This window comes from Thioclava sp. UBA3469 (genome assembly GCF_002378135.1).
Lineage (GTDB): Bacteria > Pseudomonadota > Alphaproteobacteria > Rhodobacterales > Rhodobacteraceae > Thioclava > Thioclava sediminum.
Window position 1 is genome coordinate 18,725 of record NZ_DFRG01000057.1, and the last position, 56,225, is coordinate 74,949.

General features: G+C 62.1%; 56 protein-coding genes, 1 tRNA gene and 1 pseudogene (1 of these 58 cut by a window edge). 33 read left to right on the top strand and 25 right to left on the bottom strand.

Annotation, left to right across the window (positions count from 1 at the left end):
• Positions 1 to 13 precede the first annotated feature (13 nt).
• From B3D39_RS04255 to B3D39_RS04270, 4 genes and pseudogenes are all read left to right on the top strand, one after another.
• Positions 14 to 646, top strand: a pseudogene (locus tag B3D39_RS04255) (DUF692 domain-containing protein); the annotation flags it as partial.
• Positions 630 to 1,403 (top strand): DNA-binding domain-containing protein, encoded by a 774-nt coding sequence (locus tag B3D39_RS04260; protein WP_274962608.1) that lies wholly within the window; start codon positions 630 to 632, stop codon positions 1,401 to 1,403. The pseudogene B3D39_RS04255 and the gene B3D39_RS04260, both read left to right, overlap by 17 nt.
• The gene (locus tag B3D39_RS04265; protein WP_274962609.1) at positions 1,400 to 1,867 is read left to right on the top strand and encodes a DoxX family protein; all 468 of its coding nucleotides are present in this window, start codon (positions 1,400 to 1,402) and stop codon (positions 1,865 to 1,867) included. Before B3D39_RS04260 ends, B3D39_RS04265 begins: the two co-directional genes overlap by 4 nt.
• Positions 1,868 to 1,947: 80 nt before the next feature.
• On the top strand, positions 1,948 to 2,481 hold the full coding sequence (locus B3D39_RS04270; protein WP_274962628.1) for a flavin reductase family protein: 534 nt from the start codon (positions 1,948 to 1,950) through the stop codon (positions 2,479 to 2,481).
• A 16-nt stretch (positions 2,482 to 2,497) separates the two neighbouring features.
• Here the strand turns inward: B3D39_RS04270 and B3D39_RS04275 are convergent, their stop codons facing one another.
• From B3D39_RS04275 to B3D39_RS04290, 4 genes are read right to left on the bottom strand one after another with little or no spacing between them, the layout of a single operon-like run.
• Entirely contained in the window at positions 2,498 to 3,061 is a 564-nt protein-coding gene (locus B3D39_RS04275) for a PqiC family protein (protein WP_274962610.1), read from the bottom strand.
• A 12-nt stretch (positions 3,062 to 3,073) separates the two neighbouring features.
• Positions 3,074 to 5,098, bottom strand: coding sequence for an MlaD family protein (locus B3D39_RS04280; protein ID WP_274962611.1), 2,025 nt, complete (start codon positions 5,096 to 5,098; stop codon positions 3,074 to 3,076).
• Entirely contained in the window at positions 5,095 to 5,709 is a 615-nt protein-coding gene (locus B3D39_RS04285) for a paraquat-inducible protein A (protein ID WP_244176661.1), read from the bottom strand. The genes B3D39_RS04280 and B3D39_RS04285 overlap by 4 nt, the downstream gene beginning before the upstream one ends.
• Complete coding sequence (locus B3D39_RS04290) at positions 5,706 to 6,320, bottom strand: paraquat-inducible protein A (RefSeq protein ID WP_274962612.1); 615 nt, start codon at positions 6,318 to 6,320, stop codon at positions 5,706 to 5,708. Before B3D39_RS04290 ends, B3D39_RS04285 begins: the two co-directional genes overlap by 4 nt.
• A gap of 144 nt (positions 6,321 to 6,464) precedes the next feature.
• Between B3D39_RS04290 and B3D39_RS04295 the strand changes: the two genes are divergently transcribed.
• From B3D39_RS04295 to B3D39_RS04315, 5 genes are all read left to right on the top strand, one after another.
• The gene (locus tag B3D39_RS04295; protein ID WP_274962613.1) at positions 6,465 to 7,313 is read left to right on the top strand and encodes a flagellar motor protein MotB; all 849 of its coding nucleotides are present in this window, start codon (positions 6,465 to 6,467) and stop codon (positions 7,311 to 7,313) included.
• A gap of 119 nt (positions 7,314 to 7,432) precedes the next feature.
• Positions 7,433 to 8,767, top strand: a complete 1,335-nt coding sequence (locus B3D39_RS04300; RefSeq protein ID WP_083079443.1) for a flagellar hook protein FlgE — start codon at positions 7,433 to 7,435, stop codon at positions 8,765 to 8,767.
• 30 nt (positions 8,768 to 8,797) lie between these two features.
• Positions 8,798 to 10,252, top strand: a complete 1,455-nt coding sequence (flgK, locus tag B3D39_RS04305; protein ID WP_274962614.1) for a flagellar hook-associated protein FlgK — start codon at positions 8,798 to 8,800, stop codon at positions 10,250 to 10,252.
• A gap of 1 nt (position 10,253) precedes the next feature.
• Positions 10,254 to 11,255: a flagellar biosynthesis protein FlgL gene (locus B3D39_RS04310; protein WP_274962615.1), complete on the top strand. Its 1,002-nt coding sequence runs from the start codon at positions 10,254 to 10,256 to the stop codon at positions 11,253 to 11,255.
• Positions 11,255 to 12,352: a flagellar basal body P-ring protein FlgI gene (locus B3D39_RS04315; protein ID WP_274962616.1), complete on the top strand. Its 1,098-nt coding sequence runs from the start codon at positions 11,255 to 11,257 to the stop codon at positions 12,350 to 12,352. Before B3D39_RS04310 ends, B3D39_RS04315 begins: the two co-directional genes overlap by 1 nt.
• An 82-nt stretch (positions 12,353 to 12,434) precedes the next feature.
• Here B3D39_RS04315 and B3D39_RS04320 read toward each other — a convergent pair.
• The 3 genes from B3D39_RS04320 to B3D39_RS04330 all read right to left on the bottom strand — a co-directional run bounded on the left by B3D39_RS04320 (position 12,435) and on the right by B3D39_RS04330 (position 14,894).
• A tRNA-Thr gene (locus tag B3D39_RS04320) sits at positions 12,435 to 12,510 on the bottom strand.
• Between the two features lie 52 nt (positions 12,511 to 12,562).
• Positions 12,563 to 14,080: a heme biosynthesis protein HemY gene (locus B3D39_RS04325; RefSeq protein ID WP_274962617.1), complete on the bottom strand. Its 1,518-nt coding sequence runs from the start codon at positions 14,078 to 14,080 to the stop codon at positions 12,563 to 12,565.
• A gap of 10 nt (positions 14,081 to 14,090) precedes the next feature.
• Positions 14,091 to 14,894, bottom strand: coding sequence for a COG4223 family protein (locus B3D39_RS04330; protein WP_274962618.1), 804 nt, complete (start codon positions 14,892 to 14,894; stop codon positions 14,091 to 14,093).
• A 46-nt stretch (positions 14,895 to 14,940) separates the two neighbouring features.
• Here B3D39_RS04330 and B3D39_RS04335 point away from each other — a divergent pair, with 46 nt between their 5' ends.
• Positions 14,941 to 15,597 (top strand): hypothetical protein, encoded by a 657-nt coding sequence (locus tag B3D39_RS04335; protein WP_274962619.1) that lies wholly within the window; start codon positions 14,941 to 14,943, stop codon positions 15,595 to 15,597.
• A gap of 61 nt (positions 15,598 to 15,658) precedes the next feature.
• Here B3D39_RS04335 and B3D39_RS04340 read toward each other — a convergent pair whose 3' ends face one another.
• Positions 15,659 to 16,384 carry a uroporphyrinogen-III synthase gene (locus B3D39_RS04340; RefSeq protein ID WP_274962620.1) on the bottom strand — a complete coding sequence of 242 codons (726 nt, stop codon included), beginning with the start codon at positions 16,382 to 16,384 and terminating at the stop codon, positions 15,659 to 15,661.
• A gap of 73 nt (positions 16,385 to 16,457) precedes the next feature.
• On the opposite strand from B3D39_RS04340, the gene tsaD reads away from it, so the two are divergent.
• From tsaD to phoB, 11 genes are all read left to right on the top strand, one after another.
• Positions 16,458 to 17,552 (top strand): tRNA (adenosine(37)-N6)-threonylcarbamoyltransferase complex transferase subunit TsaD, encoded by a 1,095-nt coding sequence (tsaD, locus tag B3D39_RS04345; RefSeq protein ID WP_274962621.1) that lies wholly within the window; start codon positions 16,458 to 16,460, stop codon positions 17,550 to 17,552.
• Entirely contained in the window at positions 17,549 to 18,505 is a 957-nt protein-coding gene (locus B3D39_RS04350; RefSeq protein WP_274962622.1) for an NAD(P)H-dependent glycerol-3-phosphate dehydrogenase, read from the top strand. Before tsaD ends, B3D39_RS04350 begins: the two co-directional genes overlap by 4 nt.
• 1 nt (position 18,506) lies before the next feature.
• Positions 18,507 to 18,776: a YciI family protein gene (locus B3D39_RS04355; RefSeq protein ID WP_274962623.1), complete on the top strand. Its 270-nt coding sequence runs from the start codon at positions 18,507 to 18,509 to the stop codon at positions 18,774 to 18,776.
• The gene (locus B3D39_RS04360) at positions 18,776 to 19,198 is read left to right on the top strand and encodes an EVE domain-containing protein (protein WP_274962624.1); all 423 of its coding nucleotides are present in this window, start codon (positions 18,776 to 18,778) and stop codon (positions 19,196 to 19,198) included. Before B3D39_RS04355 ends, B3D39_RS04360 begins: the two co-directional genes overlap by 1 nt.
• A gap of 249 nt (positions 19,199 to 19,447) precedes the next feature.
• Positions 19,448 to 20,131 carry a sirohydrochlorin chelatase gene (locus B3D39_RS04365; RefSeq protein ID WP_274962625.1) on the top strand — a complete coding sequence of 228 codons (684 nt, stop codon included), beginning with the start codon at positions 19,448 to 19,450 and terminating at the stop codon, positions 20,129 to 20,131.
• Between the two features lie 131 nt (positions 20,132 to 20,262).
• Positions 20,263 to 21,303 (top strand): PstS family phosphate ABC transporter substrate-binding protein, encoded by a 1,041-nt coding sequence (locus tag B3D39_RS04370; RefSeq protein ID WP_274962626.1) that lies wholly within the window; start codon positions 20,263 to 20,265, stop codon positions 21,301 to 21,303.
• Positions 21,304 to 21,384: 81 nt separating this feature from the next.
• Positions 21,385 to 22,866: a phosphate ABC transporter permease subunit PstC gene (gene pstC / locus B3D39_RS04375; RefSeq protein WP_286789415.1), complete on the top strand. Its 1,482-nt coding sequence runs from the start codon at positions 21,385 to 21,387 to the stop codon at positions 22,864 to 22,866.
• Entirely contained in the window at positions 22,863 to 24,215 is a 1,353-nt protein-coding gene (gene pstA / locus B3D39_RS04380; protein ID WP_274963868.1) for a phosphate ABC transporter permease PstA, read from the top strand. Before pstC ends, pstA begins: the two co-directional genes overlap by 4 nt.
• Positions 24,216 to 24,230: 15 nt before the next feature.
• Positions 24,231 to 25,028: a phosphate ABC transporter ATP-binding protein PstB gene (gene pstB / locus B3D39_RS04385; RefSeq protein WP_078522679.1), complete on the top strand. Its 798-nt coding sequence runs from the start codon at positions 24,231 to 24,233 to the stop codon at positions 25,026 to 25,028.
• Positions 25,029 to 25,042: 14 nt separating this feature from the next.
• Entirely contained in the window at positions 25,043 to 25,732 is a 690-nt protein-coding gene (phoU, locus tag B3D39_RS04390; protein WP_274963867.1) for a phosphate signaling complex protein PhoU, read from the top strand.
• A gap of 14 nt (positions 25,733 to 25,746) precedes the next feature.
• Positions 25,747 to 26,439: a phosphate regulon transcriptional regulator PhoB gene (gene phoB / locus B3D39_RS04395; protein WP_078522678.1), complete on the top strand. Its 693-nt coding sequence runs from the start codon at positions 25,747 to 25,749 to the stop codon at positions 26,437 to 26,439.
• Positions 26,440 to 26,478: 39 nt separating this feature from the next.
• On the opposite strand, the gene B3D39_RS04400 is transcribed toward phoB, so the two are convergent.
• Complete coding sequence (locus tag B3D39_RS04400; protein ID WP_286789416.1) at positions 26,479 to 28,746, bottom strand: NADP-dependent malic enzyme; 2,268 nt, start codon at positions 28,744 to 28,746, stop codon at positions 26,479 to 26,481.
• A gap of 119 nt (positions 28,747 to 28,865) precedes the next feature.
• On the opposite strand from B3D39_RS04400, the gene mutS reads away from it, so the two are divergent.
• Positions 28,866 to 31,511: a DNA mismatch repair protein MutS gene (gene mutS, locus B3D39_RS04405; protein WP_274962532.1), complete on the top strand. Its 2,646-nt coding sequence runs from the start codon at positions 28,866 to 28,868 to the stop codon at positions 31,509 to 31,511.
• Positions 31,512 to 31,569: 58 nt separating this feature from the next.
• Here the strand turns inward: mutS and B3D39_RS04410 are convergent, their stop codons facing one another.
• Positions 31,570 to 32,118, bottom strand: coding sequence for a nucleotide exchange factor GrpE (locus B3D39_RS04410; protein WP_078522675.1), 549 nt, complete (start codon positions 32,116 to 32,118; stop codon positions 31,570 to 31,572).
• Positions 32,119 to 32,123: 5 nt separating this feature from the next.
• Positions 32,124 to 33,185: a heat-inducible transcriptional repressor HrcA gene (gene hrcA, locus B3D39_RS04415; RefSeq protein WP_078541489.1), complete on the bottom strand. Its 1,062-nt coding sequence runs from the start codon at positions 33,183 to 33,185 to the stop codon at positions 32,124 to 32,126.
• A gap of 118 nt (positions 33,186 to 33,303) precedes the next feature.
• Here hrcA and rph point away from each other — a divergent pair, with 118 nt between their 5' ends.
• The 4 genes from rph to B3D39_RS04435 are packed head-to-tail and all read left to right on the top strand — an operon-like array spanning position 33,304 to position 36,132.
• Entirely contained in the window at positions 33,304 to 34,017 is a 714-nt protein-coding gene (rph, locus tag B3D39_RS04420) for a ribonuclease PH (protein ID WP_078541490.1), read from the top strand.
• Positions 34,014 to 34,625, top strand: a complete 612-nt coding sequence (rdgB, locus tag B3D39_RS04425) for an RdgB/HAM1 family non-canonical purine NTP pyrophosphatase (protein ID WP_274962531.1) — start codon at positions 34,014 to 34,016, stop codon at positions 34,623 to 34,625. The genes rph and rdgB overlap by 4 nt, the downstream gene beginning before the upstream one ends.
• Positions 34,622 to 35,779, top strand: coding sequence for a radical SAM family heme chaperone HemW (gene hemW / locus B3D39_RS04430; RefSeq protein ID WP_274962530.1), 1,158 nt, complete (start codon positions 34,622 to 34,624; stop codon positions 35,777 to 35,779). The genes rdgB and hemW overlap by 4 nt, the downstream gene beginning before the upstream one ends.
• Entirely contained in the window at positions 35,779 to 36,132 is a 354-nt protein-coding gene (locus B3D39_RS04435) for a YbaN family protein (protein WP_078551026.1), read from the top strand. Before hemW ends, B3D39_RS04435 begins: the two co-directional genes overlap by 1 nt.
• Here B3D39_RS04435 and B3D39_RS04440 read toward each other — a convergent pair whose 3' ends face one another.
• The 7 genes from B3D39_RS04440 to B3D39_RS04470 form a co-directional block, all read right to left on the bottom strand.
• A complete protein-coding gene (locus B3D39_RS04440; RefSeq protein WP_274962529.1) occupies positions 36,133 to 37,014 on the bottom strand; it encodes a ParB/RepB/Spo0J family partition protein in 882 nt (293 codons plus the stop codon).
• Positions 37,015 to 37,016: 2 nt separating this feature from the next.
• Positions 37,017 to 37,829 (bottom strand): ParA family protein, encoded by an 813-nt coding sequence (locus B3D39_RS04445; protein WP_078522668.1) that lies wholly within the window; start codon positions 37,827 to 37,829, stop codon positions 37,017 to 37,019.
• Positions 37,822 to 38,451: a 16S rRNA (guanine(527)-N(7))-methyltransferase RsmG gene (gene rsmG / locus B3D39_RS04450; RefSeq protein WP_274962528.1), complete on the bottom strand. Its 630-nt coding sequence runs from the start codon at positions 38,449 to 38,451 to the stop codon at positions 37,822 to 37,824. The genes B3D39_RS04445 and rsmG overlap by 8 nt, the downstream gene beginning before the upstream one ends.
• Positions 38,448 to 40,310 carry a tRNA uridine-5-carboxymethylaminomethyl(34) synthesis enzyme MnmG gene (gene mnmG, locus B3D39_RS04455; RefSeq protein WP_274962527.1) on the bottom strand — a complete coding sequence of 621 codons (1,863 nt, stop codon included), beginning with the start codon at positions 40,308 to 40,310 and terminating at the stop codon, positions 38,448 to 38,450. Before mnmG ends, rsmG begins: the two co-directional genes overlap by 4 nt.
• Positions 40,311 to 40,322: 12 nt before the next feature.
• A complete protein-coding gene (gene mnmE / locus B3D39_RS04460) occupies positions 40,323 to 41,606 on the bottom strand; it encodes a tRNA uridine-5-carboxymethylaminomethyl(34) synthesis GTPase MnmE (RefSeq protein WP_274962526.1) in 1,284 nt (427 codons plus the stop codon).
• Between the two features lie 34 nt (positions 41,607 to 41,640).
• A complete protein-coding gene (gene rho, locus B3D39_RS04465) occupies positions 41,641 to 42,912 on the bottom strand; it encodes a transcription termination factor Rho (protein ID WP_078522665.1) in 1,272 nt (423 codons plus the stop codon).
• 134 nt (positions 42,913 to 43,046) lie between these two features.
• Positions 43,047 to 43,511: a CopD family protein gene (locus tag B3D39_RS04470; protein ID WP_078541497.1), complete on the bottom strand. Its 465-nt coding sequence runs from the start codon at positions 43,509 to 43,511 to the stop codon at positions 43,047 to 43,049.
• Between the two features lie 356 nt (positions 43,512 to 43,867).
• On the opposite strand from B3D39_RS04470, the gene B3D39_RS04475 reads away from it, so the two are divergent.
• The 7 genes from B3D39_RS04475 (at position 43,868) to nadC (ending at position 50,172) form a co-directional block, all read left to right on the top strand.
• On the top strand, positions 43,868 to 44,509 hold the full coding sequence (locus B3D39_RS04475) for a Maf family protein (protein WP_246832600.1): 642 nt from the start codon (positions 43,868 to 43,870) through the stop codon (positions 44,507 to 44,509).
• Positions 44,506 to 45,345: a shikimate dehydrogenase gene (locus tag B3D39_RS04480; protein ID WP_078522662.1), complete on the top strand. Its 840-nt coding sequence runs from the start codon at positions 44,506 to 44,508 to the stop codon at positions 45,343 to 45,345. Before B3D39_RS04475 ends, B3D39_RS04480 begins: the two co-directional genes overlap by 4 nt.
• Positions 45,342 to 45,941 (top strand): dephospho-CoA kinase, encoded by a 600-nt coding sequence (gene coaE / locus B3D39_RS04485; RefSeq protein ID WP_274962525.1) that lies wholly within the window; start codon positions 45,342 to 45,344, stop codon positions 45,939 to 45,941. The genes B3D39_RS04480 and coaE overlap by 4 nt, the downstream gene beginning before the upstream one ends.
• Positions 45,934 to 46,632: a DNA polymerase III subunit epsilon gene (gene dnaQ / locus B3D39_RS04490; protein ID WP_078541749.1), complete on the top strand. Its 699-nt coding sequence runs from the start codon at positions 45,934 to 45,936 to the stop codon at positions 46,630 to 46,632. Before coaE ends, dnaQ begins: the two co-directional genes overlap by 8 nt.
• A gap of 102 nt (positions 46,633 to 46,734) precedes the next feature.
• The gene (gene nadA, locus B3D39_RS04495) at positions 46,735 to 47,787 is read left to right on the top strand and encodes a quinolinate synthase NadA (protein WP_274962524.1); all 1,053 of its coding nucleotides are present in this window, start codon (positions 46,735 to 46,737) and stop codon (positions 47,785 to 47,787) included.
• Entirely contained in the window at positions 47,784 to 49,334 is a 1,551-nt protein-coding gene (locus tag B3D39_RS04500) for an L-aspartate oxidase (RefSeq protein ID WP_274962523.1), read from the top strand. The genes nadA and B3D39_RS04500 overlap by 4 nt, the downstream gene beginning before the upstream one ends.
• Before the next feature lies 1 nt (position 49,335).
• Complete coding sequence (gene nadC / locus B3D39_RS04505; protein WP_274962522.1) at positions 49,336 to 50,172, top strand: carboxylating nicotinate-nucleotide diphosphorylase; 837 nt, start codon at positions 49,336 to 49,338, stop codon at positions 50,170 to 50,172.
• Positions 50,173 to 50,176: 4 nt separating this feature from the next.
• On the opposite strand, the gene B3D39_RS04510 is transcribed toward nadC, so the two are convergent.
• The 7 genes from B3D39_RS04510 to rsfS form a co-directional block, all read right to left on the bottom strand.
• The gene (locus B3D39_RS04510; RefSeq protein WP_078605871.1) at positions 50,177 to 50,662 is read right to left on the bottom strand and encodes an RNA pyrophosphohydrolase; all 486 of its coding nucleotides are present in this window, start codon (positions 50,660 to 50,662) and stop codon (positions 50,177 to 50,179) included.
• A 29-nt stretch (positions 50,663 to 50,691) separates the two neighbouring features.
• Positions 50,692 to 52,107 carry a S41 family peptidase gene (locus B3D39_RS04515; RefSeq protein WP_274962521.1) on the bottom strand — a complete coding sequence of 472 codons (1,416 nt, stop codon included), beginning with the start codon at positions 52,105 to 52,107 and terminating at the stop codon, positions 50,692 to 50,694.
• Between the two features lie 2 nt (positions 52,108 to 52,109).
• Positions 52,110 to 53,255, bottom strand: coding sequence for a murein hydrolase activator EnvC family protein (locus B3D39_RS04520; RefSeq protein ID WP_078541506.1), 1,146 nt, complete (start codon positions 53,253 to 53,255; stop codon positions 52,110 to 52,112).
• Positions 53,252 to 54,775 (bottom strand): 2,3-bisphosphoglycerate-independent phosphoglycerate mutase, encoded by a 1,524-nt coding sequence (gene gpmI / locus B3D39_RS04525; protein ID WP_274962520.1) that lies wholly within the window; start codon positions 54,773 to 54,775, stop codon positions 53,252 to 53,254. The genes B3D39_RS04520 and gpmI overlap by 4 nt, the downstream gene beginning before the upstream one ends.
• A gap of 70 nt (positions 54,776 to 54,845) precedes the next feature.
• Complete coding sequence (locus tag B3D39_RS04530) at positions 54,846 to 55,565, bottom strand: class I SAM-dependent methyltransferase (protein WP_274962519.1); 720 nt, start codon at positions 55,563 to 55,565, stop codon at positions 54,846 to 54,848.
• Positions 55,566 to 55,662: 97 nt separating this feature from the next.
• Positions 55,663 to 56,130, bottom strand: a complete 468-nt coding sequence (gene rlmH, locus B3D39_RS04535) for a 23S rRNA (pseudouridine(1915)-N(3))-methyltransferase RlmH (protein WP_078522651.1) — start codon at positions 56,128 to 56,130, stop codon at positions 55,663 to 55,665.
• A gap of 10 nt (positions 56,131 to 56,140) precedes the next feature.
• On the bottom strand, positions 56,141 to 56,225 hold the final stretch of the coding sequence (rsfS, locus tag B3D39_RS04540; RefSeq protein ID WP_075776745.1) for a ribosome silencing factor. Its footprint extends 278 nt past the window's final position; 85 of the gene's 363 nt are visible here — the last part of the coding sequence; its start codon lies beyond the right edge, outside the window; it ends in the stop codon at positions 56,141 to 56,143.

Sequence of the window (56,225 nt, forward strand, 5' to 3'; positions counted from 1 at the left end):
CTAGCCCGATCCGCTGGATCGCGACCACCTCGCGCGGCTCAAGCTGCTGTGCGACCGATACGACCCCGAGAGCTTCTCGGAGCACCTTGCCTGGGCGAGCCATGGCGGTGTCTGGATGCACGATCTGCTGCCCCTGCCCTACACGGCGGAAACGCTGGCGCTGATCTGCGATCACGTCGATGAGGTGCAGGCGCATCTCGGCCGCCGGATGCTGCTGGAGAATCCGGCGACCTATGTGCTCTTCGACGATTCCGACATCCCCGAGACCGAATTTCTGACCGAGATCAGTCAGCGCACCGGCTGCGGATTGCTGCTCGATGTGAACAATGTCTTCGTGTCCTGCGTGAACCACCGGCAGGATCCGCGCGCCTATCTGGAGGCGTTCCCGCTGAACCGCGTCGGCGAGATCCATCTGGCTGGCCATGAAGAGGAAGAGTTGCCCTCCGGGCCCCTGCTGATCGACAGTCATGGGCGCGAAGTCGCGGAGCCGGTTTGGGCGCTTTATGCTGAAACAGTCTCTAAAACCGGGCCGCTTCCGAGCCTTATCGAATGGGACAATGACGTGCCGGACTTCGCCACTTTGATGGCTGAGGCCAAGCGCGCGTCCATGATCCTGTCGGGTGACCACCATGCCCTCGCATCGTGACTTCGCCCGCAGGTTCCGCGAGGGCCTGTCCGGCGGGCCCGCGCCGCAAAACGCCACCGCCCAAGATCCGGTCGAAATCGAGCGCCGCTTCGACGTTTACCGCAACAACGTGGCGCATGGGCTGACACAGGCCCTCGCGCGGCATTTCCCGGCGATCGAGCGGCTTCTTGGCGCGGATTGCTTCAGAGGACTCGCCCGTGCCTATATCGCCGAGCACCCGCCGCGCACGCCCGTCCTGACCGAATGGGGCGGCGCGTTTCCGGCCTATCTGGCGGATGAACCTTCGCTGCAATCGCTGAGCTATCTGCCCGACGTCGCTCGCATCGAATGGGCGCGCAGCTGGGCGTATCACGCCGCGGATTCAGAGCCTATTGCGCCGGAACGCCTGCAAGAGACAGCCACACGCGCGGGCACTCACCTGTGCCTCGATCTGCATCCGTCGGTGCAGGTTCTTCAGCTCCTGACGCCCGCCGGTTCGATCTGGGCCTCGCAACAACCGGGCGGTCCCGCTCCACCGCGGGCGAAGGAGTGGAGACCGGAGACGCTGCTGATTGCGCGGCGTGGGATTTCTCATGTGATCACCTCCGTCGTTCGCAGCTCGACCGGCCGCTTCGTCTCGGCCCTCTGTGCAGGCGAAACCGTCGCCCGCGCGCAAGACCGGGCGGGAGCGGATTTTGACCTCAACACAGCGCTTCTGCTGCTGGTGGAAAATGCGCTGATCGTCGGCGCGGGCATCGAAACAGGAGACGAGTCATGACCGATACGATCGAGGTGAAAACGCCAAAACAGAGTCTATTCCGGCTGTATCATCGGTTTTCCGATGTAGCCCAGCGCTTCCCGGAGGAGATTGTTCTGATCGGCGCGCGGCTCTTTCCGGCTATGGTGTTCTGGATGTCCGGGCGGACTAAGGTGGAGGGGTTCATGATCAAGGATTCCACCTTCACCCTCTTTCAATACGAATACGACCTGCCCGTCATTCCGCATGAATGGGCGGCGGTGCTTGCGACCTTCGCGGAGCATTTCTTCCCATTGCTGCTGATCTTCGGCCTTGGCAGCCGCTTTGCTGCGCTCGCGCTTCTGGCGATGACGCTGGTGATCCAGATCTTCGTCTATCCCGGCGCGTGGGTCACGCATGGGCTTTGGGCCATCGCGCTTCTGACGGTTCTGACGAAGGGCCCCGGGCGGCTTTCTCTCGATAAGCTCATCGGATTGGAACGCTGAGCCTTGCTCTCCCCGCCTGCACGATTATGTGTGAGCGCAAAGGAGAGCCGATGCGCGAAAGCGATGATATCGAAGCCGCAATGGGCCGCGCCGAGAGCGACGGCCACGGCCACCAGCCTGACCCGGCGAATACGCGGCTTTTGCGCGATGCCCTCGCGCAATTCGCGACCGGCGTGACCGTGGTGACCGCCTGTGCGCATGAAGCCGCGGCAGAGCCTGTCGGGATGACGGTGAACAGCTTCGCCTCGGTTTCGCTCGATCCAGCGCTGATCCTGTGGTCGGCGGCGCGGTCCTCGTTCCGACATGCGCATTTCACCGCGACCGACGCCTTCGCGGTGCATGTGCTGCGCTACGATCAGGAGGCGCTGGCCAAGCGGTTCACGAAGCGCGGCGAAGGGTTCGACGGTCTGTCCTACCGGCTGAACGCGGCGGGCGTTCCGCTGATCGACGACACGCTCGCCCGGTTCGAATGCGTGACCGAGGCGCGCCACGATGGCGGCGATCACACGATCATCATCGGTCGCGTCACCCGCTTCGTGAAAGGCGCCGGAACGGATCCGCTGCTCTTCGCGGGTGGCCAGTTCGGGCGTTTCCTTCCCGATCAGCGCAACTGATCAAAGCTTCAACCGATCAGCGTAGCTGAGCGATCTGCCGCGCGAGCTGCGTTACCGCCGCGCTATTCGCTTTCGCGATGGCCTGCGGCTCCTGAGAGCCGATCGGCACCGTGAAGTCGAACCGCCGCACCGTGTCTCCGCTGCGCTCGTAGCCATTCGCCGAGACGAAATAGACGCCCGCAACATGCAGCAGCCCATCGGCGCCCGGCAGCATCTGCTCGATCCGGACCTCGATCCTGCGCGAGGGCGGATCGGCGAGCGGCCACGGCTCGGAAATTACGGTGGCACCCGAGAGGGACGAGATTTGCCGCGCGAGCGCCAGCGTCACCGACCGCGCCGGATCATCCGCCCAGAGGTTGTCCGGGTTCGAGCGCAGCGCCCCGTCCGCAGTCTGGAACGCGATCTCCTGCCCGCCCGCATAGTCAGGCAGCGACACTTCCCGCAGCTCGGCCCGGCCCAGCCGGTTCGGCAGCGCCTTCTCGGCGGTGGGCGGGTCGATCGGATAGCGCGCGATCTTCTCGGGATCGGAACACGCCGCGAGGCCCAGGAGGCACAGCGGGATCAGGCTTAGAGCTTTCATCGTCATCTCCTGTCAGCGGCCCAGAATGAAGGACTGCGGATTGCGTTCGATCATACGCGCGAGCGAGCCGATATTCGAGATCGCCCGACGCAACTCGCGCAAGGTGCTAAGGGTTTCGTTCGAGAAGTTGGAGCCACGGCCATAGGTCGCGACCAGAGCCCCCGCCTGATCGACGAGCGATTGCAGCTTCTGTGTCAGTTCCGGCAGCTGGTCCGAGGCTTTCGACACCGAATCCGCCGCGTTCTGCGCCGCATCGAGCGTCTGGTTCAGCTTGTCGGCAGCATTCGCCTCCTTCAGCTGGGTCAGGATCGCCGCGGTCTGCTCGAGCGTGTCGTTGAGCGATTGCGGTAGGTCCTGCGTGCCGGGCTTGTTCAGAAGCTGGTCGATACTGGCGAGGATCGTATCGAGTTTTTCGCCCACATCCTTGAGCGGCATATCGGCGATCGCCGACGCAGCGCGATCTGCGGAAGAGAGCGTCTCGTCGAGACCCGAGATTTCCTCGAGCACGGAGGACGCGGCCTCCGTCACACGGTCGAGTGCAGCCACGGTCTTATCCGCGGCATCCTTCTTGTTCAGCTCGGTCGTGAAGGTCTTGAGCTGCTCCAGCAGGCCGGACAACTCGCCCGGAACTTTCCGGGTTTCTTCACTCTCGGCCACGGCCGAAATCGAATCCAATGTGCGGATCGCGGAGCTCATCACCTCCTCGATCGGCAGCCCTTCGATCCGCTTGAAGACGCCCTGCGCCGATTTCGAGAGATCATTCTCGGCCGCAGGCGCGGTCGGGAGCGTCGGATAGGGTTTGGCGTCGAGATTCATCTCGGCGTCTGGCAGATCGGGCACATCGGTCAGTTCAATGACCGTCGTTCCGCCGAGAAGCCCGATATTCGCGATCCGCGCTCGCAGGCCGCTTTGAATCTCGCCCTGCAGGAACTGGGTCACGGCCTCTTCCCCGGCGTCGCGGGACAGACCGAGCCGATCCGGCGACAGCGCGATCGTGAGCTGTTGCTGCGCATAGCTCTGGCCGGTGCTGTCCTTGCGGATCTTGATCGCAAGCCCGGTAACTTCGCCCGCCTCGACGCCCCGGAATTGCACTTTCGAGCCGACTTCGAGCCCTTGCACGGGGTCGTCGAAGAGCAGCGTGTATTTCGGCGGGTCGACCACGTCCGACTGGAAGACCGAGTTTTCCGCCGTGTCCTTGCCGTCGTAGAGACGGAAGGCGTGTTCATTCTCGACAATCCCGCCACCGCTGGTGAACGTGTCGAATTCCACCCCGCCCTGCACCAGCGTCGCAAGCGAGCGCACGTCGAGGCTAAGACCGGAGGTGTCGAATTTCACGGAGAAGCCCGACGTGTCCCAGAACCGGGTCTGGGTCGTCAGCTGTTTATTATACGGGGCTTCGATGAACGCATCCACGATCACGCCGGACCCGTCATCGTCGAGCCGCAGGTTCTGCAGATGGCCCACCGTCAGCCCGTGATAGAGAACTGGCGCCCCATCGACGATCCCGCCCGCATCCTTCGCGCGCAACTCAATGATGGTGCCCTTGGTCGGATCGGGGGAGATCGGCGGCTTTTCGAGACCCTGGAACATGCTCTGCTGGCCGTTGGGCTTATTGTTCCAGAAGCCCTCGATATAGGTGCCCGACAGCACGGTCCCGAGGTTCTGGATGCCCCGCGCCGACACTTCGGGGCGGACCAGCCAGAATTTCGCATCCTGATCGACGAACGGCGCAACTTCGTTGTCGATGCGCACGCCGAGCTGCACCTGCTCCAGATCGGGGGTGAACGAGACGCTCTCCACCTTGCCGACATCGACATCGCGGAACTTGAGCGGCGTGCCGATCTCGACCCCGGTCGCATCCTTGAAGTTGATATGGATGAGCATCCCGCGATCCGAGACCGTCTTCCATGCGACGCCGAGCGTGATCAGCAAGGCGATCAACGGCACGATCCAGACGACGGATAGCCGCGTCCAAATCGGGCGCGGAGCGTTGGAGGTTTCCAGCTCGGCCGGGCCGGTCTCGGGGGTGTCGTTCATGAACTCACTCTGTCAGGGCCGCGCCAGATCAGGCGCGGGTCGAAGCTTTGGGCGGATAGCATGGTGAATGCAACCGAGAGGGCGAAAGACGCGGCGGCAGGGCCGGGATGAATCGAGGCCACGAAACCAAGCTGCACCAGTGCGGAGAGGATCGCCACGACGAAGACGTCGATCATCGACCAGCGGCCGATGAATTCCACCACCTCGTAGAGATGCAGATGCGGAGGGCCGCCTTTGCGGCGCTCGTTTCCGACCGCGAGGGCGAGATAGGCAATGGCGATGAATTTCCCGATCGGGATCATCACCGAGGCGCCGAAGATGATCAGCGCCACGCCGTAATTGTGATGCCGCCACAGCTCCATCGCGCCGCCGACGATGGTGTTTTTCTGCTCATGACCCAGCGTCGCCGTGACCAGCATCGGGTAGAGATTGGCGGGAATGTAGAAAATCAGCCCCGCGATCCACCACGCCCAGACGCGCTGCAGCCCGCTCTTGTCGACCTTGTGCAACGTCGCGCCGCAGCGTTCGCAATGCGCATGATCCGGGGTCCAGACCCGACCGCATCGAGTGCAGCCGATCAATCCGGCATCGGTGGCGGTCAGCACATTCATTTTCGTTCGATCGCGTCCCATATCGTCCATTTGCTGACAAAGGAGTTCTTGAGCGCGATCACGATGATGAGAACGCAGAAAGCCCAGAAGGCGGGGCCGAGCGACACCTTGGCGAGACCGCCGAGTTTCACCAGCGCCACCGCCGTACCGATGATGAAGATCTCCGCCATCGCCCAGGGCTGGCTTTCCTCGGCAAGGCGAAACATCGTCGCGGCATGTTTCCAGGCGGGTTTGCCATTGGCGAGCGGCCAGAGCGTGTAGATCAGTGCGGCAAACCGGAAGATCGGCAGCGCCACGATCATCGACAGCACGAAGAAGGCCAGAGGCGCGATCCAGCCGTCGGAAAACGCCATCGCGACGCCGAAGATGGAGCTCTCGTGGCTCAGCCCGCGCGTCGAAATCTCGAGGAAGGGAAAGAAGATCGCCCCGATCATCAGGATCATCCCGGTGAAGGAGAAGGCGATGACATGCAAAAACGATCTCTCGCGCGGCGAGATCAGCACCGTTCCACAGCGAACACAGGTCGCCCGCTTGCCATCGGCCAGATGCGTCGCGCGATAAAGCGCGTCGCATTGCGGACAGGCAATCAGGTCGGCCGGGTCAACTGTCATTGTGTTCGGGTGCCCATTCATCTGCCAAATCTAGCGATTGGCCGCGCCACGACAAGGGAAGAGGCCGATGGCTCGCATTTTATCCGTCAATCGCCTGTTAACACGCGCCGACTATACCGGACGCGGGTGAAAAGAGGTGGTGGAATGAGCAACCGCGACAACGCGGCGCCAATCATCATCAAGCGTAAGAAGGTTGTCGCAGGCGACGGGCACCACGGTGGGGCGTGGAAAGTGGCCTATGCCGATTTCGTCACTGCGATGATGGCCTTCTTCATGCTGATGTGGTTGCTGAACGCGACAACCGAGAAACAACGCAAGGGCATCGCGGATTACTTCAATCCGACGATCCCGATCAACCGCATCTCCGGTGGCGGCGAAGGCGCCTTCGGCGGAGATTCCGTCTTCTCCGAGGATCAGATCGCACAGACCGGGACCGGTGCCGTCTCGCAACGTCCGACCGAAGAGCGTCAGGCCCGCGGCGAAAACTCTGCCGACGACACGCAGGACAGCGACACGGCCAGTTTGAAAGAGATGGCGCGCGCGATCGAGCAAGCTCTGATGGGCGTCGGCGGCGAGTCGATGGTGAGCGAGCAGCTCGCGCGTCATATCGTGACCCGCGTGACCGACGAGGGTCTGATCATCGAGATCTCCGACCTGCCCGACGCGCCGCTTTTCATCGACGACACGGCCAAGCCGCAGCCGGTTCTCCCCGATCTGGCGAACATCCTGACGCGGGTCTTCTCGATCGTCTCGAACAATGTCGCGATCAACGGCTACACGAGATCCTACCCGAAAATGCTGGCCCGTGACCCCGTCTGGGAGCTTTCCGCCGCACGCGCGCAAGCGATGCGGACATTGCTGGACGAGGCCGGTTTCCCCCCCGATCGGATGCAGCGCGTCAGCGGCTTCGCCGATCGGAAGCCGAAGGTCGAGCGCGCGATGGACCTGCACAACAACCGTCTCGAAGTGATCGTGCTGCGCAATGGTCGGTAAGGCGCGTCTTAGCGAAGCGGTAACCACGGGTCGAAAAAGCTGGACCTGTTAGGGCGATCTTAAACACCCGGGCGCAAAGGTAGGAAGAACTTCGGACGCAGCAGCAGAAAGGCGCATCCATGTCCATTTCTTCCTCGCTCAATGCGGGCGTGGCCGGCTTGGCCGCGAATGCCACACGTCTTGCCACGATCTCGGACAATATCGCGAATTCGAGTACATACGGCTACAAGCGCGCCGTCACCGAATTCGAAAGCATGGTGATCAATCAGGCGGCGAAGACTGGCTCCTATTCGGCTGGCGGTGTTCGTGCCTCCACGAGTCGCCTCATCGAAGAGAGAGGCTCGCTGGTCTCCACCTCGAACGCGCTCGACATCGCGGTTTCCGGACGCGGTATGCTGCCCGTCATGACGGCCGTGGCGCTCGATAACTCGACGGGCGACGAACCTTTGAAGATGACCACGACCGGCGCGTTTCGCACCGATGTCGACGGGACACTGATGACCGAATCCGGGCTTGTTCTGCTCGGTTGGCCCGCCAGTGCCGATGGCACCATTCCGACCTTCGCGCGCGACACCATGTCCGGAATGGAGCCGGTGGTGATCAACGCCAACCAGACGGCCGGCGACCCCACAACAACGCTTAATCTCGGGGTCAACCTACCCGCGACAGATACAGAAGCCGGGTCAGCCGGTGACACGCTACCACTTTCCGTCGAGTATTTCGGAAATCTCGGAACATCCGAAACCCTGGACATCACGTTCCACCCCACGGTCCCGGCCACCGGCGCATCGAACGAATGGGCTATGGTCATTCGCGACAGCGCCACGGTGGATGACCCGGGCACCCCTGCGACCGATGAAAGCGTCATCGGTCGCTATGTCCTGACCTTCGACGACAGCCGTAGCAGCGGCGGCACACTCGCCTCGGTCAATGTTATCGCAGGTGGTACCTACGATGCCTCGACCGGGACGCTCGATCTCTCCGTAGCTGGCGGTCCGCTGAGCGTCACCATCGGCAAGATCGGCGACACCAACGGTTTGACGCAGCTCTCCGACAGCTTCTCGCCGACATCGATCACGAAGGACGGCTCGCCCGTCGGCAATCTCACGGCTGTCGAAATCGATGAGGATGGCTACATCAAAGCCACCTACGACACCGGCTTCATCCGCACGGTCTATCAAATCCCCCTTGTGGATGTTCCCAATCAGAACGGTCTGATCGCGCTCGACAATCAGATCTTCGAAGTTTCCTCAAACTCCGGTTCTTTCTTCCTCTGGAATGCCGGTGACGGTCCGACCGGGTCGATCGAAGGCTACGCTCGCGAAGGCTCGACGGTCGATGTTGCAGAAGAGCTGACCAATCTAATCCAGACGCAGCGCGCCTACTCGTCCAACGCCAAGGTGATCCAGACGGTCGACGAAATGCTGCAGGAAACCACCAATATCAAACGCTGATCCTGATCGAATCGGCGACGGGAGGTCGCAATGGGAATCTCGCAAACGCTATCCAATGCCTTGTCGGGCCTCACCGCGGCCTCTCGAATGGCCGAGGTCGTGGCCTCCAATACCGCCAACGCGCTCACCGACGGCTACGCGCGCCGCGAGATTTCACTCGGCGCGCAGGTCGTCGGCCAGCAAGGTGCCGGTGTTCGCGTGCTCAGCGTCGACCGCATCGTCAACGAAACCCTCCGCAGCGATCTCCGCCTCTCCGATGCTGCGGCCCAAAACGCTTCACTGCGCGGCGACTTTCTTTCAACCTTCGAAGCTCGCATCGGCACGCCGGAGGATGCGAGCTCCTTATCCTCCAAATTCGCAGAGTTCGAAGCCTCGCTCGTCGAAGCTGGCAGCCGCCCAGAAAGCGAAGCCCGCCTGTCCACAGTGCTGAGCGCCGCCCGCGAGGTTACCGGACACCTGAATACGCTCTCCGCAGAATTGCAGGACAGCCGGATGGACGCAGACCGGAAAATCGCGACGCAGGTCGACGCCCTAAACAGCGCACTCGCGCAGGTCGATGAACTCAACGCATCGATCCTGGCCGGAAAGGCCGCAGGCCATGACACCAATGCGCTCAAGGATCAACGTCAAACGCTGGTCGACCGGATTTCCAGCATCGTCCCCACCCGCCAAGTCCCGCGCGAAAACGATCAGATCGCACTCTTCACCACAGGCGGTGCCGTTCTTCTCGAAGGCAATCCAGTCGAGATCGAGTTCACGGCGCGCGGAATCATAACACCGGACATGACCCACGACGGAGGGGTTCTTTCAGGCCTGACGCTCAACGGAAACGCTGTCTCAAGTGACGATGACGGGTTCTTCGGCGGCGGCACGCTTGGCGCCCTCTTCGCCATCCGTGATACGCTCGCTCCAAACCTGCAGGTTCAGATCGACGCAATCTCCCGCAACCTGATCGAGAGGGTCAGCGACCCGGCGGTCGACCCAACACTCGGTGGCGGCGCAGCCGGTCTCTTTACAGATGGCGGGGGCCCGCTCGATCCGCTCAACGAAACAGGCCTCGCCGGTCGGATCGTCATCAACCCGCTCGCGGACCCTGCACAAGGAGGCTCGCTTTCGCTGCTGCGTGACGGGTTCGGCACAACTGCCCCTGGCCCCGTGAGCAACGCAGAAAATCTTTTCTCACTCGCCTCAGCGTTAACAACCGCGTCCGCACCCGCGTCCGGAAATTTTGGCCCGTCGCTTCATTCAAGCGCAGAGCTTTTCGCAAGCTTCTTGTCCCAAGTTACGAGCGATCGTCAAAGCAACGAGGCGTCTCAAACCTATGCAACGGCCCGTTACGACACATTGAAAGAGCAGGCCCTCGCCGAGGGTGTCGATACTGATCATGAAATACAGAAACTTCTGCAAATTGAAGAACTTTACAGCGCCAATGCACGCGTCATCCAAACCGTCGATGCACTGATCAAACAGCTTCTGGAGATCTAAGATGAACTATCTCTCTGTTGGAGACATGGCGCTGAATTTCCAGATGCGACGCCACAATGCAGCGCTGGATACGAAATTGGCGACCCTTACCCAAGAAGTGACGTCTGGCATAAAATCCGATCTCGGCGCCGCCGTATCAGGCGACTTCGGCGCGCTCTCCGCGCTCGATCGGAGCCTGAGATTGTTCGACGCATTCGACCTCGCCACTACCGAGGCGAACCAATATGCAGACGCGATGCAACGCAGCCTCGAGCGGATCGGCAACCTCGACGACGGCATCAGTACGGCCCTCATGTCCGCCGCAACCACCTCCAGCAAGATCATGATCGACGCGACCGTCGCGTCGGCAGCCGAAAAGTTCAACGCGCTGATCGCAACGCTCAACACGAATTCTGTCGGGCGCTACATATTTGCGGGCGATCAGGGAGATACGACCCCGCTGTCCGATGCCGAAACGATTATCACTTCCCTGTCTGCTGAGATTTCAGGGGCCACGAATGCGACGGATGTACTCGCGACCCTCGATACGTGGTTCGCCGACCCAAGCGGTTTCAGCGCAACCTCCTATCAAGGCGGCGAAGCCAAGGGAAAATTCCACATCGCAGAAGGCGAAACCGCCGCGATCAATGTCACCGCAAATGACTCACGCGTTAAAGACGCGATCAAGGGCTACGCCATAGGCACGCTTTTGGACCGAGGTTTGTTCGACGGTGACCTGGCCCAGCGAAGTGCGCTTGCGAAGGAAGCGGGTGAGAGAATTCACTCGGGATCTCTCGCAACTGTCGAACTCGCCGCGGAAGTCGGTTCGTTCGAAGGCAAAGTCGCCTCAGCAGCGACACGGAACGATAGCGAACGCGCCAGCCTTGAAATTGCACGGACGAAACTCATCGGCGCCGACCCGTACGCCTCGGCAACCGCGCTCGAAGCGGTACGCTCCCAGATCGAGACGCTCTATCTTCTGACACGTCGGCTCTCCAACCTCTCGATGACGGATTACATGTGATGTGGCGCTGGTTGCTAGTTGCCCTCATTTTCCTTCCGCAGATCGCTCTTTGCGCCCCGATCCGCATTAAGGATCTGGTCGAATTCGACGGAGTGCGCGGGAACGATCTCGTCGGCTATGGTCTGGTCGTTGGATTGAACGGCACGGGTGACGGGTTACGTAACGCCCCCTTTACCGAAGAGATCATGTCGAACATGCTCGAACGGCTCGGCGTTAACGTTACCGGAGAACAGTTTCGACCGAAGAACGTCGCCGCCGTTATGATCACCGCAAGCCTGCCACCCTTCGCGCGCGCCGGAAGCCAAATCGACATCACCGTCTCCGCGATTGGTGACGCCAAGAGCCTTCTTGGCGGCACCCTCGTGATGACCCCTTTGAAAGCGGCAGATGGCGAAATCTATGCGGTCGCGCAAGGCGCGATCATTGCCGGCGGCGCTGTGGCACAGGGAAACGCCGCTTCGGTGACTCAAGGCGTTCCGACCTCGGGAAATATTCCGTCGGGCGCGCGCGTCGAGCGCGAAATCGCCTTCGAGATTAACGACCTCAATACGGTGCGCCTCGCGCTGCGCTCGCCCGACTTCACCACTGCAAGCCGAATTGAAACCGCCATTAACCGCGAATACGGTCGGCGCGTCGCGGAAATGCTCGACGGCGGTACAGTTGCTTTGAACATTCGTGAGACCCGCGCGCGCTCGGTCGCGCATGCGATTGGCCGGGTAGAGAATCTCAGTGTCGAACCGGAACAGCGCGCCCGGGTCGTGGTCGACCAGCGTTCGGGTACGATCGTCATGGGGGAAGACGTGCGGATTTCGCGCGTTGCCGTCAGCCAGGGGAACCTGACCCTCAAAGTGGAGGAGAGCCCCCTCGTAGTGCAACCCAACCCGTTTTCGCAAGGAGATACGGTTGTCGTCCCCAGATCGCAGGCGACTCTCACAGAAGAGCCAGGCATTCGCATGGCCGAAGTCCCACAGGGCAGCTCGCTAGCGGAATTGGTCGCGGGGCTCAACGCGCTCGGCGTTAGCCCGCGCGACATGATCGACATCCTCAAGAGCATCAATGCCGCGGGCGCGTTGCATGCAGAATTTGTCGTGAATTGACCTGAAGCCTCGAGAACGACTGCCCTGAAACAAGCGAAGCGGAACCTTGCGGTTCCGCCTCTGCGCCTGAACTTTCAGGAAGTGGTGCCGGTGATAGGACTCGAACCTACGACCCCATCATTACGAATGACGTGCTCTACCAGCTGAGCTACACCGGCACTGTGGCGGGCGATTACCATGCTCTTTCGGGGATGTGTAGCCCCAAAATGATCAAGCTGTCGCAGTTCCGCTTTGCGTCTCCTTCGATGCACTTGCAGCCTCGCCTTCCTCCTTCGGCGGATCGACGATTTCCGCGTCCTGAATGGGGGCGTCTGCGGCTTCATCCTCTTTCTTGGGCGAGGACTCTGCACTCGGCTTACCCACGATCAAGGGTAGCATCTCTGCCCCATGCGGCAGCGGCGACTGCGCCTGTTGCGGCTCGCGCCAGCTGAGCGTGTCGAAGCCACCGCAATTGTCACAGATCGGCGTCCATTCGGACTGAATGTTCTGACATTTGTCGCAGCACCATTGCGGACCGCGCGGTGCAGTCAGGGCCCGGGCCAACCACCCGCGCACGACGACATCCTCCGCCCCTTCGCCACGCTCGACCGCCGCCATGATCGTCAGTGACCGGGCCGTCGGATGAGTCTCGACGAGGTCGCCCAGCGCCCGGCGCGCCGCCGGGAAGTCTTCGGCCGCGATGTTCAGTTCCGCCTTCAGAAGGCGGGTTTCCTCATGATCGGGACGGCTCGAAAGCAGCTTCGAGAATCGCTTCAGCCGGGCTTCCGGCGTATCATCCGGGGCAATCTCCGCGAAAGCGGTCGCAAGATCCGGATGCGGTTGCACTTCCCAAGCCTTGCGCAAGATACGCTCCGCCGCGCCTTTCTTGCCCTTGTCGATATAGGCGCGGGCCGCCATCACGACGGCAGGCACCAGATCGGGCGACGCTTTGGCGGCCGAAATCGCAGCTTCACGCGCCTCGACGCTCGCACCTTCCTGCCAGACGCCCTTGGCCTCTTGCAGTGCGAGGACAGCATCGCGGCGCTTATGGACGTCACGCGGCAATTCGCCCTGACGCATCTTCGCCTGCAAAATCTCCCGCGCGCCTTTCCAGTCGCCCGTCTCAGTCTGCAGCCCCAGAAGCGTATCCTGAACTTCACGGTGACGCGGCTTGATCGCGTAAGCTTTCTGCGCGAGCTTCAGCGCCGTTTCGGTATCGCCCTCTTCGAGCTTCTGGCGCAGCAGCCCGCGAATCCCCACGAACCGCGTGCGGTCATCGGCGAGGAGCCGTTTGTAAACTTCGGTCGCTTTCTTCGAGTCGCCCGAGGCTTCCGCCGCCTGCGCGGTGAGAAGGTTGGTCAGCTCCGGCCGTTGCAGATAGCGCTCGGCCTTCGCCGCTTTCGACATGGCGAGCTTGCCCTCGCCGGACGCCGCCGCAAGCAGCCCTTCGGACAAAGCCTGATAGCCTTTGCGTTCGCGATGCCGGTCGAAATAGCGGGTGATCGCGGTTTCGTCGCCCGCGAGGAAGCGCAGGAAGGCGACCACCAGACCGACGATCCGGATCACGATCCAGATCGCGATGAAGAGGATGATCGCGGCGATCACCGCCTGCAGCGGGCCCAAGGTGAATTCCATACCGAGCGTCGTGATCCGCAGACCGCCCGTCATCTCGGCGAGATGCGCGAGGCCCAGGGTCGCCGCGGCAACGACAATCAGAAACAGCGCGATTTTGATGAATGACCAGATCATGTCTGTCTCCTTATTGCGTCGCGCCAAGCTGGTTGGCCGCGTCGAGCGCAGCCACCCGTGCTTTCGCCTGGTTCACCCAGTCGGACATCGCCTCCTGCGCGGGGTCGGACAGTTTCGCGATCTCGTCGAGCGCCTCGGACAAAGCCCCCCGGTCGACATCGGCCTGCGCCCGCGACAGCACCGGATCCGCGCTATCGCCCTCTTTCGGCGCGACCGAGCGTGCCCCGGTCTGAGCTAGAAGGAAAGCGCCGACGCGATCGCTGATCGAGCCGCCTGTCTCGGTGCGGCGCGCCGCCTGAAGCGCTGCCCGCGCGGCATCTGGGAAGCTCGATTGCAGCGACTGCAGGCTCGGAATGTCGCCACTGAGCGCCGCCGGGATTTCGACACCTGCGTCGCGCAGATCGGCAAGCGGCGCGTCAAGCGACGTGCCCGCATCCAGCGCCGCTTTCACGCGCGCCGCCGCAGCCTGCGTCATCGCCGCCTTGGCGGCCGCCTCGCTTTGCGATTTCAGGCTCTGCGCCTGCGCTTCGGCTTCTTTGATCCGGGCTTCGGCGGCTTTCGCGGCCGCTTCGATCTCGGCTTGCGCCGCGCTGCCGCCAGTGTCGGTCTGCAGCGACGCGATCTGAGATTTCAAATCCTCCAGCGCGGATTTGTTCGCCCGGATATCCGCGTTGACCTGATCGAGCGCGCCTTGAACGCCCGACAGATCCGGCGCGGGCGGCTGCGACGATTTCAGGGTCGCTATCTCTTCGGAGAGTTGGCCGATTTGCTTCGATTGGTCATCGAGCTTGGCTTGAATGGCAGCCTCGTCCACTGGGGCCGGTGCGGTCGGCAGCCATCCGGAAAGTTGCGGCGGCAGATTGGGGATCGCCCAAATCGCGACGCCCGCGCCGATCACAGCCGCAATCACACCGCCCAGGAAAGCGGACCCGAACCCGCCGCGCTTTTCGATCACCGGCTGGGGCGAGGTGCTCGACGCTGCTGTATCACTTTTCGGCGGGGTCCTGTCAGTGGTCGTGGCGCTACTGGTCGTCGCGGCGCTCGCAGGCTTCTCGGCCTGCGCTTTATCTTCCGATGCGCCGCTTGCGGTCGACTTCTTCGGCTCGGCCTCCGGTTTTGCACTGGTCGTGGCCGGGGTCGAGGTCGCCTCGGTCTTCACAGGCGTGGCGCCGGACTTCGGCGCCGCATCGGATTTCGCAGGGGTCTCCGCCTTGGTTGCAGGCGTGGAGGTCGGCTTGGCGGTTCCGGTCGTGCTCTTGGAGGTATCCGCTTTGGTCGCAGGCGTAGACGTGGGGGACGACTTCGCGGGCGTGCTCGACTTCGATGCCGGAGCGGGCTTACTGGACGCGGCCGCGCTCGACTTGTCCGTCGCCTCGGGAGTCGTGGCGGCCTTGCTATCCTTCGGGGTTTGCGAAGAGGTTGCGTCGGATTTGGTCTCGGACTCGGTCGTCGATTTCGCGTCTTCCGGCTTGTTCGCGTCGGAAGATTTCCCGGTTGTCCGTTTCGCCATCGTCTAAGCCCTCCACTGCCGCACCAAATTGCGCGCTCACATCAACTTAGAAGTCAGTCCGCGACTGCTCAACCCGCCTTTTGCCTTTGCAGCAAGACGGCAAGCGCATCGAGCATCCCTTGCGCATCGGGATGCGGGGCAACTTCTAGATGGCACAAGCTAGCGCTTTTGAGGCGAGACGCCACTGCCTCGCTCATAGCTGCGACAAAGAGCGGCGGCTTGGGCGCATCGGGCATAGAATTTAGGAAGCGATCCGCCGCGTTTGGCGAGAAAATCGGCACCAATACAGGGCGCGATGCGCGCAGTGCCGCCTGCGCCTCACCGCTCAACGGGCGGGAGACCTGGCGGTAAATGATCGCAGATTCAGTCTCTATTCCGGCGGAATTCAGCCGATTTTCGAGATCGAAGGCGACCTGCTCTCCCCTCACGAACAGCAGTTTTCCGCCGAACTCGCGCTGCGCGATCATTTCGCTCAACGCCTCCGCATCGCCCGGCCCGGCGATGGCATCGAACCCGGCCTCGCGTGCCGCCTGCGCCGTGCGCTGCCCCACGCAATAGGCGCGGCGGCCCTGTCCCTGAGCCAGTCGCTGGAAGGCAGCCACGGCATTTTGCGAGGTGAAGATCGCAGTCTGAAACTCGGGGATCTGTACGTCCAGCGCCTCAATCTCCGTGAGTGGAGACATAACGACGGGCCAATCGTTCCCAAACCTTTCACGAAACGCCTCGACGAATCCTTCTGCCGCGACGGCGGGTCGCGTGACGAAGAGAATCGGTCTCTCAGGCTGGCTATCCATCCACCGCCCCGGGATTGTGCGAACGCTTCCCCGGTGTTACCTGCGTTGGATAACCCACGCAACAGGCGCCCCGATGACCGATACGCTGACCTTTCTCGGGCTGGAATCGAGCTGCGACGATACGGCAGCGGCGATCGTGCGCCTGACGGATGGCCAGCCGGAGATCCTCTCGAGCGTCGTCGCCGGGCAGACCGATCTGCATGCGGCCTTCGGTGGCGTGGTCCCCGAAATCGCCGCGCGCGCCCATGCCGAGAAGCTCGATCTCTGCGTCGAAGAGGCTCTGGAAGACGCCGGGCTTGGGCTCGACGCGCTGGATGGCATCGCGGTGACGGCGGGACCGGGGCTGATCGGCGGGGTGATGTCGGGCGTGATGTGCGCCAAGGGCCTCGCCGCCGGGGCGGGTCTGCCTCTGGTCGGTGTGAACCACTTGGCGGGCCATGCGCTGACCCCGCGCCTGACCGATGGGCTCGCTTTTCCCTATCTGATGCTGCTGGTCTCCGGCGGCCACTGCCAGTTTCTGATCGCGAAAGGGCCGGAAGATTTCTCGCGGCTCGGCGGCACGATCGACGACGCGCCGGGCGAGGCCTTCGATAAGGCGGCGAAGCTGATGGCCCTGCCCCAACCCGGCGGACCCTCCGTCGAGGCCGAGGCGCGCAAGGGCGATCCCAAGGCTTTTGCCTTTCCGCGGCCTCTTCTGGATCGGCCGGGCTGCGATATGTCCTTCTCTGGGCTGAAGACCGCGCTGCTGCGCGCCCGCGATCAGGTGGTGGCAGAGCATGGCGGGCTTCCGCGCCAGATCCGTGCCGATCTTTGCGCCGGTTTTCAGCAGGCGATTGCGGATGTCTTGATCGAGAAGTCACGGCGTGCCTTGGCGGAATATCTCAAACTTGCACCCGCCAACCCCGGCTTCGCGGTCGCAGGCGGTGTCGCGGCAAATCAGGCTATTCGGGCTGGATTAGAGACTGTTTCACGTGAAATGGGCGCCGAGTTCGTGGCCCCGCCCTTGAAGCTTTGCACCGATAACGCGGCGATGATTGCATGGGCCGGGATCGAACGGTTCCGCAGTGGCGCGCAAGACGGGATGGACCTGACCGCCCGCCCCCGCTGGCCGCTGGATCGCAGCGCCGCACCGCTTCTTGGGTCGGGAAAGAAGGGGGCCAAGGCATGAGTATTTCGGTCCTGGGCGCGGGCGCTTTCGGCACCGCGATGGCGGTGACACTGTCGCAAAACGGGCCGGTGACTCTTTGGGCCCGCGATGCCGAGCATGTGCAGGCCATGCGCGAGAGCGGTGAGAACGCGCGCCGCCTTCCGGGTGTCAAACTGCCCGAAAACATCTCTGTTTCAGCGGAAATTGCAGATGCGCTTCAGGCTGAGACGCTGCTTCTCGCGATGCCGATGCAGAAGATGGCCGGGTTTCTCGACGCGCATTCCGACACGCTTGCGGGCAAGACTCTGGTCTCCTGCTCCAAGGGGATCGACCTGTCCACCGGCCAGGGGCCGACGGCCCTGATCCGCGCGAAAGTGCCGGGCGCGCGGGCTGCCGTGCTGACCGGGCCGAGCTTTGCCGGCGATATCGCGCGCGGCCTGCCGACTGCGCTTACGCTGGCCTGCGCCGATCATTCCGAGGAACTGCAGGCCGAGCTGTCGACGCCGACGCTGCGGCTGTATCGCACGACCGACACGACCGGGGCGGAACTCGGCGGCGCACTGAAGAATGTCTACGCGATCGCTGCGGGCACCGTGATTGGCGCGGGGCTCGGGGATTCCGCGCGCGCCGCCCTGATGACACGCGGTTTCGCCGAAATGTTGCGGATTGCGACGGAACTCGGCGCCCGGCCAGAGACGCTGTCGGGCCTGTCCGGCTTTGGCGATCTGGTGCTGACCTGCACCTCGGCGCAATCGCGCAATTTCCGGCTGGGCCACGCGATCGGCGCGGGCGAAGCCTTCGATCCCTCTATCACCGTCGAGGGCGCCGCGACCGCGCAGGCCCTGAACAAGCTGGCCCATGCGCGCGGTCTGGAAATTCCGGTGGCCGCGATGGTTATGGCGCTTACCGAACAGTCAATCAGCGTGGATGAAGCGATGCAGGCTCTGCTCGCCCGCCCCTTGAAGGAGGAATGAGATGTATTTTGCCGTGATCTGCCGCGACAAGCCCGGCGCTCTGCAAACCCGGATGGACAACCGCGAGAAGCACCTCGCCTATATCGAAGAAACCGGCGTGGTCTTCATGGCGGGCCCGTTTATCGAGAATGACCAGATGGTCGGCTCGCTCGTGATCGTGGAGGTCGACAGCCTCGAGGCCGCGCAGGACTGGGCCGCGAACGATCCCTACGCGAAGGCGGGGCTGTTCGAGGACGTGCAGGTCAAGGCGTGGAAAAAGGTGATCGGCTGATGCGGTACTGGCTGTTCAAATCGGAACCCAACAAGTTTTCCTGGGACGATCTGGTCGCCAAGGGCGATGCGGGCGAGGAATGGGACGGCATCCGCAACTATCTCGCGCGCAACAACATGCGCGAGATGAAGATCGGCGATCGCGGCCTGTTCTACCATTCGAATATCGGCAAGGAGGTAGTCGGGATCTGTGAGGTCGTGGCCGAGAGCCATCCGGATTCCACCACCGACGATCCGCGCTGGGATTGCGTGGACCTCAAGGCGGTGCGGCCCTTCACCAAGCCGGTCACACTGGCCGATGTGAAAGGCGAACCGCGCCTGTCGGAGATGTCGCTTGTGACGTCGATGCGGCTGTCGGTTCAGCCGGTCACCGAAGAGGAATGGAATATCGTCTGCGAGATGGGCGAGACCGATCCGACCTGAACCGGATAAAACAGGAGGGTTCCGGCACCCCAGCCAGAACCCTCCTTCACCCACGTGCACCCCTACGCACCACACGTGAAACTAAATCTCGGGTCTGGCCATCCTGGCCTCTGCCTTATGCGTATATGCAAAGATGCGGTCGCGCAAATGGCATCTACGGACAATATTCCTAAAATTCAGGGCGTTAACCGAAAACTCACGTCGAAAACGCGTGATTGCCATAGCGCGCCGCCGCGCTAATCTAGGGGCATGCAGCCGGTCATTCTCGTCGCCCATGGATCCCCGTCCGAGCCTGAAATTCAGGAGAAGGCTCTGTTTTCCTTGGCCAATAAGGTCTCGGAGGAGATGCCGGGCCGCAAGATAGACGCCGCGACCCTTGCAAAACCGGGATCGTTGGAGGCCGCCTTGGCGCGGCACGAAGATCCGGTGATCTATCCCTATTTCATGGCGCAGGGCTGGTTCACCAAGACCGAACTTCCGCGGCGGCTGGAGGCGGCGCGCTCGCAAGCGCGCCAGTTGGAGCCGTTTGGCGTCGACCCTGCGCTGCCCGATCTGCTGACCAGAGTGATCCTTGAGGCCCGCGCTTCGAAGGGAATCCCAGCCGACTCGCCGCTGATTCTCGTAGCACACGGGTCGAAAATATCGCGAAAATCGCGCAATTCGGTCTATGACATGGCCGAGACCTTGGGCCGCAATTCCGCGATGCCGGAGATTCATGTGGCCCTGATCGAAGAGCCCCCGTTCCTCGAAGACGTGGCCCGCGCGCACCCGGATGGCGTGTGTCTGCCCTTCTTCGCGCTGCGGGCGGGACATGTGACAGGCGATATTCCTGAGGCCTTGCAAGCCGCTAGCTATCGGGGGCGCCTTTTGCCCGAGATTGGGGCCCATCGTGAGGTTCCCGTCCTGATTGCACAGGCGATTTCGCGGGCCTGATCACGAACCTTCACGGACTCGTAGATTGTCACATAGCTGTTACATAATGTTTGCATAAGCGTCACCGAAGACCCCTAGGACCGCGCTGAGGCCACTCGACGGCCCAAATTTGAGAACACTGGGAGTGATCTATGAAATCGTTCAACCTCGCCGCCTCCGCGATCGCGATCGTTGCCGCTTCGGGCACCGCCGCTTTCGCGCGTGACAACATCCAGGTCGCCGGTTCCTCGACCGTGCTGCCCTACGCCTCCATCGTCGCCGAAGCTTTCGGTGAAAACTTCGATTATCCGACCCCGGTCGTGGAATCGGGCGGCTCCTCGGCTGGCCTGAAGCGCTTCTGCGAAGGCGTTGGCGAAAACACGATCGACGTCGCGAACGCTTCGCGCAAGATCAAGGACAAAGAAGTCGCGACCTGCGCCGACAACGGCGTCACCGACATCATGGAAGTCCGCATCGGCTATGACGGCATCGTCTTCGCATCGCAAAAAGACGGCCCGGCCTTCAACGCTTTCACCCCCTCGGACATCTTCAACGCGCTCGGCGCGAAGGTCCTGAAGGAAGGCGAAATCGTCGACAACAGCTACGCCAAGTGGAACGAGTTCAACTCGGACCTGCCGGAGGCCGACATCATCGCCTTCATCCCGGGCACCAAGCACGGCACCCGTGAAGTCTTCGAAGAGAAGGTTCTGGAAGCTGGCTGTGAAGCGACCGGCGCGAAAGAAGCCTTCATCGCTTCGGGCATGGACGAAAAAGCAGCCGGCAAGGCCTGCATGGAAGTCCGCACCGACGGCAAGGCTGTCGACATCGATGGCGACTACACCGAGACCCTCGCCCGCATCGGTTCCAACCCGAACGGCATCGGCGTCTTCGGTCTGGCGTTCTACGAGAACAACACCGACAAGCTGAAAGTCGCGACCATGTCGGGCGTCGAGCCCTCGACCGAGACCATCGCTTCGGGCGAGTATCCGGTGTCGCGTCCGCTCTACTTCTACGTCAAGAAAGCGCATATCGGCGTGATCCCCGGCCTGAAAGAATACGCTGAGTTCTTCGTCTCCGACGAGATCGCTGGCCCCGACGGCCCGCTCGCTCAGTACGGCCTCGTTGCCGACCCGGAACTGGCCAAGACCCAGGACGCCGTGGCGAACGAAGTGACCATGGGTTCGGGCTCGTAATCGAGACCGCTATCTTCAGGGGGCGGCTTATTTCGCTGCCCCCTTTTTCCTTTTTGGTTATTTTCAACTGGTGGGGCTGAAATGCCTGTTTTGTGGATCGTTGTGATCGTGGTCGTGCTGGCAGTCGTCGGCTTCGTGATGGGCCGTATGCGTGCGCTGCATTCGGCAGGCGAAGACCGACGGTCTCTGCACAGCCTGCCGAATTACTACGGCTTCAACGTCGCGATGTTCACCGCTGTGCCGGCGCTTCTTCTGCTGCTGGTCTGGATGGTGGCACAGCCGCTGATCGTGAATGCCCGCGTCTCGGCCGAGATCCCCGATGCGCTGCTGGACGGCTCGAACATGAGCCTCGAGATGTCCGATGTCCGGCGCGTGGCCGACGGTCTCGACACCGCAATTGCTCAAGGCGCGCTGAGCGCACGGCAAGCAGCGAATATCGATCTTCAGACCACGGACCTGCGCGAGGTTCTCGGCTCGGTCGGGGTCGCGCTCGGCTCCAGTGTCGATCCGGCGACGCTGAACGCGGCACAGACCTATCGCGGCATGACCTCGGTGGGCGATCTGGCGATGACGATACTGGTCCTGCTGACAGCCATCGCGGGCTTTGCCTTCGCCTACCTGCGCACGAACAAGGATTTCCGCGCCCGTAACACGGTCGAAAAGGGAGTGCGCGTTCTGCTGATCGCCGCCGCCTCCATCGCGATCCTGACGACGATCGGTATCGTTCTGTCGCTGGTCTTCAATACGATCGAATTCTTCCGCCTTTATCCGATCTCCGATTTCTTCCTCGGCACGACCTGGTCGCCGAGCTTCGGCGGCGGGTCGGAGCTGGGCATCCTGCCGCTTCTCTGGGGCACGCTCTACATCTCGCTCGTAGCGCTTCTGGTCGCAGTGCCGATCGGGCTGTTCGCCGCCGTCTACCTGTCGGAATACGCGACCAAATCGGTGCGGGGCATCGTGAAACCGCTGCTCGAAGTGCTCGCCGGGATCCCGACCATCGTCTACGGCCTTTTCGCCCTGCTGACCGTGGGCCCGTTCCTGCTCTCGATCTTCGGCGCGAATGGTCCGACCGCGGCGATGGCCGATGGCGGCTGGATGCATGCGGGCACGGCGGTGATGACCGCGGGTCTGGTGATGGGCATCATGCTGATCCCCTTCGTCTCCTCGCTGTCCGACGACATCATCAACGCAGTGCCGCAAAGCTTGCGCGACGGCTCCTATGGTCTCGGCGCGACGAAATCCGAAACGATCAAGCAGGTTATCCTGCCCGCAGCCCTGCCCGGCATCGTCGGCGCGGTGCTTCTCGCGACCTCGCGCGCCATTGGCGAGACGATGATCGTGGTGCTGGGCGCAGGCGCCGCCGCGCGGCTCAGCATGAACCCGTTCGACGCCATGACCACCGTCACCGCCAAGATCGTCTCGCAGCTGACCGGTGACGCCGATTTCGCCTCCCCCGAGGCGCTGGTCGCCTTCGCACTCGGCATGACGCTGTTCGTCCTGACGCTCGGGCTCAACATCTTCGCGCTCTACATCGTGCGCAAATACCGGGAGCAATACGAATGAGTGATGCGACCCAACACGGCGCAGGCCAACCCGCGACGCGTTCGCTGCATCATCTCGATGCGCGCACGAAACGCCGCAACGCCTCCGAGAAACGCTTCAAGGCACTCGGCATCGGCGCGATCGGGATCGGTCTCGCGTTCCTCGTGATCCTGCTGGTGACGATCGTCTCCAACGGCGCCACCGCGTTTCAGCAGACGTTTGTGGAAGTTCCGGTCTATCTGGACGCCGCGAAGCTCGACAAGAAGGGCAACCGCGATCCGGAGGATCTGAAGAAGGCGACCACCTTCACCTACAAGCCGCTGATCGAAAAAGGCCTGCTCGACGCGGTGGAGAAATCCGGCGCGACGACTGATCTCGCCAAGGCGAAGGACATGAAGAACCTGATCTCGGCCTCGGCTGCGAGCCAGGTGCGCGACACGGTGCTCGCCGACCCGTCGATCATCGGCACGACGGTGGATTTCAAGATCCTCGCCTCGTCGCGGGTGGACAGCTACCTCAAGGGCCGCGTGCATCGCGACGAGATCGCCAAGGACAAGAACATCACCGTGGCGCAGCTCGACCTCGTCGACCAGCTCCGCGACGCGGGCATCATCCACAAAGGTTTCAACTGGGCCTTCATCTTCGGCGCCGACGCCTCCGACAGCCGCGCCGAACAGGCCGGGATCGGGATCTCGATGCTGGGCTCGTTCTACATGATGCTGGTGGTGCTGGTGCTGGCCCTGCCGATCGGGGTCGCCGCCTCGATCTATCTGGAAGAATTCGCGCCGAAGAACCGCTTCACCGATCTGATCGAGGTGAATATCTCGAATCTCGCGGCGGTGCCCTCGATCGTCTTCGGTATCCTCGGCCTCGCGGTCTTCATTCAATTCGCGCATCTGCCGCAATCGGCCCCGCTGGTCGGTGGCCTCGTGCTGACGCTGATGACCCTGCCGACGATCATCATCTCGACCCGGGCCGCGCTGAAAGCCGTGCCGCCCTCGATCCGCGACGCCGCCCTCGGCGTTGGCGCCTCAAAAATGCAATCGGTCTTCCACCACGTTCTGCCGCTGGCGATGCCCGGCATCCTGACCGGGACGATCATTGGTCTGGCGCAGGCTCTGGGCGAGACCGCGCCGCTCCTGCTGATCGGGATGGTGGGCTATATCGCGACCAACTCGCCGGACGGGTTCTGGGACGGCTTCGTCTCGCCCAACTCGGCCATGCCCGCGCAGATCTACGAATGGGCCAAGCGCGCCGACCCGGCATTTTACGAACGCGCCTGGGGAGGTATCATCATTCTGCTGATCTTCCTTTTGGGCATGAACATCATCGCCATCATCCTGCGCCGCAAATTCGAGCGTCGTTGGTAAGGGAGCGCGAGAAATATGGAAGACATGAGCCTGACGGAGAGAGCCGTGACCACTGACGACATCAAGATCACCGCACGCAACGTGCAGGTCCATTACGGCGACACCCACGCGATCAAGGACGTCGATGTCGACATTCTCGACAAGACCGTCACCGCGTTCATCGGCCCGTCGGGCTGCGGGAAGTCGACCTTCCTGCGCTGCCTGAACCGGATGAACGACACGATCGATATCTGTCGCGTCGAGGGCGATATCAAACTCGACGGCGAAGACATCTACGACAAGCGCGTCGATCCGGTGCAGCTGCGCGCCAAGGTCGGCATGGTGTTCCAGAAACCGAACCCGTTCCCGAAGTCGATCTACGACAACGTGGCCTATGGGCCGAAAATCCACGGCCTGACGAAGAACAAGGCCGAGCTGGATCAGGTGGTCGAGGACTCGCTGCGCAAGGCCGCGCTGTGGAACGAGGTGAAAGATCGCCTGCACGCGCCCGGCACCGGGCTTTCGGGCGGTCAGCAGCAGCGCCTGTGCATCGCGCGCGCCGTGGCGACCTCGCCGGAAGTGCTGCTGATGGACGAGCCCTGCTCGGCACTCGACCCGATCGCGACCGCGCAGGTCGAGGAACTGATCGACGAGCTTCGCGCGAATTTCTCGGTGGTGATCGTGACGCACTCGATGCAGCAGGCCGCGCGCGTGAGTCAGAAGACCGCGTTCTTCCACCTCGGAAACCTCGTCGAGTACGACGACACTGACAAGATTTTCACCAACCCGTCCGACAGCCGGACGGAAAGCTACATTACCGGCCGTATCGGCTGAGGAGGCAAATAATCATGAGCGAGCACATTCTTTCCGCCTTCGACCGCGATCTCGAAGCGGTGCAGGCATTGGTCGTCAAAATGGGCGGTCTCGTCGAGGAGCAGATCCTTGAAAGCGCCCGCGCCCTCGAAGTGCGCGATCTCGAACTGGCCGAGCAGATCCGGGCCCGCGACCGTGCCGTCGACGAGCTGGAAGAGAAGATCAACGAAGAGGCCGCGCGCCTGATCGCACTGCGCGCCCCCGCCGCGCGCGACCTGCGCATGGCGCTCTCGGTCATCAAGATCTCGGCGAGCCTCGAGCGGGTCGGCGACTACGCGAAGAACATCGCCAAGCGCACGCAGGTTCTGTCCGACGGGCCGCAGATCAGCGGCACCGCAACCGCGATCCGCCGCATGGCGGGCACGACGGAGGCGATGCTGAAAGACGCGCTCGACGCCTATATCCAGCGCGACCCGAAATTGGCCGCCGATGTGCGCGAGCGCGATCTTGAAGTGGACCAGATGTATAACGCGCTGTTCCGCGAATTCCTGACCTACATGATGGAAGACCCGCGCAACATCACGCCCTGCATGCACCTGCATTTCATCGCCAAGAACATCGAGCGGATGGGCGACCATGCGACCACCATCGCCGAGCAGGTGATCTACCTCGTGACCGGCGAAATGCCGGAAGACGCGCGCCCGAAAAGCTCGAGCGTGGTTTGACGGAGACCTGAGAAATGTCGCCAGCCCAACAACCCTGTGTCCTTGTGGTTGAAGACGAAAACGCCCAGCGCGAAGTTCTCAGCTACAACCTCGAAGCCGAAGGGTTTCGCGTAGTGATGGCGGAGAACGGAGACGAGGGCCTCTTGTTCCTGAAGGAAGAGAAGCCCGATCTGATCGTGCTGGACTGGATGCTGCCCAATGTCTCCGGCATCGAGATTTGTCGCCGCGTTAAGGCCAATTCCGAGACCCGCAACATTCCTGTCATCATGCTCTCGGCACGCTCCGAAGAGGTGGACCGGGTGCGGGGCCTCGAGACCGGCGCGGACGACTACGTCGTGAAACCCTATTCGGTCGTCGAGCTGATGGCGCGCGTGCGCACCCAGCTGCGCCGCACGCGGCCCGCGACGATGGGCGAACGGCTGAGCTTCGAGGACATCATCCTCGATGCCGAGGAGCACCGCGTTTTCCGCAACGGCCAACCGCTGAAACTCGGGCCGACCGAGTTCCGGCTGCTCTCGACGATGATGGAAAAACCGGGCCGCGTCTGGACCCGCGATCAACTGCTCGACCGGGTCTGGGGCCGCGACATCTATGTCGACACCCGCACCATCGACGTCCATGTCGGGCGGCTGCGCAAGGCGCTGATGGCCAATGGCGGGGATGATCCGGTGCGCACGGTGCGCGGCACGGGCTACGCGCTGGGATAAAGCGAAACAGGCGCGCGGATCACCGCGCGCCTTTTCAATTCAGTCCTTCAGGCACAGCTTGCACGAAGCAAGCGCCGCCATGTTCAGGATGTCGTTCACCGTCGACGTGGTCGAACACAGCTGCACCGCGTGGCTCGTCCCGGTCAGGATCGGGCCGATCACGGTCGCGCCCGCCATCTCCTGCATCAGTTTCACAGAGATCGAGGCCGAATGGCGTGCCGGCACGACGAGGATATTGGCCGGGCCGGTCAGACGGCAGAACGGATAGTTCTTCATCTGATCCATGTTGAGCGCCACATCGACGGTCATCTCGCCATCATACTCGAAATCCGCCCCGCGCGCGTCGAGCACCTTCGGCGCGACATGCATCTTCGTGGCCCGCTCCGACACCGGATAGCCGAAGGTCGAGAAGGAGCAGAACGCCACGCGCGGTTCAAGGCCCAGACCCCGCGCCACATGCGCCCCCGCCGTCGCGATATCGGCCAGATCGTTCTCGTCGGGCCATTCATGCACCAGCGTATCGCCGATCAGCACCACGCGCCCCTTGTTAAGCAGGGCGGTAATACCGACCGCCCCATCCGAGGGCTTCGCGTCGATCACCTTGTTGATCAGTTCCAGCACATGCGCCGATTTCCGGGTCGCGCCCGTGACCATCGCGTCGCCATGCCCATGCACCAGCATCAGCGCCGCGAAGACATGCCGGTCGCGCGTCGCCAGCTTATGCGCATCCTCGCGGTCCACACCCTGCCGTTGCAGGCGCTTATACAGGAAGTCCTTGTAGGTCTCGGTATGCTTGGAATTGGCCGCATTCACCACGCGCAGCTCGCGATAGGCATCGCCCAAGCCTGCCGTTTCCAGCTTTTCTTTCACATCCTGCTCGCGGCCCACGACCAGCGCCTCGCCCATGCCGGAGCGCTGATAGGCCACGGCGGCGCGCAGCACCCGCTCGTCATCACCCTCGGCAAAGATCATCTTGGCCTGCGCCTGACGCGCGCGGCTCTGGATGCCCTGCAGGATCGACGCGGTCGGGTCCATCCGCGCTTTCAGGCTTTGCGCATAGCCTTCCATGTCGATGATCGGACGCCGCGCGACACCGGTATCCATCCCGGCTTTCGCGACCGCCGGCGGGATCACGTGGATCAGCCGCGGATCGAAGGGCGTCGGAATGATGTAATCGCGCCCGAAGCTGAGCTTGCGCCCATAGGCCATCGCGACCTCGTCGGGCACATCCTCGCGCGCCAGCTCCGCCAGGGCGTTGGCGCAGGCGATCTTCATCTCGTCATTGATCGCGCGGGCGTGGATGTCGAGCGCTCCGCGGAACAGGTAGGGGAAGCCGAGGACGTTGTTCACCTGGTTCGGATAGTCCGACCGCCCCGTCGCCACGATCGCATCGGGACGCACCGATTGCGCCTCTTCCGGCGTGATCTCCGGGTCCGGGTTCGCCATCGCGAAGATCACCGGATTGTCGGCCATCGACTGCACCATCTCGGGCGTCACCGCGCCCTTGGCCGACACGCCGAGGAACACATCCGCGCCCTCCATCGCCTCTTCGAGCGAGCGCGCATCGGTCACCGCCGCATGGGCCGATTTCCACTGGTTCATGCCCTCGGTGCGCCCCTGATAGATCACGCCCTTGGTGTCGCACATGATGCAATTGTCATGCTTCGCGCCCATCGCCTTCACAAGCTCCAGACAGGCGATGCCCGCAGCGCCCGCGCCGTTGAGCACGATCTTGCAGTCTTCGATCTTCTTGCCCGACAGCTCCAGCGCGTTGATCAGCCCCGCCGCACAGATCACCGCCGTGCCGTGCTGATCGTCGTGGAACACCGGGATGTCCATCAGCTCCTTGAGCCGCTGCTCGATGATGAAACATTCCGGCGCCTTGATATCCTCGAGGTTGATCCCCCCGAAGGTCGGCCCCATCAGTTTCACCGCGTTGATGATCTCGTCGGCGTCCTCGGTATCGAGCTCGATATCGATCGCGTTCACATCCGCGAAACGCTTGAAGAGGACCGCCTTGCCCTCCATCACCGGTTTCGAGGCCAGCGCCCCGAGATTTCCAAGCCCCAGAATGGCCGAGCCGTTCGAGATCACGGCGACCATGTTCCCCTTCACAGTGTAATCGTAGGCCAGTTCGGGATTCTCGGCGATTGCCTCCACCGGCACGGCAACGCCCGGGCTGTAGGCCAGCGACAGATCGCGCTGCGATGTCATGGGCTTCGACGCGGTGATGTCGTATTTCCCCGGATGCGGGTCGAGGTGATAGGCCAAGGCCTCCTCGGGCGTGATACGGTTCTTGCTGGGCATTGGGCCGGTGCTCCTCCTGCAGGTCCGAACCCGTTTAACGTCCCGTGATCCGCCACTCAACGGAATTGCGCCCGAATCCGGGGTTTTGTAGGGTCGCGCGACCAGCAAATGGGGGGCACATGGCCAAGCCGACCGTCACACCGATGATGGAACAGTATCTGGGGATCAAGGAGGCCAATCCGGGCGCGCTCCTGTTCTATCGGATGGGTGATTTCTACGAGATGTTCTTTCAGGACGCGGTGGATGCCGCGTCTGCCCTCGATATCGCGCTGACCAAGCGCGGTCAGCACATGGGCGAGGACATCGCGATGTGCGGCGTTCCCGTGCACGCGGCCGAGGGCTACCTGCTGACGCTGATCCGCAAAGGCTTCCGCGTGGCGATTGCCGAGCAGATGGAAGATCCCGCCGAGGCGAAGAAGCGCGGCTCGAAATCCGTCGTGAAACGCGATGTGGTGCGGCTGGTCACGCCCGGCACACTGACCGAGGAAAGCCTGCTGGAGGCGCGCCGCCACAACTTCCTCGCCGCTTGGGCCGAAGTGCGCGACGAGGCCGCGATTGCCTGGGTCGATATCTCCACCGGCGAGTTCCGCGTGACGCCCTGCCCGCTGTCACGGCTGGGCCCGGAGCTTGCCCGACTTGCGCCGCGTGAAGTGCTGGTCAGCGAGGCGAAAGAGGCCGATTGCGCCGAAATAGTCTCTGATATGCGCGCCGCGATGACGCCCTTGTCCCGCGCGAGCTTCGATAGTCAGGCCGCCGAGACGCGGCTTCTGTCGCTCTATTCGATCGGGTCGCTGGATGCGTTCGGCAGCTTCACCCGCGCCGAGATGGCCGCGATGGGCGCGATCGTCGATTACCTCGAGATCACGCAGAAAGGGAAACTGCCCCTGCTGCGCCGTCCCGTGCATGAAGACAGCGGCGCGGCGACGCAGATCGACGCCGCCACGCGCCGCAATCTGGAACTGACGCAGGCTCTGTCGGGCGGACGCGAGGGCTCGCTCCTCAACGCGATCGACCGCACGGTGACGGCAGGTGGCGCACGGCTTCTCGAACGCCGGATCTCCGCCCCGTCCCGGAACCTGACCGAGATCCACGCACGGCACGATTCTGTCCGTTTTCTGCTGGAACAGGGTCGATTTGCCGAAGATATCCGCGCCGATCTGAAGCGCTGCCCTGATATGGATCGCGCGCTGTCACGTCTCGCCCTCGACCGCGGCGGCCCGCGCGACATGGCCGCGATCCGCAACGGGTTGGAGCAGGCCGAGCGGATCGCCGAAGCGGTGTCCGCCGTCGAGGCCCCACCGCTTCTCGCCGAGGCAGCCAAGGCGCTCACGGGCCATGACGACCTCACCGCCCTTCTGGATGCGGCGCTCATTGCGGAGCCGCCGCTTCTCGCGCGCGATGGCGGCTTCATTGCGACGGGCTATGACGAGGATCTCGACCAGACGCGCCAACTGCGCGACGAAGGCCGCGGCGTGATCGCGAAGATGCAAGCGGAGTATATCGAGGCTACGGGCATCAATTCGCTGAAGATCAAGCACAACAACGTGCTGGGCTATTTCATCGAAACCACGGCCACCCATGCCGAGAAGATGCTCGCCCCGCCGCTGTCGGAACGCTTCATCCACCGCCAGACCACCGCGAACCAGGTGCGTTTCACGACCGTCGAACTCAGCGAGATCGAAACCCGAATTCTCAACGCCGGAAACCATGCGCTGGAGATCGAAAAAAGGCTCTATTCCAGCCTAAGACAGGCCATTCTCGACCGCGCGGGCCCGATCAACGAGGCCTCGCGCGCACTGGCCGAAATCGACCTCGCCAGCGCTTTCGCGACGCTCGCCCGCAACGAAGACTGGGCAGAACCCACCGTCGACGACAGCCACGCGTTCGAGATCGAGGGCGGTCGGCATCCGGTCGTCGAAGCCTCGCTGAAGAAATCCGGCGAGCCCTTCATCGCGAATGACTGCGAACTGACCGAGGGCGCGACGCCTGCGATCTGGCTGCTCACCGGTCCGAACATGGCCGGTAAATCGACCTTCCTGCGGCAGAACGCCCTGATTGCGCTACTCGCTCAGGCGGGCAGCTTCGTTCCGGCGAAATCCGCCCATATCGGGCTTGTGTCTCAACTCTTCAGCCGCGTCGGCGCGGCGGACGATCTGGCACGGGGCCGGTCGACCTTCATGGTCGAGATGGTCGAAACCGCCGCGATCCTCAATCAGGCCGACGACCGCGCTCTGGTGATCCTCGACGAGATCGGTCGCGGCACAGCGACCTATGACGGGCTCTCGATCGCTTGGGCGGTCATGGAACATCTGCACGCGTCCAACCGCTGCCGCGCGCTCTTCGCGACCCACTACCACGAGATGACCGCGCTTTCGGCCAAGCTCGACGGCGTCGAGAATGCGACCGTCGCGGTGAAGGAATGGGAAGGCGAAGTGATCTTCCTGCACGAGGTTCGCAAAGGCGCCGCCGACCGCTCCTACGGGGTTCAGGTCGCGCGCCTCGCCGGGCTTCCGCATTCCGTCGTGGAACGCGCCCGGATCGTGCTCGATGCGCTGGAGAAGGGCGAACGCGAAGGTGGTGGCAAGAAACAGGCGGTGATCGATGATCTTCCGCTGTTTTCAGTGTCTAACACACCGCAACCGGCCGCCGCGCCAGCAGGTCCGTCAGAATTGGAAGAGCGGCTGAAAGCCCTCATTCCAGACGACATGACACCGAAAGACGCGCTCGACGCCCTTTACGAGCTTCGCGCGCTTCTCACGGAGTGATCTTCGTTTTGAGGAAAATATCCCGGGGGTCTGGGGGCAGCGCCCCCAGCCTGTCCGATCAGGATTTCGGAGTGGAGCTGACGCCCACTTTCGCCGGCCGCAGAAGCCGGTCGTGGATCATGAAGCCGTTCTCCATGACCTGAATGATGTCGCCGGCCTTGGTGCCGGGTGCGGGCGCTTCGAACATCGCCTCATGCATCTGCGGGTCGAATTTCTCGCCGACCTCAGGCGCCACCGTGGTGATGCCGTGACGGGCGAACACGTTGAGCAATTCGCGCTGGGTCAGTTCGACCCCTTCGAGGAACGGCCCGGCCTGCGAACGAACGTCCTCATTCGCGGCTTCGAGCGCACGCGAGAGCGCGTCGAACACGGGCAGCATGTCGCGCGCCAGACGCGTCCCACCGTAATTCGAGGCTTCCTGACGCTCTTTGTCGGCACGTTTGCGCGCATTCTCGGCATCTGCCAGCGCGCGCATGAAACGGTCGCGATAATCGTCGCGCTCCGCACGCAATGCCTCGAGCTCGTCTTCCTCATGGGACAGCACATCCTCGAAGCTCTCGTCGATATGCGCCTGATCCTCGGCAATCTCGTCTTTTTTCTCGCTCATGCCATTCATCCTTTGCCCTGGCCGGAGATCATCCGCCCGACCAGTTGCGCTGTGTAGTCCACGATCGGCACGATGCGCCCGTAGTTGAGCCGGGTTGGCCCAATCACGCCCACCGCACCAATGATCTTTCGGTCAGCGTTCATATATGGAGAGACAACCAAAGAGGAACCCGAAAGAGAGAAAAGTTTGTTCTCAGAGCCAATAAAAATACGCACGCCCTCGCCATCCTCGGCCAGATCGAGGAATTCGGCGATGTCACGTTTCCGTTCGAGATCGTCGAACAGCGAGCGGATGCGGTCGAGATCATCTTCGGAGCCCAAAAGATTGGCACGACCACGCACGATCAGCCGCTCGTAGCGCTCGCCCTTGTTCTCCCAAGCGGCCAACCCGCTATCGATCAGCTCGGTCGCGAGCGAATCGATTTCGGTGCGATGGTTCGCGATCTGGCGTGCAATGTGACCGCGCAGTTCCGACAGCGTTTTCCCCTCCGCCATCGCGTTAAGGAAATTCGCGGCCTCCCGCATCGAGGACGGCGTCTGACCCAGCGGTGGCGTGAAGACGCGGTTTTCCACCTGACCGTCCGCGAAGACAAGAACCACCAGCGCCCGGTCGGGCGAGAGCGAGACGAATTCGATATGCCGGATCGGGGCCTCGTGTTTCGGCGTCAGCACGAGGCTCGCGCCCTGCGTCATTCCCGAAAGCGCGCTCGAAACCCGGTCCAACAAAGACCCTACATCGCCTGAATTCGCGCCCATCGTGGCATCGAGCGCCGCACGGTCCTCTTCGCCGAGATGGTTTACCTCCATCACCCCATCGACGAACAGCCGCAGACCCGTCTGGGTCGGCACGCGTCCGGCGGAGACATGGGGGCTGTCCAGAAGCCCGAGATATTCGAGATCCTGCATCACGTTGCGGATCGTCGCTGCGGACAGCTTCTCGTTCATCTCTCGGGTCAGGCTCCGCGAGCCCACGGGACCGCCAGTCGTGAGATAGCCTTCGACCACCCGGCGAAACACTTCGCGGGAGCGGTCGTTCAGTTCGGAAAGAATATCGTTCTGGTCACTCATCGCGCTTCATCCCTGCTGACTTAAAGCCGCGCGAAGCCGAAGGTCAATCACGGCACGGGGGTTGCATCGCTGCGCATGGGCGATCAAATGGGGTGAATTCATTAGAAAGGTCCCCACGATGCGCCCATCCGGCAGAGAGTTAAGTGAACTTCGCCCGATTTCAATCGAGACCGGGGTTACGAAACACGCAGAAGGGTCTTGCCTGATCAAAATGGGCGACACCCATGTGCTGTGCACCGCCACGATCGAAGACCGCGCGCCGTCTTTCCTCAAAGGTTCCGGCCTTGGCTGGGTGACGGCAGAATACGGCATGCTGCCGCGCGCGACCAACACGCGTAACCGTCGCGAGGCCGCGGCAGGCAAGCAGGGCGGAAGAACCGTTGAAATTCAACGCCTTATCGGTCGCGCCCTGCGCGCTGGCGTCGATCGTTCGGCGCTTGGCGAACGTCAGATCGTGGTCGATTGCGATGTGATCCAAGCCGATGGCGGCACGCGCTGCGCCTCGATCACCGGCGGTTGGGTCGCGCTGCGTCTCGCCACGAACAAGCTGCTGAAATCGGGCGCCTGCACTTCCGATCCGCTGCTCGATCATGTCGCGGCCCTGTCCTGCGGCATTTATGCGGGCCAGCCGGTCGCCGACCTCGACTATGCCGAAGATAGCGAAGCGGGCACCGACGGGAATTTCATCATGACCGGGCGCGGCAAGTTGATCGAAGTGCAGATGTCGGCCGAAGGCGCGACCTTCTCGCGCGAACAGATGGATCGGCTTCTCGATCTGGCCGAGGAAGGCGCCGCGAAGCTTGTCGAAATGCAGAAAGCCGCAGTCGAATGAGAAGCTTCACCGAAAAGAAGCTGCTGGTTGCGACCCATAACGCCGGAAAGCTCGAGGAGATCAAAGCGATCCTCGAGCCTTTCGGCGTCGAGGTCGTCGGCGCGAAGGAGATGAACCTCCCCGAGCCGGAAGAAACCGAGAGCACCTTCGTCGGCAATGCGCGGATCAAGGCCCATGCGGCGGCGAAAGCGACCGGCCTGCCCGCCTTGGCGGACGATTCTGGCATCGAAGTCGACTGTCTCGACGGTGCGCCCGGCGTTTACACGGCCGATTGGGCGACCACGCCCAACGGGCGCGACTTCACCATGGCGATGGAAAAGACCTGGAAGGCCTGCGACGAGATCGAAGCGGAGCTGCCGCGGACCGCGCGCTTCCGCTCTACCCTGGTTCTCGCCTGGCCCGACGGGCATGACGAGGTGTTCGACGGCCGTGTCGAAGGTCAGCTGGTTTGGCCGATGCGCGGTGCTTTGGGGCATGGCTATGACCCGATGTTCCAGCCCGATGGCTATGACCAGACCTTTGCGGAGATGGATGCCGCGAAAAAGAATGAGATTTCGCACCGTGCGGATGCTTTCCGCAAGTTCGTGACGATTTTCGACGCGAAATGACCGAGGATTGGCGGCACGGAGGGTTCGGCCTCTACCTTCACTGGCCGTTCTGTGCCGCCAAATGCCCCTACTGCGACTTCAATTCCCATGTCGCGACGGCCATCGACCAGAAACGATGGCTCTCTGCCTATCTCAGCGAACTCGACCGTTATGCGGCGCAGACGGAAGGCCGGATTTTGAACACGGTTTTCTTCGGCGGCGGCACACCCTCGCTGATGGATCCCGAGATCGTCGCCGCTATCATCGAGCGCATCCGCAGAAACTGGCAAACCAGCAACGATTTCGAGATCACCCTCGAAGCGAACCCCACAAGTGTCGAATCCAGGCGGTTTAGAGCCTTTTCCGAGGCTGGCGTGAACCGCGTCTCGATGGGGATGCAGGCGCTGAATGACGAGGATTTACGTCGTCTGGGCCGGATGCACTCGGTCGCGGAAGGCCAGAAAGCTTTCGACATCGCGCGCAAGCAATTCGAGCGTGTGAGCTTCGATCTGATCTACGCGCGCCAGCACCAGACGATCGAAGATTGGAAAGCAGAGCTGGATGAGGCGCTGAAAATGGCGGTCGACCATCTCTCGCTCTATCAGCTGACCATCGAACCCGGCACGGTATTCGGCGCGCGACACGATGCGGGCAAGCTGCGCGGCATTCCCGAGGACGATATCTCCGCCGAGATGTATTTCGCGACGCAGGAAATCTGCGAGAAGCACGGCCTGCCCGCCTACGAGATCTCGAACCACGCGCGCCCGGGCGCCGAGAGCCGGCACAACCTGATTTATTGGCGTTATGGCGACTACATCGGCATCGGTCCTGGTGCACATGGACGCCTGACTGAAAATGGTGTCCGCCACGCCACCGATACGCTCAAACAGCCCGGCGCCTGGCTCGCGCAGGTAGAAAAAACCGGTGCCGGAGAGAATGAGCGCGCCGCCCTGCCCCGCGAAGAGCAGGCAATCGAGTATCTTCTCTTCGCGCTGCGCCTGTCCGAAGGGCTCGAGATGGAACGGTTCAACACGATCTCGCGTTCACCGCTCGATGAGGCGACAATGCGCCATCTTGAGGATATCGGCATGGTTGAGAGAGAGAACGGATTTCTGCGCGCGACGGATCAAGGCCGTCCGGTCTTGAACGCCATCATTCGCGATCTCATCCCCTGATGCGCATCCTCTGGCTCACGCTTGGCATCATCTCGGCCGGGATCGGGATCATCGGGCTGTTTTTGCCACTCGTCCCGACCGTTCCGTTGATGCTTCTGGCGACGTTTTGCTTCGCGCGATCCTCTGATCGCCTCCACAACTGGATCATCACCCATCCGCGCTTCGGACCCCAGATCATCGACTGGCAGGAACGGCGTGCCATCGCGAAACGCGCGAAAATCGCGGCAACAGTGTCTGTTTTCGCGGCTTTCGGCCTATCTTTGGTCTTCCGGTTACCGGTCGAAATCCTGGCAATTCAGGGGATCACCCTGCTCGGCGTCCTGATTTTCATCTGGACGCGCCCGAATAGCTGATCAGCCGTTGCTGAGCATCTGGCAAAGCTTGTCGAGCTCCTCCAGATCGTCGTAAGCAATCGTAATCTTGCCGCTGCCGCTGCTGGTATGATCGATCGCAACCTTCATCCCGATCGTCGCGGACAAATCGCCCTCGAGCGCCCGCGTGTCAGCGTCTTTCTGCGGTTTCGGGCGCGCTTTGCGCTCGTCCCCGCCCTGCTGCTTCTTGGCCAACTTCTCGACGTCGCGAACCGAAAGCGTCTTCGCAACCGCCTGTTTCGCCAGGCTGACCGGATCTTCGGCGGTGATCATCGCCCGCGCATGACCGGCGGACAGCTTCCCCTCGCGCAGATAAACCTGAACTTCTTCGGGCAGCTGAAGCAGACGCATCAGATTCGCGATGTGGCTACGGCTTTTCGACAGCGCCTCGGCCAACTTTTCCTGCGTATGCCCGAAGCGGCTCATCAACTGCTTATAGGCAAGCGCCTCTTCGAGCGCGTTGAGATCGGCGCGCTGAATATTCTCGATGATCGCGACTTCCAGCACTTCCGTGTCGTTGAATTCGCGGATGATGACCGGAAGCTGATGCAGCTTGGCCATCTGCGACGCGCGCCACCGGCGCTCACCGGCAACGATCTCGTAATGATCGGGCTTGGTCGGGTGTTTGCGCACGATAAGCGGCTGAATCACGCCCTTTTCGCGGATTGAAGACGCCAGTTCTTCCAAAGCGGCCGGCTCGAAATCGCGACGCGGCTGATCGGGGTTCGGCTCGATCTTCTCGACCGGGACGTATTGCTCCGGACGACGCGGAGACGTCGTCGTCTCGGTCGGATTCAAATCAACATCCGCCATCAAAGCCGACAAACCACGCCCCAATCCACGCTTTTCGCGTTCCTTAGCCATTCTCACACCGCCTTTGCCAGTTCATGCCGCGACATCAATTCGCTGGCGAGATTCCGATAGGCCAACGCCCCGCGCGAGCTGCTGTCGTAGCTGAGCACCGGCATCGCGTAAGATGGCGCCTCAGAGACCCGCACATTCCTCGGGATCATCGTCCGGAACACCAACTCGCCCAAAGTTGCGCGCGCATCCGCCTCCACCTGCTGCGAGAGATTGTTCCGCACGTCATACATCGTGAGAACGACTCCCTCGATTCGCAGGTTACGATTCGCGCTCAGACGTATTTCCCGGATCGTCAGCATCAGCTGCGAAAGCCCTTCGAGCGCGAAGAATTCCGCCTGCAGCGGCACTAGGACCGAATGCGACGCAACCATCGCGTTGATCGTCAGAAGGCTCAACGACGGCGGGCAGTCGATCAAGATATAGTCGAAGCCATAGCTATCAACATCTGGATGTCGTAGCGCGTCATGCAGAAGGAAGCTGCGCTTTTCGGTCGAGACAAGCTCCATATCCGCCGAAGACAGGTCCGTCGTCGCCGGGCACAGGTAAAGACCGTCGATTTCAGTCTTGTGCAAAACCGAGGAAACCGGCGCGTCTTCGATCAGCAGATCGTAGGTTGTCAGCTCGCGATCATCGGGCTCAATCCCGAGGCCCGTCGACGCATTCCCCTGCGGATCGAGATCGATCAAAAGAACCTTACGCCCGGCTTCCACCAGCCCTGCAGCAAGGTTGATCGCCGTCGTCGTCTTCCCCACGCCGCCTTTCTGGTTCGCAATCGCAATGATTTTCGGTTCATTTGCGCGAATTGGATCAGACACGCTCGGCTCCGTGGATTTTCAGGACAACACTGTTTGGATCGCTGAGGCTTTCGATCGCCTCGTAGTCAAAGGACCAGCTTTCCTTCGCCTGCGCAAGTTCTTCCTGCCAGCGCGCACCCTTCGGGAAGATTGCGATGCCGGAGGGTTTCAGATGCCGGGCACTGAATTCTAGTAGTTTCGGCAGGTTTGCGAGCGCCCGGGCCGAGACGACATCGGCCTTCAGCGGCGCAATTTCTTCGATTCGCTGTGCAAGAACGCGGATATTGAGGGACAGCTCCCGTGTGACCGTCGAGAGAAAAGCCGATTTTCGCAGATCCGATTCGACCAAAATGACTTGGCGTTCTGGCGCCTTTTCCGCCGACAGAATCGCAATCACCAAACCCGGAAAGCCGCCCCCTGCCCCGAAATCCGCCCAAATCCGCGCATCTTCGGGCGCCATCGCGAATATCTGGGCCGAATCGAGGAAGTGACGCGACCACATATCCTCCAAAGTCGACTTCGCGACGAGGTTAATCGCGGGATTCCACTTCTTGAGCAGCGCCTCATAGGCAAACAGCTTATCCAATGTTTCACGTGAAACATCGAATCGCTCAGCGAACTCTTCAGCTTCAGGCGCCGTCATGCAGAGCGTGCCCGCTTCGACTGCCGCAAACGCGCCAAGATCAAAGTCAGTGCCGCAGGCGTCACGCCGTCGACACGCCCCGCCTGCCCCAAAGTTTTCGGCATCGCGCGCTTAAGTTTACCCTTCAACTCGTTCGAGAGCCCCTGCAGCGAATCGAAATCGAAATCTTCGGGAATTTCCCACCCCTCATCGCGCTTAAGGGAAGCCGCGTCGACCTCCTGACGCGCAACGTAATTCGCATAGAGCGCATCGATCGACAGCTGCCGCGCGGTCTCATCGGAGAGATCCTGCAATTCCGGCAGCGCTTCTTGCAGCGCGGGCATCGTGATATCGGGGAAAGACAGCAAATCGAAAGCGGTCCGCCGCGTCCCGTCCTCGTTCACCTTAAAGCCCTTCGCCTTGGCTTCCTTTGGTGTCAGCGAGATCGACTGCAGCAACGCCCGCCCTGCGGTCAGATCTGCGGATTTCTCTTCGAACAGAACGCGGCGCGCCTCGCCGACGCAGCCGATCTCGATCCCCATGCCCGTCAGGCGCTGGTCGGCATTGTCGGCCCGCAGCGACAGACGGAACTCGGCCCGCGAGGTAAACATGCGGTAAGGTTCGGTTACCCCGCGCGAGGTCAGATCGTCGATCATCACGCCGATATAGCTCGACGTCCGGCTGAAATGCACCGGTGCGCCCGCCTTCGCAGAGGATGCTGCATTCAAGCCAGCGACGAGGCCTTGAGCTGCGGCCTCCTCATATCCTGTGGTCCCGTTGATCTGACCCGCAAGATATAGGCCAGGGACGGCACGCAACTGCAGCGTCGCGTCCAGCGCGCGCGGATCGACATAGTCATATTCGATCGCGTAACCGGGCTGCAGGATCTTCGCCTCTTCCAACCCGAAAATCGAATGGACGTAATCTTCCTGAACATCCACCGGCAGCGAGGTGGAAATCCCGTTCGGATAGACCGTGTCGTCGTCCAGGCCTTCGGGCTCAAGGAAAATCTGATGCGAGTCCTTATCCGCGAAGCGCACGACCTTGTCTTCGATCGACGGGCAATAGCGGGGCCCCACCCCGGAAATGTGACCGCCATACATCGCGGAGCGGTCAAGGTTGCCCCGGATGATGTCATGAGTCCGCCCATTCGTATGGGTGATCCCGCAAGAAATCTGCCGCACCTCGGGGGTCCGGTTCAGGAAGGAAAACATCACCGGGTCGTCATCGCCGGGCTGGGTCTCCAGCTTGTCCCAGGCAATCGTCTTCCCATCCAGCCGCGGCGGCGTACCCGTTTTCAGGCGCCCCATCGGCAGATCCATCGCGTAAAGCCGCTCGGCCAAGGCGCGCGAGGGCCGATCCCCGATGCGGCCACCCGGACGCTGTTGATCGCCGATATGGATTACGCCATTCAGGAATGTTCCAGACGTCAGGATCGCCGACTGACAGCTCAGCGTCACACCGTCGGCCAGCACCACACCGGTGACCCGACCGCCTTCGACGCGCAGATCGGTCACCTCGCCCTCGACCACCTCGAGGTTAGGCTGCGCCGCTGTCATACGCTGGGCAGCCTCGCGGTAGAGTTTGCGATCCGCCTGAGCGCGCGGGCCTTGCACGGCGGGGCCTTTACGTCGGTTAAGAAGGCGAAATTGGATACCCGCAGCGTCGGCCAACCGCCCCATCACGCCATCCAGGGCGTCGATCTCGCGAACCAAATGGCCTTTACCAAGCCCACCGATCGCCGGATTGCACGACATTACCCCGATCGCATCCGCGCGAAGCGTCACCAAAGCCACCTGCGCACCCATCCGGGCCGCCGCGTGGGCTGCCTCGGTTCCGGCGTGCCCGCCTCCGATTACGATGACGTCGTAATGTTTCACGTGAAACACTCCTTACTTTCCGATGCAGAAGCTCGAGAAAATTTCGTCCAACAGGTTCTCGACATCCACCCGACCGAGCAACGCTTCGAGCGCCCAAGCCGCCTGGCGCAGTGATTCCGCTGCCAGCTCGCTTCGGTCGGACCCGCGCAATACCTCATCTCGCGCCGATTCCAAAGCCCCGAATGCGCGCTGCATCGCAACCCTGTGCCGTTCGCGCGTCATTACGCCGGCGCCTTCGCCAAGCCCCGACAGACGTTCTTCGATCGCAGCGAGCAATTCGCCAAGCCCGGCCCCCGTTTTCCCGGAGACGTTCAACCCATCATGCGCAGCGATATCGGCTTTACCATGCACCACCAGATCGCCCGGCTCCGGTGCGATCAGCGGGACTTCCTCGCCGTCGAGCAGGAAAACACGCAGATCGGATTGTCGCGCGCGGTCGAGTGCCCGTTCCACCCCGATCGCTTCGACGACATCGTCGGTTTCGCGAAGCCCAGCGGTATCGAGCAAGGTCACCGCCTGCCCGCCGATCTCCATTCGGACCTCGATGACGTCGCGCGTCGTGCCTGCGAATTCGGAGGTGATCGCCGCTTCGCGCCCCGCGAGCGCGTTAAGCAAGGTTGATTTCCCGGCATTCGGCCGCCCGACTATCGCGACCTCGAACCCTTCGCGAATACGCTCCGCCGCGCCAAGACGGCGCAATTCATCGCGAATTCCGGAGCTGACCGCGTCGATCAGCTCCAGCACCTCAGGCGAAACATCGACCGGAACTTCTTCGTCCGCGAAGTCGATCGTGGCTTCGATCAACGCCCCTGCGCGGATCAGCTTTGCGCGCCAATCCTCGACCAGAGCGCCAACCGCGCCCGAGAGAACCTTCAATGCCTGCTTGCGCTGCGCCTCGGTTTCCGCCTCGATCAGATCGGAGAGCCCTTCGACCTGCGCCAGATCGAGCCGCTCGTTTTCCAACGCCCGCCGGGTGAATTCACCAGGTTCCGCAAGCCGCAACCCGTTGATCTGACCAAGCGCGCGCAGCACGGCGGACACCGTCGCAATCGCGCCGTGGATATGCAGTTCCGCGACCTCTTCGCCGGTAAAGCTGGCCCCGCGCTCGAAACACAGCACCACCGCCTCGTCGAGTTCCTCACCCGCGAGCCGCAACCGCCGCAGGCCGGCAACGCGCGGTTCCGGCAGGGTCCCTGCCAAGTTCCGCGCCGCCTGCCACGCCAGCGGTCCTGAAATACGAATGACGGCCACGCCCGCTTTTCCGCGGGCCGTGGCCAGTGCATAGATCGTGTCCATAGCAATCCTCTTCCCTGCGGAAGATAGGACGGCCTCAGCCGTTCATCGAGTCGAAGAATTCCGAGTTCGTCTTGGTCTGCTTGAGCTTCGAAATCAGGAACTCGATCGCATCGGTCGTGCCCATCGGGTTCAGGATGCGGCGCAGAAGGTAGGTTTTCTGCAGATCCTTCTGATCGACGAGCAGCTCCTCTTTCCGGGTACCGGATTTGAGGATGTCCATCGCCGGGAAGACGCGCTTGTCCGCGACCTTGCGGTCCAGCACGATTTCCGAGTTACCGGTGCCCTTGAATTCTTCGAAGATAACCTCGTCCATCCGCGAGCCGGTATCGATCAGCGCCGTCGCGATGATGGTCAGCGAGCCGCCCTCTTCGATGTTCCGCGCAGCACCGAAGAAGCGCTTCGGACGCTGCAGCGCGTTTGCGTCGACACCACCGGTCAGCACCTTGCCCGAGCTCGGAACGACGGTGTTGAAGGCACGGCCCAGACGGGTGATCGAGTCCAGCAAAATAACGACATCGCGCTTATGCTCGACCAGACGTTTCGCCTTCTCAATCACCATATCGGAGACCGCGACGTGACGCGTTGCCGGTTCGTCGAAAGTCGAGGACACGACCTCCCCCTTCACCGAGCGCTGCATGTCGGTCACTTCTTCCGGGCGTTCGTCGATCAGCAGCACGATCAGGTAACATTCCGGATGGTTCTGCTCGATCGAGGTCGCGATGTTCTGCAGCAGCACCGTCTTACCGGTCCGCGGCGGCGCCACGATCAGCGAACGCTGACCCTTACCGATCGGCGCGACGAGGTCGATGATCCGGGCCGAGCGATCCTTGATCGTCGGATCCTCGATTTCCATCTTCAGACGCTCGTCAGGATAGAGCGGCGTGAGGTTATCGAAAGCGACCTTGTGGCGCGCTTTCTCCGGCTCCTCGAAGTTGATCCGCTCAACCTTCGTTAACGCGAAATACCGCTCGTTCTCGCCGGGGGCGCGGATCACGCCTTCGACGGTGTCGCCGGTGCGCAGGCTGTGCTGGCGGATCATGTCGGGCGAGACGTAGATATCGTCGGGACCCGGCAGATAGTTCGCTTCGGTCGAGCGCAGGAAGCCGAAGCCGTCCTGCAGCACTTCCAGCACGCCATCGCCGCCGATGACCCAGTCATCCTCGGCATGCTCCTTCAGGATCGAGAACATCATCTCGCCCTTGCGCATGGTCGAGGCGTTTTCGATCTCCCATTCTTCGGCCAGCGCCAGAAGTTCCTTCGGGCTCTTAGCTTTCAAATCGGAGAGATTGAGGCGTTCATCGCTCATCGGATTACCTGCAGCTGGCGCCTCATCTCAACGATGGACGCATAAATTCGTCATGTAACAGAAAAACCGGTCGACCAGGACGGCCGTGGCTTGATCCCGCAGATAAGCGCAAAGCGTCACTGAGTCAACGAAAGTCAGAATTTCACGATCACCGAGGCGACGATAACGATCATGAAGATCGTCGGGATCTCGTTCATCATCCGGTAGTAACGCCCGCTGCGGTTCGCCCTGCCCTCTGCGAGCGCCTTGCGTTCCTTCGCGCACCACATGTGGAACCAGGTCATGCCGAGAACGGCGGCAGCCTTCGTCCACGGCCAGATGCTCGACCAATCGACGATCCCCGGCGTGAAGACCAGCATCAGTCCAAAGAGCCAGCTCGCGATCATCCCCGGGTTCATGATCGCCTTGAGAAGAAGCCGTTCCTGATGCCGGAACAGAAGCTCCTGATCGCTGTCACGCTCCATGCCCGCCTTGTTCAGCCCCTCGACGTGGTAAACGTAAAGTCGGGGCAAATAGAACAGGGCTGCCATCCAGGTGATGATCGCCATCACATGCAGTGCTTTGATCCACAAATACCAAGTGCTCAGGAAATCGGTCATCTCGCCTCCGGCTGACAGCTGCCATCATCTTCAAAAAAGATTCTTTAAAGAAAAAGATGATGATGATGTAGGGCCTGTTGATGATGTGGATTAACACTTTATCAAGACTTTCTCCACAGGCGGAAAACATCAGGCGAGCACTAATCTTTTACTCGATGTATCTTTCTTAAAATATTGATATCACGTGATTCTTTTTCAGAGAGTCACAACGTCAACCTGTGGATAACTCTTGGGAGAAAATTGTGAAATCCCCGGCATGTCCCCAACGGCTCGAATCCGAATTCCACAGGTGGACAAGTTTCGTAAATCTGCCATGAAACGTGCCGATCCGGTGGAGTAATCCGCCGATCCGCGTTATGCCCAATTTGACCCCGAGACTTCTGCGCCCGCTTATCCACAAGTTCATGAACATCCTCCTCGCCTCCGCCTCAGAAATCCGCGCGCAGCTTCTGCGCAATGCCGGGCTGTCCGTGACCGTGCAGCCCGCGCGCATCGATGAAGACATGATCCGCCGGAGTTTGGAGGCCGAAGAGGCGAAGCCGCGCGACGTGGCGGACCTGCTTGCCGAGATGAAGGCGGCTAAGCTCTCGGCGCGGCATCCCGGGGAGTTGGTGATTGGCGCGGATCAGGTTCTCGAATTAAAAGGCGCGGTTTTGTCGAAACCCGAGACGCCGGAAGATGCGAAATCGCAACTGCGCGCCCTCTCTGGCCAGACCCACAAGCTTCTTTCCGCGATGGTCGCGATCCGGGATGGCGAGCCACTTTGGCGGCATGTTGGCGAAGTGCGCCTCACGATGCACACGCTGTCGGAGCCGTTCATCGACGATTACGTCGCTCGCAACTGGGACAGCATCCGCTGGTCGGTCGGCAGCTACAAACTCGAGGAAGAAGGCGTCCGTCTTTTCTCCCGCGTCCAAGGCGACTATTTTGCCGTCCTGGGCCTTCCCCTGATCGAATTCCTGAACTGGCTGCACGCCCGAGGAGACTTCACGACATGACGGATCATCCGCGTATTCCCCTCGCTGGCGTCATTGGATCGCCGGTCGCGCACTCGCGCTCGCCGCTCCTGTTTCGGACCTGGCTTGCCGAATACGGGATCGACGGGTTCTACATTCCGATGGATGTGGCGAGAGACGATCTGGAAACCGTGCTGCGGAGCCTGCCGAAGGCGGGGTTCGTCGGGACCAATGTGACAATCCCACACAAGATCCGCGCGCTTGAGATCGCCGATGTCATTTCCGATCGCGCGGCACTGATCGGGGCTGCGAATACCTTGGTATTCCGGCCTGACGGAAAAATTTACGCTGATAATACAGACGGTTACGGGTTTATCGCTAATCTTCGGCAGAATGCGCCGAACTGGGATCCCAAGTCCGGTCCGGCCGCAGTTCTGGGCGCTGGCGGGGCTGCGCGCGCCATCGTCGCCTCGCTTCTGGAAAGCGGTGCGCCGGAGATTCGTATCTCGAACCGCACCCGGGCCCGCGCAGACGCGCTGCGTCAGGAATTCGGCGCGCGTCTCGTCGTTTACGATTGGGTGCAGGCGGGCAATATGCTCGAAGATGCCGCGACCGTCGTGAACACGACCTCGCTCGGCATGGTCGGCAAATCCGAATTCCGTGTTCCGCTCGATGCGTTGCGGCCAAGCGCGACCTGTTGCGATCTCGTCTACACACCTCTTAAGACGAAATTCCTCGCCGAGGCTGAAGATGTGGGATGTACCGTGGTCGATGGCCTCGGCATGCTTCTGCATCAAGCTGTCCCCGGGTTCGAGCGCTGGTTCGGCCAGCGCCCGGAAGTGACCGAGACCGTCCGCAACGCGGTGCTCGGGGCATGAGCAATCCTTTCCTGCTCGGGCTGACCGGCTCCATCGGGATGGGAAAATCCACGACGGCTGCGATGTTCGCCGAGGCGGGAATTCCCGTGTGGGATGCGGATCGGACGGTGCACGATCTTTACGCGAAGGGTGGTGCGGCCGTTTCGCCGATTGCCGCGGCCTTCCCGTCCGCAGTCAAGGATGGAGGGGTGGACCGGGCCGAGCTGAAAAAGCTGCTCTCCAGGGATAAAAAGTCTCTAACCCGCCTTGAAACGATTGTTCATCCGCTCACCACGGCCTCGCGAAGAGACTTCATCGCAGCGCATCCGGAGGCGGATCTGATCCTTCTCGACATTCCGCTTTTGTTTGAGACCGGGGCTGACGCTGCTTGCGATGCAACGCTCGTGGTCACCGCCCCGGCAGAGGTTCAGCGCGCGCGTGTTCTCGAGCGGCCTGACATGACCGAGGCGCAGCTTGATTTCATTCTGTCGCGCCAGATGCCGGATGCGGAAAAACGACGTCGCGCAACCTTCGTGATCGAAACCCTCGATCTTGAGCAGACCCGCCAAGATGTGCGAAACCTGATTGCGAAGATCAGGGGTGAGCAAGATGCGTGAAATCGTTCTCGATACCGAAACCACGGGTTTCGAGCCGGGAGAAGGTGACCGGATCGTCGAGATCGGTGCGGTTGAGCTCTTCAACCACATGCCGACCGGTAACACCTATCACCAGTACATTAACCCCGAGCGGTCGATGCCCCAGGAAGCTTTTCAGGTGCACGGGCTGGGCGACGAATTCCTGTCGGACAAACCCAAATTCGCCCAGATCGGCCTCGATTTTCTGAATTTCATCGGCACGGACTCGGTCCTCGTGATCCACAATGCCAAGTTCGACATGAAATTCCTGAATGCCGAGCTTGGCTGGGCCGGAATGCCGCTGATCCCGGATGATCGCGCGCTCGATACGCTGGCAATGGCGCGGCGGAGATTTCCGGGCTCGCCCGCGACGCTCGATGCGCTGTGCCGCCGCTTCAGCATCGACAACTCATCGCGGACGCTGCATGGCGCGTTGCTCGATAGTGAAATTCTGGCCGAGGTTTATCTCGAGTTGATCGGTGGCCGGCAGCCGGGCTTCGGGCTGCAACCCGTTGAAACGGGACAGAAACGTCAGGCCGGAGCCAATCAAGACTGGCGTCCAAAGCCTCGCCCTGAGCCCCTGCCCCCGCGCTTGACTGCCGAGGAGGCCGAGGCGCATGCTGCCTTCGTAGCCCAGCTCGGCGAAGCCGCGATCTGGAACCGCTACGACTGAAAACGTCGGGTTTTCTGACATAATAAGCAAGTTTTCCATTTAACCGAGCGTCAACCTCCCTTAAATCGGGGGCTTCTTAGGGAGAGAGCGGGAGGACCGTCCATGCTGGACCTGACCGAAATGCGTGCCACGCTGGCCGAGACTTACGATCTTGCGCCATCCATTGAGTTGGCAGAAGAAATGCGGGACATCCACGCAAAGATGGATCGCGTTATTCCCTTGCCGGATTTCGCGCGCTACGCGCCCTACATCCGCGCGATTAATCGTCTGAAAAAAGAGAAAAACGCGGTAATTCTCGCGCATAACTACATGACGCCGGAAATCTACCACGGCGTAGCAGATGTTGTGGGTGACAGTTTGCAGCTCGCCATCGAGGCCACCAAGGTTCAGGCCGGGACGATCGTCCAATGCGGCGTGCATTTCATGGCCGAGACGTCGAAGATCCTGAACCCCGCCAAGACTGTCCTCATCCCCGATATGAAAGCCGGTTGCTCGCTGGCGGAGTCGATCACCGCCGACGGTATCGCGGAGATGCGCGCCAAATATCCCGGTGCGCCCGTGGTAAGCTACGTTAACACAACCGCCGAGGTGAAAGCGGCGTCCGATATCTGCTGCACCTCGTCCAACGCTGCGCAGATCGTGCGCGCGATGGAGAGCGACACGGTCATCATGACGCCGGACCAGTATCTGGCGCAAAACGTGGCGAACGAGGTTCCCGAGAAGAATGTCGTCTGGTGGGAGGGCTCGTGCATCGTCCACGAGCAGTATACGGCTAAGGATATCAATGACTTCCGCACGATGCATCCCGACACGAGGATCATCGCGCACCCCGAATGCCCGCCCGATGTCGTCGCGGCGTCGGATTTCTCGGGCTCGACCTCGGGGATCATCAACTACGTCGAAACCAACAAGCCGAAAGAGGCGATGTTGGTCACCGAATGCTCGATGGCGTCCAACATCGCAGACGCCTTGCCGGAAGTAGATTTTGTGGGTCCGTGCAATATGTGCCCCTACATGAAGAAGATCACGCTCGAGAAAATCCTGTGGTCGCTGCATACCGGGACCGAGGAAGTGATCGTTGATCCGCAGGTCGCCGAGAAGGCGCGCGTCGCGGTCGAGCGGATGATCGAGCTTTCCCGGACCCTCGCGAAGTGATCGAAACGCGACGGATCATCATCGTCGGCGCAGGTCTGGGGGCGCTTTATGCGGCACTTAGCCTCGCACCCCGCCCCGTTCTCATCATCTCGCCGGAAACTTTGGGCGAAGGCGCATCCTCGGCCTGGGCCCAGGGCGGTGTCGCGGCCGCGATGTCGGTTGGCGATACGCCAGCCTCCCATGCGCGCGACACGATGATCGCCGGAGCAGGCACTGTTTCACCGCAAATCGCGCATTTGGTGACCGAAGAAGCGCGTCAGCACATCCTTGCATTGACCGAACTCGGCACGCCTTTTGACCGCGATCCGGAGGGTGATTACGTGATGTCGCGCGAGGCGGCGCATAGCCACGCGCGCGTCGTTCGGGTGAAGGGCGATCAGGCCGGGCGCGAGATCATGCAGACCCTCGTGGCCGCGGTCCGGCAGACCCCCTCGGTTCAGGTTCTCGAGGGCGTTTTGGCGACGCATCTGGAGACGGAAGACGGGCGCGTCACCGGCGTGTGGATCGAGCGCGCGTTTGAGCCCTCGGGGCCGGTGCTGATCAAAAGCCCGGCGATCCTGCTGGCGGGCGGCGGGTCGGGCGGGCTGTTTGCCGTCACGACGAACCCGCCGCGCATTCGTGGGCAGGTCATTGGGATGGCGGCGCGCGCCGGGGCGCGGATCGCCGATCCGGAATTCGTGCAGTTTCATCCGACCGCGATCGCGAGTGGCGAAGACCCTGCCCCGCTTGCGACCGAAGCGCTGCGCGGTGAAGGCGCAACACTCGTTAACGCGGATGGCGAACGCTTCATGCTTTCGGTTCATCCCGATGCCGAGCTTGCGCCGCGCGATATCGTGGCGCGGGCGGTGTATTTGGAACGTAAAGCCGGACGAGAGCCCGCTTTGGATACGCGCGAAGCCCTTGGGGCCGAGGTTCTGACGCGCTTCCCGGCTGTCGCCGAAGCTTGCGAAAGGGCCGGAATAGACCCTGTTTCCGGCGTGATCCCTGTCGCGCCCGCCGCGCATTACCACATGGGCGGGATCGATACCGATACCGAGGGGCGCAGTTCGCTCGATCGGCTTTGGGTCTGTGGCGAGGCGTCGTCGACCGGGCTTCACGGGGCGAACCGTCTGGCGTCGAACGGGTTGTTGGAAGCCTTGGTGTTTGCGCGGATCTGCGCTGTCGGGATCGCCGCGGAGCTTGGGGGGATCCCCGACGTCGAGATGGTTAACCCAGATTTCCCGCAAGGCGATATCCCGGTGAATGAGCTAGCCGTACAGGTCTTGCGAAAAGCCATGACCGACGGCGTCGGTGTCGTGCGCGATGCGGACGGTTTGAAAGCTGCGCTTCGTGTCATTTCGCAGATCGAAGCGGAGGCCCGCACGGAAACGATGCGGAACATGACCGCGACGGCCACGTTGATTGCTGCGGCCGCCCTTGCGCGCGAAGAAAGCCGCGGGGGGCATTTCCGCTCGGATTTCCCGGAGATGAACCCGAAACTGGCGGAAAGAACGAAAATTACGCTGGAGGAGGCGCTGAAGATTCGCGCCGCTGCCTTGGAGGACTGACATGCTGCCCGATTTGCTGATCGAACCGATTGTCCGCGCCGCGCTGGTCGAAGACCTCTCGCCGATGGGCGACGCGACGACCAATGCGGTGATCCCGGCGGGCAAAACCTACTCGGCGCGGCTGAAAGCGCGCGAAAATGGCGTGGTTTCGGGGATGCAGGTCGCGGCGATGGCGTTTCGGCTGGTCGATCCCACGCTGCGCGTGTCGATCCTGATCGCTGACGGCAAACCCTGCCAAGCGGGTGAGACTTTGCTGACGGTCGACGGATCGGCCGCCTCGATCCTGATGGCGGAGCGCGTCGCGCTGAATTTCGCGGGCCGCCTGAGCGGGATCGCCACGAAAACCGAAGGTTTTGTCGCGAAAACCGAAGGCACCAAGGCGCGCATCACCTGCACGCGGAAAACTACGCCGGGTCTGCGCGCTCTGGAGAAGGCCGCAGTGACCCATGGCGGCGGTTTTAACCATCGTTACGGTCTGTCCGACGCGATCCTGATCAAGGATAACCATATCGCGGCGGCTGGTGGCGTGCGCGCGGTGCTCGAAGCGGCGAAAGCGGCGCGCAGCCACATGATGCGGATCGAGCTGGAAGTCGACACGCTGCGCCAGATGGAAGAAGCGCTGAAGATCGGCGGGGCCGATGTCATCCTGCTCGACAATATGGACAGCGCGGAGCTTCGCGCGGCCGTGGCGCTGAATGCGGGCCGCGTGGTTCTGGAAGCTTCGGGCAACATGACGCTCGAGCGGATTGCCGAAGTGGCGGCGACCGGTGTGGATTACATCTCCTCCGGTGCACTCACCCATTCGGCCCGGACGCTCGATCTGGGCCTCGATTTCTGAGGTTTCAGCCGAGATAGTCTCTGAATTCGGCGCGAACGGCCTCATAGACCGAGCGTTTGAAGGGCACGATATTCTCGACCAGCTCGTCGAAGGGCATCCATTGCCAGACCGAAAATTCGGGATGGTCGGTCTCGATCTGTACCTGATCGTCGGAGCCGAGGAAGCGCATCAGGAACCATTTCTGCTCCTGACCGCGCCAGCGACCGTTCCAGATCTTCGGCACCAGATCGTGCGGCAGGTCGTAGCGCACCCAATCGGAGGTTTTCGCGACGATTTCGACGAGATCGGGGTTCACCCCGGTCTCTTCTTCCAGCTCGCGCAGGGCTGCTTCTTTCGGCTTCTCACCCTTGTCGATCCCGCCTTGCGGCATCTGCCAGGCCGGGCCGGGATTGTCGATGCGCTGGCCTGCGAACACGAGGCCAGCGGGATTCATCAGCACGACGCCGACATTGCGGCGGTAAGGAAGTTTAACGATCTCTTCGGGGGTCATATGAAAAAGGGGCCCGAAGGCCCCTTCCCTCAATTCTGCTGCGTGTCGGATTTACCATCGTCGCTGGGCGCTTCGGCCTTCTGCGTCGAGGCGGTGTCAGCCTGCGTCTCTGGCGCGATGGCCGAGAGACCTTTGATCAGGTCGATCGCGTAGGACATCTGGAAATCTTCCATCCGGCGCTTCGCGGCCTCTTCGGCTTTCGCGCGCTCGTCCTCGGCCTGCTGCTTCTCGTCCTCGGTCATCGAGTCGTTGGTGATCGCACCCTTCAGATCGGCCTCGGAGGTCATCTTGCGGGCGTTGTCGCCTTCGGCGGCCGCTTTATCCTCGGATTTCGGCTGATCGGGCTGCGGCACGACCACGTCGGGGGCGATGCCCAGCGACTGGATCGAGCGACCCGACGGCGTGTAGTAACGCGCAGTGGTCAGACGCATCGCGCCTTCGCCCTGGATCGGCATGACCGTCTGGACCGAGCCTTTACCGAAGCTCTTGGTGCCGACGACGATCGCGCGGTGATGATCCTGCAGCGCACCGGTCACGATTTCCGACGCCGAGGCCGAGCCACCGTTGATCAGCACGACGATCGGTTTGCCGTCGGCCATATCGCCCGCGGTCGCGTTGAAGCGCTCGCTATCCTGCGGGTTCCGGCCACGGGTGGAGACGATCTCGCCCTTGTCGAGGAACGCATCCGCCGTCTTGATCGCCTGCGTCAGCAGACCGCCGGGGTTGTTTCGCAGATCGACGATGAAGCCATCGACCTTGTCCATGCCACCGACTTCCTTGACCTGCTCCTTGATCGAGGATTCGAGGTTCGGGAAGGTCTGGTCGTTGAAAGTGGTGATGCGCAGGATGACGGTATCGCCGTCGTGGCGGCCTTTCACGGCGGTCAGCTTGATCGTGTCGCGGGTCAGCGTGACGTCGAACGGATCCTGCTCGCCTTCGCGGACGATGGTCACGGTGATGTCCGAGCCGACCGGCCCGCGCATCTTGTCCACCGCCTGATCGAGCGGGATACCCATCAGGGACTCGCCATCGACCGCGGTGATGAAATCGCCGGACTTGATGCCAGCCTCGGCTGCGGGCGTGCCGTCCATCGGCGAAACCACCTTCACGAAGCCGTCTTCCTGCGTGACCTCGATGCCGAGGCCGCCGAAGGAGCCGCGCGTCTGCACGCGCATATCGCTGTAATCGGAGGGCGGCAGGTAGCTGGAATGCGGATCGAGCGAGCTGAGCATGCCGTTGATCGCGGCTTCGATCAGCTTCTTGCTGTCCACCGGCTCAACGTAGTCCTGGCGGATTTTCTCGAAAATGTCGCCGAACAGGTCCAGCTGCTGGTAGACGGTCTCGTTGCGTTTCGTTTCTTCGGCCATCAGCGGCGCCGCGACTTGCGTGGACAAAAGCGCCCCCGCGAGCGTGCCGCCAACCGCTGCCATCATGAACTTTTTCATACTCAACCCTTGTCGTCTTTTGTCTGGATGAACCACGGCGTCGGGTCCACGGGCTTACCGCCCTCTCTCAGTTCCAAATAAAGCGTCTCGCTGCGATCTGCACCAGCGCCATCTGTCGCCGCCTGCACGAATTCCTTGCCGAATTCCTTCGCTCCCGGCTGAATTCCGCCCATCAAACCAATGGGCGTGCCCTTTGGCAGCACGTCTCCGACCTCACCATAGACGGTTCCGAGGCCCGCAAGAACCAGAAGATATCCATCTGCGGGTTCGAGGACCATCACATTTCCGTAGTCGAGCAACGGACCACGGTAGCGAATTGTCGCAGCCCAGGGCGTTGTGACCAGCGAGCCCGGCTCACTTGCGATCACGAGGCCGGGACGTTTGATCCCCGCGGCATCGGGCTCGTTGAAGCTCCGCAGAACCGAGCCGATCACCGGCAGATTCAGCGTGCCTTTCGCGCCCGCGAAATCGCCGCGCGGTGGGCCGATATCGTTTTCCATATCGCTTAGGCCCGTCGCGAAGCCTTCGAGCGTATCGGCGCTTTGCACCAGCGCGGTCAGCTCCTCGGGTTCTTCGAGATAGCGCTGCGGGAGTTTTTCGCGGCGTTCCGAGATCGCCTCGGACAGGGCGGTGCGCGCCTTGGTCACCGAAACCATCCCCGCTTCCAGCGTCTCGCGCGCGTTTTCCTGCAGCTTGCGCAGGGTCGCGATCTCCTCGAGGTGGACGCTCAGCTTCTGCGCCTCTTCCTGCAAGGCAGGCGCGACCGAAGACAGCACCATCCCCGAGCGGGCCGAGCCTTCGGGGCCCGAGGGATGCAGCAGCAAAAGCGGCCCGTCGGATTGCTGCATCGTCGACATCACGGCCAGCAGCCCGCCAAGCTCCTCGCGTTTCGCGTCGAACCCCTGCTTGATCTCTCGCTCGCGGATCGCGGCCCGGCGCAAGCCGTCGCGTAGCGCGCTCAGGCCCTGTTCGTAGGCGTGGATCGTTTTCGTCAGCGCCGCGATGCGGTCGGATTTCGACTGCGCCGCATCGAGCGCGGTGATCGCTTTGCGCAGATCGGCCGAGGCCTTGAGTGCGGCGTCGCCCGATCCTTCCGCCCAAAGCGGCCCGGCTGAGATCAGAAGAGCTGCGAGTGCGGCGCGGATCACGATACGATCAGGCTCTTTCCGGTCATTTCCTCGGGCTGCTCGATCTGCATCAGCTCCAGCAGCGTCGGCGCGAGATCCGCAAGCCGACCTTCGCGCAGCTTGGCGCCCTCCGGCCCGCCGACCAGAGAGACCGGAACGAGGTTCGTCGTATGCGCGGTATGCGGCCCGCCGGTTTCCGGATCGATCATGGTTTCGCAATTGCCGTGATCGGCGGTGATGATCATCGCGCCGCCCGCAGCCTCCAGCGCCTCGACGACGCGGCCGATATCGTGGTCGATCTCTTCCACCGCCGCGATCGCCGCTTCCAGCGAGCCGGTATGGCCGACCATGTCGGGGTTGGCGTAGTTCACGATGATCAGGTCGTACCCGGTCTCGATCGCCTCGACGAATTTGTCGGTGACTTCCGGCGCACTCATCTCGGGCTGCAGGTCGTAGGTCGCGACCTTGGGCGATTTCGGCATGTAGCGGTCTTCGCCTTCCCACGGCTCTTCCTTGCCGCCGTTGAGGAAGAAGGTCACATGCGGGTATTTCTCGGTCTCGGCGAGGTGAAACTGGCTAAGCCCTTGTTTCGAAATCCATTCGCCGAGTGTGTTGACGATCTCGCGCTTCGGATAGGCGGTCTTCATATAGGCGTTATGCTTGTCGGAATATTCGACCATCCCCAGCAGCGCCGCCCATTTCGGACCCGGGCCGGTCTCGAATTCCGAGAAGTCCGGCTCGCCGATCGCGCGCAGGATTTCGCGGGCTCGGTCGGCGCGGAAATTGAGACAGAAGAACCCGTCGCCATCCTTTGCGCCCTCGTAATCGCCGATCACGGTGGGCTTGATGAACTCGTCCATTTCCTTCTTGTCGTAGCTGGCCTCGACGGCGGCCACGGGGGTGTCGGCCCCCTGCCCTTTGCCGTTGATCATCGCATCATAGGCAAGGCCCACGCGCTCCCAGCGGTTGTCGCGGTCCATCGCGTAATAGCGGCCATCGACCGTGACGACCGTGCAGCCATCGGGCAGCCGGTCGCAGAGATCGGAGACAAAGGACTTCGCGCTATCGGGGGCGACATCGCGCCCGTCGGTGATCGCGTGGATCAGCACCGGAACGCCCGCCTCCGAGACCATTTTCGCCGCGGCGAGCGTATGTTCGATATGGCCGTGCACGCCACCATCCGAGATGACGCCCATCAGATGCGCGCGCCCGCCGCTCTCTTTCATCGTGTCGATGAAGGACAGGATCGCCTCGTTCTTGAAGAAAGACCCGTCCTCGATCGCCAGATCGATCTGGCCCAGATCCATCGCCACCACCCGGCCTGCGCCGATATTGGTGTGGCCGACCTCGGAATTGCCCATCTGACCGCTCGGCAGACCGACATCGGGGCCGAAGGTCACCAGCGTCGATTTCGCCGGGTTGTTCCACAGGACACGGTCGAGGTTCGGGGTATCGGCCAGCAGGGGCGCGTTACCTTCGCGCTCCTTTCGCTCGCCAAAGCCATCGAGAATGCACAGGACGACGGGTTTCGGGCGGGTCATGGCGGCCTCCTAATCTGTTGCCCCCTCATACGCCTCGCAAGCCGTCGCGGCAACCGGGGGCGTGTGCGCCTCAGGCCTGGAACATGATCCGCCGGGCTTTCTTCTCATAGCTTAGGATTTCGGTCTGTCGCGTGGCCTCGAGTAGCGTCGAGAGCGCCGCGTCTGGCTTGTTCATGTAGCGCCGACGCAGGTCCAGCATGACCGCACCGCCATCCCGGATCACCCGTATCATAAGGTCGAGATAGTCGCCGATCGGGTAATGGAAACCGCAGGAAATCAGGCTGGTAACCAGATCGCCCGTGACCCCCTCCAGAGCATCCGGCTGCTTGACCGGGTTGAGCGTCTCGACCGCATGGGCGCCATTGTCGCGTAGAAACGCCGCCGCGGCGTCGAGCGAGGCATAGCCCGCACCGGTATCGCTCCAGAAATGGTATTGCTCCGGGGTTTCCTCGATATCGATCAAGGTCACGGCGCAATCGTAATCCTTGATCAGCAGCGCGTCGTTGAGACCCTGTCCGCAGCCGATGTCGATCACATGGGTCGGGCGGCGACCGGTTTCCTCGAGCGCCTTGCGCAGCGGGAGATACTCGGTGAAGACCTCGGCGAGCGCCCCCCGGAAAATCTCCTCGTTGCGGGCCTCGACTTCTTCCAGCGCGGGCCCCCTGTCGCCGGCTTCCCAGGCCTTGCGCGCGGTGCCGGAAATCTGGCGCGTTCGCTGGAAGCCCATCAGCATCATCGCCTCGCGCGAAATGGACGCGCCGGAAATATTCATGTCGCGAAGTGTATTCATGGAGCCTGACCTGCTGGGCATTGTTTTCGAGCGCAGCGTAACGTCGCGGAGACGCTGCGCAAGCTATTGAAAACTGCACAATCTAAAGATGTGCTGATCAGACGCGGTGATAGGGCGTGCCGGCGATGATCTGTCCGGCGCGGTAAATCTGCTCGGTCAGCATGACGCGCGCCAGCATATGCGGCCAGACCATCTTGCCGAAGGAAATCGAGAACTCGGCGCGGCTGCGCAGGGACGGATCGATCCCGTCCGCGCCGCCGATCACGAAAGCCACATCGCGCGCCTGATCGCGCCAGCCTTGCAGCTTTGTCGCAAATTCGGGCGAGGAAATCAGGCTGCCGCGCTCGTCGAGCGTGACGATCACCGATCCGTCGGGAATTGCGCGGCTCAGCAGGTCGGCCTCCGCGCCCTGCCCCAGACCCTTCTTGTCTTCGACTTCAACGACGGAAGCCGGGCCGAGCCCGAAGGCGCGCCCGGATTTCTCGAAGCGTTTCAGGTAGTCGTCGATCAGCTCGCGTTCGGGCCCCTTGCGCAAGCGGCCCACCGCGCAGATCGTGATCTTCATGCAGCCGAACTCAGACGGGGGCGCCCGCAGGCATCCACATCTTTTCCAGCTGATAGAACTCGCGCACTTCCGGGCGGAAGACGTGAACGATGACG

Coding starts and splice junctions, on each gene's coding strand:
- B3D39_RS04280 (WP_274962611.1), bottom strand. CDS start 5,098: ATGAACGACACCCCCGAGACCGGCCCGGCCGAGCTGGAAACCTCCAAC.
- B3D39_RS04315 (WP_274962616.1), top strand. CDS start 11,255: ATGTGGCGCTGGTTGCTAGTTGCCCTCATTTTCCTTCCGCAGATCGCT.
- B3D39_RS04470 (WP_078541497.1), bottom strand. CDS start 43,511: ATGACCGATTTCCTGAGCACTTGGTATTTGTGGATCAAAGCACTGCAT.
- B3D39_RS04475 (WP_246832600.1), top strand. CDS start 43,868: ATGCCCAATTTGACCCCGAGACTTCTGCGCCCGCTTATCCACAAGTTC.
- phoB (WP_078522678.1), top strand. CDS start 25,747: ATGTCGCCAGCCCAACAACCCTGTGTCCTTGTGGTTGAAGACGAAAAC.
- B3D39_RS04400 (WP_286789416.1), bottom strand. CDS start 28,746: ATGCCCAGCAAGAACCGTATCACGCCCGAGGAGGCCTTGGCCTATCAC.
- B3D39_RS04350 (WP_274962622.1), top strand. CDS start 17,549: ATGAGTATTTCGGTCCTGGGCGCGGGCGCTTTCGGCACCGCGATGGCG.
- B3D39_RS04340 (WP_274962620.1), bottom strand. CDS start 16,384: ATGGATAGCCAGCCTGAGAGACCGATTCTCTTCGTCACGCGACCCGCC.
- B3D39_RS04510 (WP_078605871.1), bottom strand. CDS start 50,662: ATGACCCCCGAAGAGATCGTTAAACTTCCTTACCGCCGCAATGTCGGC.
- mutS (WP_274962532.1), top strand. CDS start 28,866: ATGGCCAAGCCGACCGTCACACCGATGATGGAACAGTATCTGGGGATC.
- B3D39_RS04310 (WP_274962615.1), top strand. CDS start 10,254: ATGAACTATCTCTCTGTTGGAGACATGGCGCTGAATTTCCAGATGCGA.
- B3D39_RS04290 (WP_274962612.1), bottom strand. CDS start 6,320: ATGACAGTTGACCCGGCCGACCTGATTGCCTGTCCGCAATGCGACGCG.
- pstB (WP_078522679.1), top strand. CDS start 24,231: ATGGAAGACATGAGCCTGACGGAGAGAGCCGTGACCACTGACGACATC.
- mnmE (WP_274962526.1), bottom strand. CDS start 41,606: ATGGACACGATCTATGCACTGGCCACGGCCCGCGGAAAAGCGGGCGTG.
- B3D39_RS04270 (WP_274962628.1), top strand. CDS start 1,948: ATGGGCCGCGCCGAGAGCGACGGCCACGGCCACCAGCCTGACCCGGCG.
- B3D39_RS04295 (WP_274962613.1), top strand. CDS start 6,465: ATGAGCAACCGCGACAACGCGGCGCCAATCATCATCAAGCGTAAGAAG.
- rdgB (WP_274962531.1), top strand. CDS start 34,014: ATGAGAAGCTTCACCGAAAAGAAGCTGCTGGTTGCGACCCATAACGCC.
- B3D39_RS04285 (WP_244176661.1), bottom strand. CDS start 5,709: ATGAATGTGCTGACCGCCACCGATGCCGGATTGATCGGCTGCACTCGA.
- B3D39_RS04410 (WP_078522675.1), bottom strand. CDS start 32,118: ATGAGCGAGAAAAAAGACGAGATTGCCGAGGATCAGGCGCATATCGAC.
- B3D39_RS04365 (WP_274962625.1), top strand. CDS start 19,448: ATGCAGCCGGTCATTCTCGTCGCCCATGGATCCCCGTCCGAGCCTGAA.
- rsmG (WP_274962528.1), bottom strand. CDS start 38,451: ATGACGGCGCCTGAAGCTGAAGAGTTCGCTGAGCGATTCGATGTTTCA.
- flgK (WP_274962614.1), top strand. CDS start 8,798: ATGGGAATCTCGCAAACGCTATCCAATGCCTTGTCGGGCCTCACCGCG.
- rho (WP_078522665.1), bottom strand. CDS start 42,912: ATGAGCGATGAACGCCTCAATCTCTCCGATTTGAAAGCTAAGAGCCCG.
- B3D39_RS04480 (WP_078522662.1), top strand. CDS start 44,506: ATGACGGATCATCCGCGTATTCCCCTCGCTGGCGTCATTGGATCGCCG.
- nadC (WP_274962522.1), top strand. CDS start 49,336: ATGCTGCCCGATTTGCTGATCGAACCGATTGTCCGCGCCGCGCTGGTC.
- phoU (WP_274963867.1), top strand. CDS start 25,043: ATGAGCGAGCACATTCTTTCCGCCTTCGACCGCGATCTCGAAGCGGTG.
- B3D39_RS04355 (WP_274962623.1), top strand. CDS start 18,507: ATGTATTTTGCCGTGATCTGCCGCGACAAGCCCGGCGCTCTGCAAACC.
- rph (WP_078541490.1), top strand. CDS start 33,304: ATGCGCCCATCCGGCAGAGAGTTAAGTGAACTTCGCCCGATTTCAATC.
- dnaQ (WP_078541749.1), top strand. CDS start 45,934: ATGCGTGAAATCGTTCTCGATACCGAAACCACGGGTTTCGAGCCGGGA.
- tsaD (WP_274962621.1), top strand. CDS start 16,458: ATGACCGATACGCTGACCTTTCTCGGGCTGGAATCGAGCTGCGACGAT.
- B3D39_RS04440 (WP_274962529.1), bottom strand. CDS start 37,014: ATGGCTAAGGAACGCGAAAAGCGTGGATTGGGGCGTGGTTTGTCGGCT.
- gpmI (WP_274962520.1), bottom strand. CDS start 54,775: ATGACCCGCCCGAAACCCGTCGTCCTGTGCATTCTCGATGGCTTTGGC.
- nadA (WP_274962524.1), top strand. CDS start 46,735: ATGCTGGACCTGACCGAAATGCGTGCCACGCTGGCCGAGACTTACGAT.
- B3D39_RS04360 (WP_274962624.1), top strand. CDS start 18,776: ATGCGGTACTGGCTGTTCAAATCGGAACCCAACAAGTTTTCCTGGGAC.
- B3D39_RS04370 (WP_274962626.1), top strand. CDS start 20,263: ATGAAATCGTTCAACCTCGCCGCCTCCGCGATCGCGATCGTTGCCGCT.
- B3D39_RS04260 (WP_274962608.1), top strand. CDS start 630: ATGCCCTCGCATCGTGACTTCGCCCGCAGGTTCCGCGAGGGCCTGTCC.
- B3D39_RS04265 (WP_274962609.1), top strand. CDS start 1,400: ATGACCGATACGATCGAGGTGAAAACGCCAAAACAGAGTCTATTCCGG.
- B3D39_RS04325 (WP_274962617.1), bottom strand. CDS start 14,080: ATGATCTGGTCATTCATCAAAATCGCGCTGTTTCTGATTGTCGTTGCC.
- B3D39_RS04530 (WP_274962519.1), bottom strand. CDS start 55,565: ATGAATACACTTCGCGACATGAATATTTCCGGCGCGTCCATTTCGCGC.
- B3D39_RS04435 (WP_078551026.1), top strand. CDS start 35,779: ATGCGCATCCTCTGGCTCACGCTTGGCATCATCTCGGCCGGGATCGGG.
- pstA (WP_274963868.1), top strand. CDS start 22,863: ATGAGTGATGCGACCCAACACGGCGCAGGCCAACCCGCGACGCGTTCG.
- coaE (WP_274962525.1), top strand. CDS start 45,342: ATGAGCAATCCTTTCCTGCTCGGGCTGACCGGCTCCATCGGGATGGGA.
- hrcA (WP_078541489.1), bottom strand. CDS start 33,185: ATGAGTGACCAGAACGATATTCTTTCCGAACTGAACGACCGCTCCCGC.
- hemW (WP_274962530.1), top strand. CDS start 34,622: ATGACCGAGGATTGGCGGCACGGAGGGTTCGGCCTCTACCTTCACTGG.
- B3D39_RS04515 (WP_274962521.1), bottom strand. CDS start 52,107: ATGAAAAAGTTCATGATGGCAGCGGTTGGCGGCACGCTCGCGGGGGCG.
- B3D39_RS04275 (WP_274962610.1), bottom strand. CDS start 3,061: ATGAAAGCTCTAAGCCTGATCCCGCTGTGCCTCCTGGGCCTCGCGGCG.
- B3D39_RS04300 (WP_083079443.1), top strand. CDS start 7,433: ATGTCCATTTCTTCCTCGCTCAATGCGGGCGTGGCCGGCTTGGCCGCG.
- rlmH (WP_078522651.1), bottom strand. CDS start 56,130: ATGAAGATCACGATCTGCGCGGTGGGCCGCTTGCGCAAGGGGCCCGAA.
- pstC (WP_286789415.1), top strand. CDS start 21,385: ATGCCTGTTTTGTGGATCGTTGTGATCGTGGTCGTGCTGGCAGTCGTC.